Consider the following 57,413-nt stretch of genomic DNA (forward strand, 5'->3'; position numbering starts at 1 on the left):
GCCACCCGGCATCATGGGCCGTGTGCGACTCGAAGCGATCACCTGGGACCGGCTCGCCGAGCAGCTTGCCGACCGGCTGGCCGGGCTGGCGCCGGCCGACGGCGGCGCGTGGCCGCGTGTCGGCTTCGACGGGGCCCCCGCTGCCCGACCCGGAGACCTCGCCACGCGCGTCGGGGAGGCACTGCGGGTGCGTGGCCGGTCCTCGCTTGTGGTCGGCACCGAGGGATTCCTGCGCCCCGCCTCACTGCGCCTGGAGCACGGGCGGCGGGACGCGGAGTCGTACTACAGCGGATGGTTCGACACCGGCGCCCTCTGGCGCGAGGTCTTCGGCCCGCTCGACCCCGGTGGCAGTGGGCAGGTCCTGCCCGATCTGTGGGATCCGGACACGGACCGGGCCACCCGCAGCCCCTACGTCCAGCTCCCGGCCCGCGGAATCCTGTTGCTCCACGGCCCGCTACTGCTGCGCCACTGGTTCCCCTTCGACCTGACCGTGCATCTCCTCCTCTCCCCGGGCGCCCTGCGCCGCCGTACCCCCGAGGCCGACCAGTGGACTCTCCCCGCCTTCGAACGCTATGAGACCGAGACCGATCCGGCAGGAACGGCGGACGTCCTCGTGCGCGCCGACGACCCCCGCCACCCCGCCTGGAGCGGCTGAATCCGGAGCCCGGCCCGGAGATCCGGACCAGAGAATCAGCGAACCCCTATGCATGCGTGCGCATGTAACTGTGTAGCCCCGCAACCAACTGGTCCCACTGCTCAGAGCCAGCCGTTGCGCCGGAATCCCCGGTACAGCGCCAGACACACCCCCGCCATCACGGTCATGATGAGCGGATAGCCGAACCGCCAGTGCAACTCCGGCATGTGGTCGAAGTTCATGCCGTACACCCCGCACACCATCGTCGGCACGGCGATCACCGCGGCCCAAGCGGTGATCTTGCGCATGTCCTCGTTCTGCGCGACGGTCACCTGCGCCAAGTGCGCCTGCAGAATGGAGTTGAGCAGTTCGTCGAACGCGGCAATCTGTTCCTTGGCCCGGATCAGATGGTCGAGCACATCCCGGAAATAGGCCTGTATCTCCGGGTCGACGACTCGTATGGGCCGGGTGGCCAGATCCTCCACCGGGCGGCCCAACGGCACCACCGCCCGCTTCAGCTCCAGCAGTTCGCGCTTCATCTGGTAGATGCGGCCCGGGTCGAGGCGGGCGCCGTTCTCCGAGAACACGTCCGTTTCCACCTGGTCGATGTCCGCCTGCACCGCGTCCGTGACGTTCAGGTAGTCATCGACGACATGGTCCGCGAGCGCATGCAGCACCGCCGCGGGCCCCTTGGCGAGCTGGTGCGGGTGCGCCTCCAACTCCTCGCGCAGGGGGCCCAGGGAGCCGTGGCGCCCGTGCCGCACGGTGATGACGAAGTCCGCGCCGACGAACACCATGATCTCGCCCGTGTCCACCACCTCGCTGGTCGCCGTCAGCTGCTCGTGCTCCACGTAGCACACCGTTTTGAACACCGCGAAGAGCGTGTCCCCGTAGTGCTCGAGCTTCGGGCGCTGATGGGCCTCGACCGCATCCTCCACCGCCAGCGGATGCAGGTCGAACAGTTCCGCGATGCCCGCGAACTCCTGGTCCGTCGGCTCGTGCAGCCCCAGCCAGACGAAGCCCTCACCGCTCTTGCGTACCAGCCGTACGGCGTCCACCAGATCGCCGCACCCCGGCACACGCACGCCGTCCTGGTACGTCACGCACTTCACCACCGACGAGCCCAGCGGTGACCTGGCGGGATGACTCAGGTCCACGCGCCGCCGACGCCGGGCCAGCCGCGCCACCGTGCGCAGGCCGCCGACCCTGCTCAGCTCCGTGACCTTCCGCAGATTCCCTGCCATGGACATCTGGATCTCCTTGCGTGGATCTCCTCGCGTAACGCTTCCGCGCCTTGCCCGGCAAGTCTGCCAGTCCCGGGCAAAGTGCGGGCACGCCTGTGGGAGCAGGGGATTCCGCTTGGTTCCCGCCTGTGGACGAACCGGTCGTAGAGCCGGACGAGCCCGACGAGTCCGATGCCCGGGATGATCGGGGAATGAACCGATCCGACGGGTACCTCCTGGACAACCGGCAGAACGAGGCCGGCGAACGCTTCGCCGCCTTCGCCGCCCTCTTCGATCCCACCACCTTCCGGCACCTCGAAGGGCTCGGCGTCGCACCCGGCTGGCGCTGCTGGGAAGTCGGAGCCGGCGGCACCTCCGTCGTGTCCTGGCTCGCCGCGAAGGTGGGGCTGCACGGCCAGGTCGTCGCCACCGACATCGACACCTCCCGGCTCGCCGCCGAAACCCGCCCGCCGGTGGAGGTCCGCGTCCACGACGTGGGCGCCGAGGAGCCGCCGGGGGAGGGGTTCGACCTGGTCCACGCCCGGCTGGTCCTCGTCCATGTGCCGGACCGGGAAAGGGCGTTGCAGTCCATGATCAAGGCCCTGCGGCCCGGTGGACGCCTGCTCATCGAGGACGCCGACCCCGCCCTCCAGCCCTTGACCTGCCCCGACGAGTACGGCCCCGAACAGCGCCTCGCCAACCGGCTGCGCCAGGGTTTCCGCAAGCTGCTCGCCGACCGCGGCGCCGACCTGTCCTACGGCCGCGTGCTCCCGCGCCTGCTGCGGGAGGCCGGGCTGCGCGGCGTCGAGGCCGACGCCTACTTCCCCGTGGCCTCGCCCGCCTGCACCGCCCTGGAAGCCGCGACGGTCCGTCAGATCCGCACCCGGCTCGTCGATGCCGGGCTGGCCACGCACGAGGAGATCGACCAGCACCTGGCCAACATCGAGGCCGGCGGCATGGACCTGGCCACCGCCCCGATGATCTCGGCATGGGGCCACAAGGCGTAGCCACCAGGACGCCGGACCACGGCGACACGGCACGGGAAACACGGCCGGACGGTCGCCGGATCAGAATCACCGCCCGCGAGCGCTGCACCACTTCCGCAGGGCACCGGCTCCTCAGGACTGCCGGACCGTTTCAGCCGCGGCCGGCCGCCTTCCGGGTCGGCAGAGCCGGCACTCGGCGTTCCCTGCCGGCTAGTCCCCGCTCCGAGGATGCGGCGGTCTGCCGCCCACCCGTTCCACCGCCTCCGCACCCGCCCGGCAGCCCCGTACCGCCGCCTCCTCCGGCGCCGCGCCCGCGACCAGCGCGGCGAGGAGGGCGCCCGTGAAGGCGTCGCCCGCGCCCGTGGTGTCCCGCGCCACCGCCGGCACGGCCGGGACCCGGGCGCGTACGGCGCCGGAACGGGCCACCAGCGCCCCGTCCGCGCCCGCCTTGGCCACCACCATCGGCCCGAGACGGCTCAACTCGGCCGCAGCGTCCGCCGGATCCGTCAGGCCGGTCAGCAGGCACGCCTCGTCCCGGCTGGGGAGCAGCAGGTCCAACTGCTGCGCGAAAGCCATGAACCGGTCCGCCCCCAGCTCCACCAGGAAGCCGGCCGACGCCGGGTCCAGACTGACCGGCACACCACGCGCGCGTGCCGCTGCGAGCGCCGTCTCGGCCAGCGCCCGACTCGGCTCCTCGAACAGCAGATAGCCCGACAGATGCAGCCGGGCCACCCCGTCGAGCAGCGTGTCCGACCAGTCGGCGGGGCACAGCCGCAGGGCCGCACCGCTGTCCGTCAGGAACGTCCGCTCCGCCGCCGCACCCGTGTCGACGAGGCAGATCACCGTCCCGGTCGCCGCCTCCGGATCCACCACCAGCCGGGGCCGTACCCCGGCCGCGACCAGTTCCCGCTCGTGCCACGCGGCAGCGTCCGCGCCCACCCGCCCCAGCAGCCGTACGTCCGCACAGCCCGCGTGGGCGCTCCAGCAGGCCACATTGGCGCCCGCACCGCCCGGCAGCTTCCGGATCACGGCGGCCGTGTCGGTGCCGCCCGCGAGCGGACCCTGGTGCCGGGCGACCACATCGGTCACCACGTCCCCGACGACCAGCAGCGCACCGTGCAGGCTCCCTGTCACCTCTTGGTCCACTCCGTGGCGATCCGCGCCGCCAGCCGTACATTGCCGCGCACCGCCGCCAGGTTGGCCCTCAGCGAGGCGCCGTCCGTGTGCCGGACCAGGTGGTCCAGCAGGAACGGCGTCACCGCCTGCCCGGTGACCCCCTGCTCCCCGCAGGCGCGAAGTGCGTCGGCGAGCACACGCGCGTGCAGCCCGGGATCGAGCTGCTCGGCCTCCGGGACGGGGTTCGCGACGATCAGCGCCGACTCCGGCGCGTCCAGCGCGTCCTGGGCGCGCATGACAGCGGCGACCTGCTCAGGGGTGTCCAGCCGCCAGTCGACCGGATGCCCCGAGTCCGACAGGTAGAAGCCGGGGAACCGGTCCGTGCCGTACCCGGCGACGGCCACGCCCAGCGTCTCCAGCCGCTGCAGCGTCGCCGGTACGTCCAGGATCGACTTCACGCCCGCGCACACCACCGTGATCCTGGTGCGCGCCAGCAGCCCGAGGTCGGCCGACTCGTCCTGGGTCGCCGTCCACTCCCGGTGCACACCGCCCAGCCCACCCGTGGCGAACACCCTGATCCCCGCCAGCGCTGCGAGCTGCGCCGTCGCCGACACGGTAGTCGCCCCGCTCGCCCCCGCAGCGACGGCGAGCGGCAGGTCACGGTGGCCCAGCTTGCGGATGCCGTCCTCGTTCGCGACCCGCTCCAGCTGCTCTTTGTCCAGGCCGACCAGGGGCCGGCCGTCGAGCACGGCGACGGTGGCCGGCACCGCACCCTCCCGCCGCACCGCCTCCTCCAGTTCCAGCGCCACCTGCAGATTGCGCGGGCGAGGCAGGCCATGCGCGATGATCGTGGACTCCAGGGCCACCACCGGCCGCCGCGCGTCGATCGCCTCCCGGACTTCTTCCGACACCACCAGCACCACGTCCCCGCCTCCTGTCCGTCGGTCCTTCCCTCATCCCTGGCGGTCACAGGCCCCGGATAAACGCTTGCGGCCTGTGGGGGAGGCCACCAGCCTGGGCCGCATGACCAACAACACCACGCGTCTCGACCACGTCGTCCTGTGGGTGTCCGACCCGGTCGCCGCAGCCGGCTTCTACGAGACGGCCGTCGGACTCGAACCGATCCAGGTCGCCGAGTTCGCGGAGGGGAAGGTGTCCTTCCCTTCCGTACGCGTCAACGAGGAGACCATTCTCGACCTCGCCCCGCGTACCCTCGCCGAACGCATGCGGATGCTGCCCGGCTCGGCCGACAGCGCCGGCCACCCGGTCAACCACGTCTGTCTGGCCCTGCCGGCCGACGCCTTCGACGCCCTGCGCGCCCGCCTGGAGAAACACGGCGTTCCCGTGTCGGACATCGACCACGGCGCCTCCGGTGCCCGCGGCAACGCCACCCGCAGCTTCTACTTCCGCGACCTCGACGGCAACGTCTTCGAGGCCCGGCACTACGACGACTAGCAGCGTCCCCGGCCGGTCAGAAGAGCGGCTCGGGGAGCACACCCTCCAGGGCGAGCAGCTTCCGCTTGGTCTCCAGCCCGCCTCCGAAGCCTCCGATGCCACCGCCGCTCTCGACCACGCGGTGGCACGGCACCACCACCGGCAGCGGATTGGCACCCATCGCCGCGCCGACCGCCTGCGCCCCGCCGGGCTGCCCGACCCGTCCGGCCAGATCGCCGTATCCGACGACGGTGCCGTACGGCACACCGGACGCCAGCTCGCGCAGCACCTGCCGGTTGAACCCGGAGATCAGCGACCAGTCCAGCGGCAGGTCGAAATCGTGCCGGTCACCCGCGAAGTACGCCCGCACCTGGCATATCGCCTCCGCCAGCAGCGGCGAGTCCGGATCCTCCGCGGGTACGCCGCCCAGCCGGGCGGCCAGCCGCTCCAGCGCCCGGTCGCGCACCGCGTCCGAGGCGTGGAAGACGACGTTGACGAGGCCCTCGCGGGTCGCCGCCAGCATCAGCGGGCCGATGTCCGTGCCGACGACGGCCCACACGACCCGCTGCTCATCCTGCCCGTGGCTGTCCATGCGCCCACGGTACGACCCGCCGCTGACAACGCCCGTCCGGCTCAGTCCGTGCCCAGCGCCGCCCGCACCACGTCGGGCTTGTTCGTGATGATCCCGTCGACCCCGTAGCCGGTGACCAGGCGTGCGGTGGCCGCGTCGTTCACCGTCCAGGCGAGCACTCGGAGCGGCTTGGCGTGCGGCCCGTCGAAGGCGTGTACGGCCGAGACGAAGCCCAGGGACAGCGAGCCGTACGAGGGATTGATCAGATCGGTGAATCGCGCGAACCGGTGCAGCTGCGCCACGGCGGGCGTGCCGAGGTAGGCGGTGGTGACCGCGGGCCTCAGCTCGTGGACGGTTCGCACGCTGTCGGCGCTGAAGCTCTGCACGATCAGCCGCGGCAGGTGCCCGCGGTCGAGCCAGCCCTCGTTGCCGAGAAGCTTCAGCGTGTCCTGCTCGATGCCCGGGTACAGCTCGGGGTTCTTGATCTCCAGGAGGAGTTTCTCGTGGTTGTGCTCGACCCGGCGCATGTACTGCTGCAGCGTCGGCACACGCGCGCCCGCGTACGCGGGGGAGAACCAGCTGCCCGCATCGAGCCGGGCGATCTCGGCGGCGGTGAAGTCCTTCACCTTCCACGGCGCCCGCCCGGGGAAGACCTCCTCGACGTTCGTGGTGCGCTGCAGGCTGTCGTCGTGCAGGACGATCAGCCGGCCGTCCCTGGTGCGCTGGACGTCGTTCTCGACCCAGGAGAAGCCCAGCTCGGCGGCCTTGTCGATGGCGGCCAGCGTGTTCTCGGGAGCGTAGGCGGAGGCGCCCCGGTGGGCGATCACCGTGGGCACGGTGTCCTCGCCCGCCCGCGCGTGTGAGGCAGGACTCAGTAGTATCGCCACCGTCACCGAGCCTGCGGCGACCGTGGCGGCAACTGCGCGCGCGTACATGCGTGCTCCCTCGCGTCGACCAATACCGACAGCACAAGACTGACAGCAGACGGTCAACGACACCCGTGCGCACGATGGCCACAGATTGAATGGAGATGTCCACGCCCGCTCACGGGTGGCGCACATCTGCGGCAAGGGCGTGTTTCTTTGCCGGAAAATCGTTCGACCATTCCGGTGGGGGTCATACTCTCTGCGACAACCCTGACCGCCGGAGCGGTCCTGGGACGGGGGCAGATTTCAGGTATTCCGGGACGCAACAGGGCGGAAGGGCAGCCGCGTATGCAAGGCACGGTCGACGGATTCAGCTACGGGGCCGTCACTCCGCTGGTGGCCTATCTGATGGCCTGCCTGGGTGGTGCCCTCGGCCTGCGGTGCACCACCCGGTCTCTGCTGGTCACGCACTCCCGGCGCCCCGCCTGGCTGGCCCTCGGCTCGGCGGCGATCGGCTCCGGCATCTGGACCATGCACTTCGTCGCCATGATGGGCTTCTCCATCAAGGAGGCACCGATCCACTACGACAAGTCGATGACCTACGCGAGCCTCGGCCTCGCGATCGTCATGGTCGGCGTCGGGGTCTTCATCGTCGGTTATCGGGGCGCCACCGGAACCCCGCTGTTCACCGGCGGCACGATCACCGGCCTGGGTGTCGCCTCGATGCACTACCTCGGCATGGCGGGCGTCCGTTTCCACGGCCGGTTCACCTACAGCACATTCACCGTCGCCGTCTCCGTCGTCATAGCGGTCGTGGCCGCCACGGCCGCCCTGTGGGCCGCCGGCCGTGTCCGCGGCTTCCTGTGGAGCGTGGGCGCGAGCCTCGTGATGGGGCTCGCGGTCAGCGGCATGCATTACACCGGGATGACCGCCCTCAGCGTCCACCTCGACAGCGCCTCCCACGCCGTCGCCGGCGCACCGGCCGCGTCCGCGCTCGCGCCGATGCTGATCGGGCCGCTCGCCTTCCTGCTCCTGGCCGGCGTCGTCGTGATCTTCGACCCGCTGATGGTGATGGGCCGGCCCCACCGCAGGTCCGTCGAGGTCAAACCCGGGGTGCCGGCCGCCGAGGTCGCCTCCCACACGGGCCGCCGCCCCGCCCTGCACGAGAGGCGCCGGCCGGCCCGCAGGCCCGAGCACCACGGAGCCCGCACTCCACAGAACCGCTGATCGGAGCCCGTTGTCAGTGGGGGGTCGTACGGTGGATGGCATGCGGCCCGTTTCCCACATCGAACGCACGGTGGCGCCCTTCGAGGTCGTCAGTCCCTACCAGCCCAGCGGCGACCAGCCGACGGCCATCGCCGAATTGGCCAAGCGCATCCAGGCCGGTGAGAAGGACGTCGTCCTGCTCGGTGCGACCGGCACCGGCAAGTCCGCCACCACGGCGTGGATGATCGAGCAGCTCCAGCGCCCCACGCTCGTGATGGCGCCGAACAAGACGCTGGCCGCCCAGCTGGCGAACGAATTCCGCGAGCTGTTGCCGAACAACGCGGTCGAGTACTTCGTCTCGTACTACGACTACTACCAGCCCGAGGCCTACGTCCCGCAGTCGGACACCTACATCGAGAAGGACTCCTCGATCAACGAGGAGGTCGAGCGCCTGCGCCACTCGGCCACCAACTCGCTGCTCACCCGCCGCGACGTCGTCGTGGTCGCCTCCGTGTCCTGCATCTACGGCCTCGGAACTCCGCAGGAGTACGTGGATCGCATGGTGCCGCTCAGGGTCGGGGACGAGATCGACCGGGACGACCTGCTGCGCCGCTTCGTCGACATCCAGTACACGCGCAACGACATGGCCTTCGCCCGCGGCACCTTCCGGGTCCGCGGCGACACCATCGAGATCTTCCCGGTCTACGAGGAGCTGGCCGTCCGCATCGAGATGTTCGGCGACGAGATCGAGGCGCTGTCCACCCTCCACCCGCTCACCGGCGAGATCATCAGCGACGACCAGCAGCTGTACGTCTTCCCCGCCTCGCACTACGTCGCCGGCCCCGAGCGCATGGAGCGGGCCGTCAACGACATCGAGAAGGAGCTGGGGGAGCGCCTGGCCGAGCTGGAGAAGCAGGGCAAGCTCTTGGAGGCCCAGCGCCTGCGCATGCGCACCACGTACGACATCGAGATGCTCCGCCAGATCGGCACCTGCTCCGGTGTCGAGAACTACTCGATGCACTTCGACGGCCGCCTGCCCGGCTCCCCGCCCAACACGCTGCTGGACTACTTCCCGGACGACTTCCTGCTCGTCATCGACGAGTCGCACGTCACGGTCCCGCAGATCGGCGCTATGTACGAGGGTGACGCCTCCCGCAAGCGCACCCTCGTGGACCACGGTTTCCGCCTGCCCTCCGCGCTGGACAACCGCCCCCTGAAGTGGGAGGAGTTCCAGGAGCGCATCGGGCAGACCGTCTACCTGTCGGCCACCCCGGGCACCTACGAGATGTCGCGCTCGGACGGCGCCGTCGAGCAGATCATCCGTCCGACCGGCCTGGTCGACCCGGAGGTCGTCGTCAAGCCCACCGAGGGCCAGATCGACGACCTGGTGCACGAGATCCGCAAGCGCACCGAGAAGGACGAGCGCGTCCTGGTCACCACACTGACCAAGAAGATGGCCGAGGACCTCACCGACTACTTCCTGGAGCTCGGCATCCAGGTGCGCTACCTGCACAGCGACGTCGACACCCTGCGCCGTGTCGAGCTGCTGCGCGAGCTGCGCTCCGGTGAGTACGACGTCCTGGTCGGCATCAACCTGCTCCGTGAGGGCCTCGACCTGCCCGAGGTGTCCCTCGTGGCGATCCTGGACGCCGACAAGGAGGGCTTCCTGCGCTCGGGTACCTCGCTGATCCAGACCATCGGCCGAGCGGCGCGCAACGTCTCCGGCCAGGTCCACATGTACGCCGACAAGATCACCCCGGCGATGGAGAAAGCCATCGACGAGACCAACCGCCGCCGGGAGAAGCAGATCGCCTACAACAAGGCGAACGGCATCGACCCGCAGCCGCTGCGCAAGAAGATCAACGACATCGTCGCGCAGATCGCTCGCGAGGAGGTCGACACCGAACAGCTCCTCGGCTCCGGCTACCGCAAGACGAAGGACGGCAAGGGCGCCAAGGCACCCGTCCCGTCGCTCGGCGACAAGGCGGCCAAGGGCGCGAAGGCCGGCAAGGCCGGCAAGGGCAAGGCGGTGCCCACGGACCGCCCGGCCGCCGAACTGGCCGAGCAGATCGAGGAGATGACCGAACGCATGCGTGCCGCCGCCGCGGAGCTGCAGTTCGAGATCGCCGCCCGGCTGCGTGACGAGGTCTCCGAGATGAAGAAGGAACTGCGTCAGATGCGCGAGGCCGGCCTCGCCTGAGCCTCTTCCGTCGTGCCGGACCTCGGCATTTACGCCAAGTGTTGCAACACCGACACAAAGCGTGGGCCGGGGTTCGGCACTGTCAGTGCCTCTGCGTAGTGTTCTGGACAACCGCGCAGTACGCAGCACAGTACGGCGCGGCAACAGGGGACCGTCGAGAGGGGATTGAGCCGTGTCCGTCAACTTGAGCAAGGGTCAGGCGATCAGCCTGGAGAAGAAGGACGGGGCCTCTCTGAGCGCGGTCCGCATGGGGCTCGGCTGGCAGGCGGCGAAGCGGCGTGGCCTGTTCGGTTCCCGCACGCGCGAGATCGACCTGGACGCCTCGGCCGTTCTCTTCGCCGAGAAGCAGCCCGTCGACGTCGTCTTCTTCCGCCACCTGGTGAGCGACGACGGTTCCGTGCGCCACACCGGTGACAACCTCGTCGGTGGCGTCGGCCAGGGCGGGGACGACGAGGCCATCCTGGTGGACCTGCAGCGCGTCCCGGTCCACGTCGACCAGATCGTCTTCACCGTGAACTCCTTCACGGGCCAGACGTTCCATGAGGTGGAGAACGCGTTCTGCCGCCTCGTCGACGAGACCAACGGCCAGGAACTCGCCCGCTACACGCTGGCCGGCGGTGGCGAGTACACCGCCCAGATCATGGCCAAGGTGCACCGGGCCGGCGCCGGCTGGACGATGACCGCCATCGGCGCTCCGGCCAACGGCCGCACCTTCCAGGACCTGATGCCGGCGATCCTGCCGCACCTGTAGGACCTGACCGCCCGCACACCCGGCGCGGCACGCACGACATCACGACACAGGGGGCGAGGGCGATGACGGCCGAGCTGGTGCGGGGACAGAACCACCCGTTGTCCGAGATCCGGCTGGAGATCCGGATCTCGGCCGGGGTGCCGGTCCTGGCCGGGGCCACACTGGGCGACGAGCACGGCACGGTGCACGGCCCCGAGTGGGTCGTCCACCCCGGCGCCCCCGCGCTGCCCGGCGTGGAGGTCTCCCGGCAGGCCGCCGCCGAGCACCGCCTGGCCGTCGACCTCGCCGCCCTGCCGGATGCCGTGCACCGCCTCGACGTGTTCCTCGCCCTGCCCACCGGCACCGCCGGCCCGCTCCGCTTCGGTGCCGTCCCCGCCCCGCACACCGCGGTCAGCGGCCCCGACGGCACCGAACTCGCCAGTTACACCCTCACCGGCCTGGACACCGAAGCGGCCGTCCTCGCCCTGGAGCTGTACCGCAGACAGGGCGCCTGGAAGGTGCGGGCCCTCGGCCAGGGCTATGCGACCGGTCTCACCGCGCTCCTCGCCGACCAAGGGCTGCGTGACGCCGACGACCTCGCGACCGCCGTCCAGGAAGCGGTGACCGACCGCCTGGCCCACGCAGTCCCGGCACCGTCGGTCGCGTCCGACCCGCACACCACCCCCGCACGCGACCCACTGGGTGCTTCCGCCGACGCCCAGACCACCGCCGCTCCCGGACCGGTGGAACCCACGCCCCCGTACGGCCCGCAGAGCCCCTTCGACGACGCGAACCGTACCGCCCAGGACCTCGAAGCCGTCGATCCGCATCCGGAGCGCTCCGGCGGCCCGATCGACTACACACATCCCCGTCGCGCACACCGCACTCCGCCCTCGCCGCCCCCGACCGTCTTCCCGGCCGCCGACGGGGAGCCCGCGCAGCCCGTCGCAGGGGACGCCGTGGGCTGGACGACGGAGGAGCGGCTGTACAACCAGGTCCGGGGCATGTTCGAGGACCTGGCCCGCACCACGGCGGCCTACCGCAGCGCCGTCGACTTCGCCGATTCCCGCCTGGAGAAGGAACTCGACCAGGTTCTCGCCGACCCGCGCCTGAGGCTCGGTACGGGCGCTGATGCCGCCCGGGAGGCGGCGCATGCCCGCCACACCCAGTTGACCGACCAGGCGCGCGCTGCCTTCGACCGCGACCTCGCCCAGCTCACCGCCGAGGCCGAGGTGGTCGAGCCCGCGCTCCCTCCCGCCTACGCCCGCTGGGACAACCCTGTCTGGCATGCCTACCGCGCCCCGGCCGAGCCGCCGATGGCGCTGCGGCTCGGCGATCTCCAGCTGCCCGAGAGCGCTCCGCTGAGTATCCCCCTGCTGGTGAGACTGCCGCTGGAACGAGGTCTGTGGATCGACAGCGGTCCGGCATCGGCCGACGACTCGCTGCTGGACTCCGCCGAGCTGCGGCACTTGGCCATGGAGGCGGCGGTCGCCCTGGCCGCACGTCTGCTCGCCGTGCACCCGCCGGGGGCGTTCGCCGTGCAGGTCCTCGACCCGGCCGGAGCCGGGGCCGGAGCGCTGTTGCCGCTGACGAGGTCCGGAGTGCTCGCGGTGCCGCCCGCCGCCGGGGCGGCGGGGGTCGCGCAGGTGCTGGAGACGCTGACCCGGCATGTGGACCTGGTGCAGATGGCGGTGCGCGCAGGCGCGGCCGAGGCGCTGCCGGCCGATGTCGACCCCGCTCAGCAGCTGCTGATCGTCAACGACTTCCCGCACGGCTTCGACGACCGGGCGGTGACCCGACTGCGCTACCTCGCCGACGAGGGCCCGGCCGTCGGCGTACACCTGCTGCTCGTCGCGGACCGCGAGGACGCCGCCGCCTACGGCCCCTTGCTCGACCCGCTGTGGCGTTCGCTCCTGCGACTCACCCCGCTGCCCGACGATCACCTCGCGGATCCGTGGGTCGGTCATGCCTGGAGCTACGAACCCTCACTCGTCCCGGCCGGCAGCCGGATTCTGGAGGTAGTGCTCGCCGAGGTGGCCAGAGGGCAGGCCAAGCACAGGTAAAGCCGGCCTGACCAGTGGTTTTGGTGTTTTCTTTACTTGCTCCTTTACCTTTCCTTGGTGATTCGGGTATTCTCTTTCGTGCGGAGGGGAGTACTCCCTGACTGCGGCGCACCCGTCAGTACGGACCGGTTCCGGTCCCGGGGCGTCGACCCATAGCGGGTGGAAGAGACCTCCGGCAGCAACAACGCTGATGTGTTTGCCGTCACGTAATGCCGGAGGTGCAGTGGAAGTCACCATGACCCTGTGGGTCCTCACCATCGTGGGCCTTGCCGCCCTGATTGCCGTCGACTTCTTCATCGGGCGCAAGCCGCACGATGTGTCGATCAAGGAAGCGGGCATCTGGACCGTCGTCTGGATCGCCCTGGCCGGCCTTTTCGGCCTCGGCCTGCTCCTCTTCGGCGGCGGACAGCCCGCCGGCGAGTTCTTCGCCGGCTTCATCACCGAGAAATCGCTGAGCGTCGACAACCTCTTCGTCTTCGTCCTCATCATGGCGAAGTTCGCGGTGCCCAGCCAGTATCAGCAGCGCGTCCTGCTCGTCGGCGTCCTCATAGCCCTGGTTCTGAGGGCTGTCTTCATCGCCGCCGGAGCCGCGATCATCGCCAGCTTCTCCTGGGTGTTCTACATCTTCGGCGCCTTCCTGATCTGGACCGCCTGGAAGCTCATCCAGGAGGCCCGCGCCGACGAGGAGAACGAAGAGTACGAGGAGAACAAGCTGCTGAAGGCCGCGGAGCGCAAGTTCGGCGTGGCCGACCGGTACCACGGCACCAAGCTGTGGGTCCAGCAGAACGGCAAGCGCGTCATGACCCCGATGCTGGTCGTGATGCTGGCCATCGGCACCACCGACGTGCTCTTCGCCCTGGACTCCATCCCGGCCATCTTCGGCCTGACCCAGGACCCGTACATCGTCTTCACCGCCAACGCCTTCGCCCTGATGGGTCTGCGTCAGCTGTACTTCCTCATCGGCGGACTGCTCAGGAAGCTGGTCCACCTCTCGTACGGCCTGTCGATCATCCTCGGCTTCATCGGTGTCAAGCTGGTCCTGCATGCCCTGCACGAGTCCGGCGTCCACGTGCCCGAGATCAGCATCCCGGTCTCGCTCGGCGTGATCTGTGCGGTCCTCGTCGTCACCACGATCACGAGCCTGATGGCCTCCAGGAAGCAGGCGGCCGTCGAGGCGGCGCGCCTCGACGGTCAAGACGCTCCGAAGGACAGCGCCGACGCCTGACCACGCCCCTGGACGCTCGCGATCTCAGCCGGCCCTCTGCGGGGTCTCGGCGTGAGGCGGAGGCCCGGCTCCGCCGGCGCCGGGGCCCGTACCGGAAAGGACGAGAGGCATCCGAAAAGAGCGGAATGCAGATTCTGTACAGCTCTGCGACGATCGCGGCATGATCACTCGGCTCCGGTCGCTCATCCGGCAATGGACGATCCTCGTGCCGGTGCTCGCCGCCGTGCTGTTGATCTTCACCTGGGGCAGGGACCTGCCCGGCGCGGCCGTCGGCCTGGTGACCCTCGTCCTCGCCGGTGCCGTGCTGGCGGCGGTGCACCACGCAGAGGTCGTCGCCCACCGCGTCGGCGAGCCCTTCGGTTCGCTGGTGCTCGCCATCGCCGTCACGGTCATCGAGGTGGCCCTGATCGTCACCCTCATGGCGGACGGCGGCGCCAAGAGTTCCACCCTGGCCCGGGACACCGTCTTCGCCGCCGTGATGATCACCTGCAACGGCATCGTCGGGCTCTGCCTGCTCGTGGCCTCCCTGCGGCACGGCACGGCGGTCTTCAACGCCGAGGGCACCGGCGCGGCGCTGGCGACCGTGGCCACGCTGGCGACACTCAGCCTGGTGCTGCCGACGTTCACGACCAGCAAGCCCGGGCCCGAGTTCTCCACCGTCCAGCTGACGTTCGCTGCGCTGTCGTCACTGATCCTCTACGGCCTGTTCGTGGCCACCCAGACCGTGCGCCACCGCGACTACTTCCTGCCGATCAGCCGGCAGGGCGAGGTCATCGCCGTCGACACCCACGCCGCACCCCCGCCCGCGCGGACCGCGTGGATCAGCCTCGGCCTGCTCGGGCTGGCCCTGATCGGCGTCGTCGGCCTGGCCAAGAGCGTGTCGCCCACGATCGAGTCGGGCGTGGCCGCGGCGGGACTGCCGAACGCGGTCGTCGGTGTGGTCATCGCCCTGCTCGTCCTGCTGCCCGAGACGATCGCGGCGCTGCGTTCCGCCCGCAGGGACCGGGTGCAGACCAGTCTCAACCTGGCCCTCGGCTCCGCGATGGCCAGTATCGGCCTGACCATCCCGGCCGTGGCGCTCGCCTCGGTCTGGCTGTCCGGGCCGCTCGTCCTTGGCCTCGGCGCGACCCACATGCTGCTGCTCGCGCTGACCGTGGTGGTCAGTTCCCTCACGGTGGTGCCGGGCCGGGCCACGCCCCTCCAGGGCGGTGTGCACCTGGTCCTGTTCGCGGCCTACCTGGAACTCGCGATCAACCCGTAGCCGGGCTTGGCCCGCGACGCGTCCGGTCAGCCCGCGACCGGCTCCACCGCCGGCACGGGCACCGGCCGCGTCTCCGGAAGCAGCGTGAAGCAGACCAGGCTGAACAGCGCGATGCCGGTCAGATACACCCCCACGCCCCATGGGACCCGTCCGCCCTGCTGTGCGAGCGCCGTGGCCACGACCGGGGTGAGCGCTCCGCCGAGGACACCGCCGAGGTTGTAGCCGACGGCCGCGCCCGTGCAGCGCACCCGGGCCTCGTACAGCTCCGGCAGATAGGCGGCGATCACCGAGAACATGATCACGAAGGCGATCAGGGCGCCCAGGATGGCGAGGAACATCAGCAGCGGCTCGCCGGTCCCGAGCAGCGCCACCATCGGAAGCATCCAGAGGGCGCAGGCCGCACAGCCCGTCAGACACATCGGGCGGCGTCCGTACCGGTCGCCGAGCAGCGCCATGAGCGGAGTGAGCGCCCCCTTCACGACGACCGCGGCCATGATGCACGTCAGCATCACCGTCCGGCTCACACCGAGCCGTTCCGTCGCATACGCCAGCGACCAGGTCGTCACCGCGTAGAACACCGCATAGCCGACGGCCAGCGCCCCGGCCGTCAGCAGCACCAGCCGCCCGTGGTGCCGGACGACCTCGACGAGCGGCACGCGCGCGTGGTCGTCGATCTCCAGGAACCGGGGGCTCTCCGCGAGCGACGAACGCAGCCACAGACCGGCCAGTGCCAGCGCGCCGGCCGCCCAGAAGGGCACGCGCCAGCCCCACCGCGCGAACTCCGCGTCGGACAACGCCGCCGACAGGGCGAGCATCACCCCGTTGGCCAGTACGAAGCCGAGTGCCGGCCCCACCTGTGGGAAGCTCGACCACAGGGCGCGCCGCCGGGCGGGCGCGTGCTCGGCGGTCAGCAGTACCGCCCCGCCCCACTCCCCGCCGAGTCCCAGCCCCTGCAGAAAGCGCAGGACGAGCAGCAGCACGGGCGCCGCCACGCCGATCGTCCCGTACGACGGCACGCAGCCGACCGCGACCGTCGAGGCGCCGGTGAGCAGCAGCGAGATGACGAGCACGGGCCGGCGTCCGCGCCGGTCCCCGAGGTGCCCGAACAGCACCGAGCCGAGCGGTCGGGCCACGAACCCCACCCCGAAGGTCGCGAACGCCGCGAGCGTCCCCGCGACCGGCGAGAACGTCGGGAAGAACAACGGCCCCAGGACCAGGGCAGCGGCGGTCCCGTAGACGAAGAAGTCGTAGAACTCGATCGCCGTCCCGGCGAGTGAGGCGGCGGCGAGCCGCGGCATGGACGGGGTGCTCACAGGGCGTACAGGGCGCATGTCGCGTCAACTACCCGTAGTGATCAAGAGTTACGGGGGCGTACGGGAGTGATCACGGAACCGAGGTGCACGCCGTGGCGACGGGCGCGCACGGCACACCGCCTGCCCTGGTCACCGTGATACACCGGGTGCGAGCAGCGGTCGTCGACGACCGCCCCCGAAGGACCGGAGGAACCGTGCCCCGCACCCTGGCCAACGCCCCGATCATGATCCTCAACGGGCCCAACCTGAACCTGCTCGGCCAGCGCCAGCCCGAGATCTACGGCAAGGACACGCTGGCCGACGTGGAGGCGCTGTGCGCCAGGGCGGCAGCCGCGCACGGCGGCACGGTGGACCTCCGGCAGTCCAACCACGAGGGCGAACTGGTCGACTGGATCCACCAGGCACGACTGAACCACTGCGGGATCGTCATCAATCCCGGTGCCTACTCGCACACCTCGGTCGCGATCCTGGATGCGCTCAACACCTGTGACGGCATGCCTGTGCTGGAGGTGCACATCTCCAACATCCACCAGCGGGAATCGTTCCGGCACCACTCCTACGTGTCGCTGCGTGCAGACGGCGTGATCGCCGGCTGCGGAGTGCAGGGCTATGTGTTCGGCGTGGAGCGGGTCGCGGCCCTGCTGGGGGCGGCACCGGCGGATGCGTGACCCGCGCGCGGGGCGGCGCCGGCGAACGCGTAGCACGCGCGGTGGGACCGGCAGACGCGCACCCCGCGCGCGGGGTTACAGCCGGCCCGCCTCGACGATCCGCCGCAGGAAGCGCCGGGTGCGCTCCCGCTGCGGGTCGCCGAAGACCTGCTCGGCGGTGCCGCGCTCCAGCACGACCCCGCCGTCCAGGAAGCACACCTGGTCGGCGACGTCCCGCGCGAAGCCCATCTCGTGCGTCGCCAGCACCATGGTCATGCCCTCGCCCTTCAGACCGCGCACCACCTCCAGTACCTCGCCCACGAGTTCGGGGTCGAGCGCGGCCGTGATCTCGTCCAGCAGCAACAGCCGGGGACGCACGGCGAGGGCCCGTACGATCGCCACGCGCTGCTGCTGACCGCCGCTGAGCCGGTCCGGGTAGGCAGCCGCCTTGCCGGCCAGGCCGAGGCGCTCCAGCAGCTCCCTGGCCCGTTCCTCGGCCTCCGCGCGGGAGACGCCGTGCACGCGGCGCGGCGCGAGCGTGATGTTGTCGAGCACGGTCATGTGCGGGAAGAGGTTGTACGCCTGGAAGACGACGCCGATCCGGCGCCGTACCGCGTCCTGGTCGACGCGCGGGTCCGTGATCTCCTCGCCGTCCAGCCAGATCGCGCCGTCGTCGATCTCCTCCAGGAGGTTGGCGCAGCGCAGCAGTGTGGACTTGCCCGAGCCGGAGGCGCCGATCAGCGCGGTCACCGTGTGTGGGGCGACCTCCAGACCGACGTCCCGCAGGACGACCGAGCCGCCGAAGGTCTTGCGGACGGACTCCATGCGCAGCACCGGCGCGGCGCTCTCGGGTGTGCTCTTCGTCGTGCTCACAGGGATCCTTCCCGGGTGCTCACAGGGATCCTCCCTGGGCCCGCTGCCGGTCCGTCCGGGCCGTCACCCAGTCGGTGAACCGGGTCATCGGGATGGTCAGCGCCACGAACACAAGACCCGCGACGACGTACGGCGTGTAGTTCAGACTGCGGCCCACGATGATGTCGGCCGCGCGTACGGCGTCCACCGCGCCGCCGATCGACACCAGACCGGTGTCCTTCTGCAGCGACACCAGGTCGTTGAGCAGCGGCGGCACCTGCCGGCGCACCGCCTGCGGCAGCACGACGTAGCGCAGCGCCTGCCGGTTGGACAGGCCCAGCGAGCGGGCAGCCGCCCGCTGCGAGGGGTGGATGGACTCGATGCCGGCCCGGAACACCTCCGCCACGTACGCCGAGTACGTCAGCGTCAGCGCCGTACCGCCCAGCAGCACGGGATCGACCGTCACGCCCTGCAGCCGCAGCGCCGGCACGCCCAGGACCACGATCATCAGGTTGATGATCAGCGGCAGCCCGCGGAAGAAGTCCGTGTACGCCGCCGCCAGCACCCGCAGCGGGAAGAACACCGGCCCGCGCAGCGTCCGTGCGATGGCGATCAGCATGCCGAGGATCAGCACGGCGGCACCACAGACGAGCAGCAGGCGGACGTTCAGCCACAGTCCTTCGAGTACCTTCGGGAGCGCCTCGCGCGCGTAGTGGGCGCTGAAGAAGGTCTCCTTGGTGCGCGGCCAGCCCGGGGCGTCGACGACGACCAGGTAGAGCACGGCGGCCGTGGCGAGCGTCGAGACGGCCGCGACGGCCGTGGCCCGGCGCGCACGTGCGCGTCGGTGGCGCTCACGTTCCAGCCGCCGTGCGGAGGGCACGTAGCCGTCGTCGGCGCCCCCGGTCATGTCGCCCTCGCCGTCCGCGCCCTCCCGGGCCGACTCCCCCTTGGTGACTGTCACTTGAGCACCGGTGCGTCGACGGCCTCCGACAGCCACTGCTTCTCGATCCCGGCCAGTGTGCCGTCCTTGCGCAGGGCGTCGACGGCGCCGGACACGCACGAGGTCAGCGCGCTGCCCTTGTCGAGTACGAGCCCGAACTGCTCGGGCGTGCCGCCCTGGTTCTCGAACTGGCCGACGATCTTCGCGTTCGTCACCTCGGCCGCGGTGATGTAGAACGCGGTCGGCAGATCGGTGACGACGGCGTCGACCTGACCGTTCTTCAGCGCGGACTTGGCCTGGTCGTTCTTGGCGTAGACGGCGGCGTCCTGCTCCGGCTTCACCACGTCGGTGATGTAGTCGAGGCTCGTGGTACCCACCTGGGCGCCCAGCTTCAGCTTCTTCAGGTCCGCGATGCTCGTCGCCGAGGCCGCCTTGCCGCCCTTCAGCGCGATGACGGCCTGGCGCACGTCGTAGTAACCCGAGGAGAAGTCCACGGCCTTCTTGCGCTCGGTGCTGATCGACACCTGGTTGACGTCGAAGTCGAAGGTCTTCTCGCCCGGTGCGAACGCCTTGTTGAACGGCACCTTCTGCCATACGACCGCGTTCTTGCCGTAGCCCAGTCGCTTCGCCACGGCGTAGGCGACCGCCGACTCGAAGCCCTTGCCGTTGGCGGGCTCGCCGTCCTCGAACCACGGTTCGTACGCCGGCTCGTCGGTCGCGATCGTGAGTTTCCCGGCCGTCTGGGTGGCCAGCTTGCCCTGGGTGCAGCTCTTCGCGGTCGTCGGGGCGGCCGAGGCCTTGTCCTCGGGCTGCGGAGCACAGCCGACAGCGGTGGCGAGTAGGGCTACGGTGGCTGCGGCTACTGCGCGGCGCAGGGCGCGAGGGGCAGGATGCATGGCGGGAGAGTGGCAGCGAAAGCGGCGTCTGTCCAGGTCACGGCGGTCGTTGTCCGCATACTGGGAACGGGTGTTGCGGCCGTGTGAACGCGGGTGAACGCGGTTCACGCGCGCGTGCCGAAGCCCGGGCCGCCGGCCGAGGGCGGGGTTGGAGACCGGCGGCCCCTGCCGCTCAGGAGCCGTCATCCTGCGCGGGGCTGCTACCAGTTGACTGCGCGGCACCTGCCTGCGGGAGCGCGCACTTGAAGCGGAAGCGTGCGAAACGTTCACACGGGGCGCGTAAGACGCGCCGCACGCCGGGCGCGTGTGCCGGTCCGAGGCTCACTTCTCGATGCGGAACCTCACCACCCGCGCGCGTGCCACTCCGGCAGCTGCGGCCGTTCCGCGCCCAGCGTGGTGTCGTTGCCGTGCCCGGGGTACACCCACGTCTCGTCCGGCAGCACGTCGAAGATCTTGGTCTCCACGTCGTGGACCAGGCTGGCGAACGCCTTCGGGTCCTTGCGCGTGTTGCCGACGCCGCCCGGGAAGAGACAGTCGCCGGTGAAGACGTGCGGGTGGCCGTGCGGGTCGTCGTAGACCAGCGCGATGGAGCCCGGGGTGTGCCCGACCAGGTGGCGCGCGGTGAGTTCCACCCGGCCCACCCGGATCACATCTCCGTCGTCGACGAGTACGTCGGTGGGCACCGGGATGCCGGGGGCGTCGTCGCGGCCCGCGTACGTACGCGCGCGTGTGGCGGCGACGACCTCGGCGAGCGCCTGCCAGTGGTCCCCGTGCTGGTGTGTGGTGACGACGGACGCGATGCCGTCGTCACCGATCATGCCGAGGAGCGTCCCCGCCTCGTTGGCGGCGTCGATCAGGAGCTGTTCGTCGGTGGCCCGGCAGCGCAGCAGATAGGCGTTGTTGTCCATCGGACCGACCGCGATCTTGGTGATCATCAGGTCTTTCAGCTCGTGCACGTCCGCCGGTCCGCCGACCCTGACCACTCCGGAGTACGTCATGGTGATCAGCCTATAGCGGACGAGCCCCGGCCGACGGCCGTAGCGCCGTGGACGGCTGCCGGGCTACAGAGGGGGCAGCTTCGGCACCGTCCCGCCCCGCACCTCCAGTGCCGCTCCGTCGCGGCGCCCTGCGAGCCAGCCCACCAGGTCCGCGGGCCGGCCGGTGACCGTGAACTCGGGTCCGTCCGCCTCGCGCCCGGTGGTCCACGCGCGCGTGCCGTCCGAGATGCGGGTCACCGGGACGTCGGGGTGCCCGGAGAACCGGTCCGCGAGGAAGCCCGTCTCCCGCTCCAGGAACTCCGCCGGGAGGTCCTCCAGCTCGTATCCGATCCCGAGGTCGACGTGGTGCAGCTCCACCTCCACCCACCGCCGGAACGGCACGCGGGACGCGGAGTCGGTGATCCCGTTGCGCAGCTCCACCGTGCGCGTCCAGTCCGCGGGGGCGTCCCCGGCCGCCCGGAAGCGGGCCGCGCTCTCCTGGAGGTCGGTGACGTGCACCTCCAAGGGGCGCGTGGCGTCGCGCTCGATGTCGGCGTCGCGCTGTTCGGCGCTCGCGTACATGGGACGGCCCTCCAGAACGTTCACGAGGGCGTCCGCGTTGCGGGCGAGGTGGGCGAGGACATGCCCGCGGCTCCAGCCGGGAAGCCGTGACGGCTCGGCGAGGGAGGCGTTGTCCATCTTGGCGACCGCGCTGAGGAGCCGATCGGTCGCCTCACGTACACAGGCCAGGTCATGAGCGTGATCCATCATGGCGCCGACCCTAGTGCGGCCACACGTTCGGGTGAAGGTGGTGAAGCGCGTCCGCAAATCGAATGCGCGTGCTATATCGTCGAAGGCGGCGTCGGGCATGCTGGAGGGTCGGGGGTTGTTATGCAACCGGGCAATCCGACCGGCGTTGTCAGTGGCTCCCCCTAGTCTGAAGAAGCACGGGGGCCCCGCCCCTGTCACTTCTCTCAAGAAAGGTGCGGACCGGCGTGGCCGACCGTCTCATCGTCCGTGGCGCGCGCGAGCACAACCTGAAGAATGTCTCGCTCGACCTGCCTCGTGACTCGCTCATCGTCTTCACGGGCCTGTCCGGGTCGGGCAAGTCCTCCCTGGCCTTCGACACCATCTTCGCCGAGGGTCAGCGCCGCTACGTGGAGTCGCTCTCCTCGTACGCCCGGCAGTTCCTCGGCCAGATGGACAAGCCGGACGTCGACTTCATCGAGGGCTTGTCCCCGGCGGTCTCCATCGACCAGAAGTCGACCTCGCGCAACCCGCGCTCGACGGTCGGCACGATCACCGAGGTCTACGACTACCTGCGTCTGCTCTTCGCTCGCATCGGCAAGCCGCACTGCCCCGAGTGCGGCCGCCCGATCTCGCGCCAGTCGCCCCAGGCCATCGTGGACAGGGTCCTGGAGCTGCCGGAGGGGAGCCGCTTCCAGGTGCTGTCGCCGCTGGTGCGCGAACGCAAGGGCGAGTTCGTCGACCTCTTCGCCGACCTGCAGACCAAGGGTTACTCCCGCGCGCGTGTGGACGGCCAGACCGTTCAGCTTTCCGAGCCGCCGGTCCTGAAGAAGCAGGAGAAGCACACCATCGAGGTGGTCGTGGACCGCCTCACCGTGAAGGAATCCGCCAAGCGCCGCCTCACCGACTCCGTGGAGACCGCGCTCGGCCTGTCCGGCGGCATGATCGTGCTCGACTTCGTCGACCTCCCCGAGGACGACCCCGAGCGCGAGCGCATGTTCTCCGAGCACCTGTACTGCCCGTACGACGACCTGTCCTTCGAGGAGCTGGAGCCGCGCTCCTTCTCCTTCAACTCGCCCTTCGGCGCCTGTCCCGAGTGCACGGGTATCGGCACGCGCATGGAGGTCGACCCGGAGCTGATCGTCCCGGACGAGGACAAGTCCCTGGACGAGGGCGCCATCCACCCCTGGTCGCACGGGCACACCAAGGACTACTTCGGCCGCCTGATCGGCGCGCTCGCGGACGCCCTCGGCTTCCGCACGGACATCCCCTTCGCGGGCCTGCCGCAGCGTGCCAAGAAGGCCCTCCTTTACGGCCACAAGACCCAGATCGAGGTGCGCTACCGCAACCGGTACGGCCGCGAGCGCGTGTACACCACGCCCTTCGAAGGTGCGGTGCCCTTCGTCAAGCGCCGGCACAGCGAGGCCGAGAGCGACGCCAGCCGCGAGCGCTTCGAGGGCTACATGCGCGAGGTGCCCTGCCCCGGCTGTGAAGGCACGCGCCTGAAGCCGATCGTCCTGGCCGTCACGATCATGGAGAAGTCGATAGCCGAGGTCTCCGCGATGTCGATCAGCGACTGCGCGGACTTCCTGGGCGAGCTGAAGCTCAACGCCCGTGACAAGAAGATCGCCGAGCGGGTCCTGAAGGAGGTCAACGAACGGCTGCGCTTCCTGGTCGACGTCGGCCTGGACTACCTGTCGCTCAACCGCGCGGCCGGCACCCTCTCCGGCGGCGAGGCCCAGCGCATCCGCCTTGCCACGCAGATCGGCTCCGGCCTCGTCGGCGTCCTGTACGTGCTGGACGAGCCGTCCATCGGCCTGCACCAGCGGGACAACCACCGGCTGATCGAGACCCTGGTGCGGCTGCGCGACATGGGCAACACGCTCATCGTCGTGGAGCACGACGAGGACACCATCAAGGTCGCCGACTGGATCGTGGACATCGGCCCAGGCGCCGGCGAGCACGGTGGCAAGGTCGTGCACAGCGGCTCCCTGAAGGAACTGCTCGCCAACGCCGAGTCCCAGACCGGCCAGTACCTCTCTGGCCGCAAGGCGATCCCGCTGCCGGACATCCGGCGTCCCCAGGACCCGTCCCGTCGGCTGACCGTGCACGGCGCCCGGGAGAACAACCTGCAGGACATCGACGTGTCCTTCCCGTTGGGTGTGTTCACGGCCGTCACCGGTGTCTCAGGGTCCGGCAAGTCGACCCTGGTCAACGACATCCTGTACACGCATCTGGCCCGCGAGCTGAACGGCGCCCGGACCGTTCCCGGACGCCACACGCGTGTGGACGGCGACGACCTGGTCGACAAGGTCGTGCACGTCGACCAGTCGCCGATCGGCCGCACCCCGCGGTCCAACCCGGCGACGTACACCGGCGTCTTCGACCACATCCGCAAGCTCTTCGCCGAGACCACCGAGGCGAAGGTCCGGGGCTACCAGCCCGGTCGCTTCTCCTTCAACGTCAAGGGCGGCCGCTGCGAGAACTGCGCGGGCGACGGCACGATCAAGATCGAGATGAACTTCCTCCCGGACGTCTACGTCCCGTGCGAGGTCTGCCACGGTGCCCGGTACAACCGGGAGACCCTGGAGGTCCACTACAAGGGCAAGTCCATCGCCGAGGTGCTGAACATGCCGATCGAGGAGGCCATGCACTTCTTCGAGGCGGTCCCGGCGATCTCCCGTCACCTGAAGACGCTGAACGACGTGGGTCTCGGCTACGTCCGCCTCGGCCAGTCCGCCACCACTCTCTCCGGTGGTGAGGCGCAGCGCGTCAAGCTTGCCAGCGAACTGCAGAAGCGATCCACCGGGCGCACGGTCTACGTCCTGGACGAGCCGACCACCGGTCTGCACTTCGAGGACATCAGCAAGCTGCTCAAGGTCCTCGGCGGCTTGGTCGACAAGGGCAACACGGTCATCGTCATCGAGCACAACCTCGATGTGATCAAGACCGCCGACTGGATCGTGGACATGGGCCCGGAGGGCGGCGCCGGAGGCGGCCTGGTGGTCGCCGAGGGCACGCCGGAGGAGGTGGCCGGGGTCCCGGCCAGCCACACCGGCAAGTTCCTGCGCGAGGTCCTCGGCGCCGACCGCATCAGCGACGCGGAACCGGTGAAGGCGCCGCGCGCCGCGGCGGCCCGGAAGACGGCCGCGGCCAAGTCGACGGCGCGGAAGACGGTGACGGCCAAGGCCAACAACACCGCGACCAAGAAGGCCGCGGCGGTCACGAAGAAGGCCACGCCCGCCAAGAAGACGACGCGGGCCCGCAAGGCCTGACCGTGCGCCCGGAGGGCGGGCAGGACCCCCTCCGGCCACCGCCTGACAACACATCAAAAAGCGGCGCCCCGCGGGAACTCCCCGCGGGGCGCCGCTCGTTCCCCCATCAGCAGCCCGGTCCGGCGGTCCGACAGCTCCTGGCACACCGCAGGCCCGGCCGTACCTTGTCAACAGCACAGGGAGAGTCAGCCGCTCACGGCGCGGCAGGACCGCCCAGCTCCGCCGCGTACGGTGGCTCGGCCCCCGCCCGCGAGCAGGTGATCGCCGCCGCCCGCGCCGCGAAGTGCAGCAACCGCGTCCAGCCCTCCGTCCCGAGGGCGGCGAGCGCTTCCGGGGACAGCGCGTCCCGTGCGGCCAGCCCGTGCAGCAAGGCCGCGTTCACCGTGTCACCGGCGCCGATGGTGTCCACGACCTCGACCTTCTCGCCCGGCACGGAATGCTCCCCGCCGTCCCGGGTGAACACGGTCAGACCGTCGCCGCCCCGCGTGACCACCACGGCCGACGGCCCCTCGGCCAGCCACTCGCGCGGGCTGCCGCCGAGCCACGCCGCGTCCTCCGCGGACAGCTTCAGTAGCGTCACCGAGGGCAGCCAGCTCTTGAAACGCGCCCGATAGGCGTCCGCGTCCGGGATCAGCCCCGCCCGGATGTTGGGGTCGAGCGCGGTGAACAGCCCCTGTCCCGCCGCGGTCCGCATCAGCTCCTCGTAGGCGCTCGCCCCCGGCTCCAGGACGAGCGAGCAGGTACCGAAGGACACCCCGCGCGTACCGGCGGGCAGAGCGGCCGGGGCGGTGAACAGGCGGTCGGCCGTGCCGTCCACATAGAAGGAGTAGGCGGCCGAACCGCCGGCGTCGATCGTGGCCACCGCCAGGGTCGTCGGCTCCGGTCCCCGCTGCACGCCCGACACGTCGACCCCGGCCTGCCGCAGCCCGTCCAGCAGGGCCTCGCCGAACGCGTCGTGCGAGGTCCGGGAGCAGAAGGCGGTGGGGGAGCCGAGCCGGCCGAGGGCCACCGCGGTGTTGTACGGGCCGCCGCCGAGCGCCGGCTTCAGGTCGGCGAGGGCACCGGGGCCCTGCGGTACCAGGTCGATCAATGCCTCACCGGCAACGACGATCACGAGGTGGTTCCCTTCTCGCGCAGTGTGGATGATGCGGTTCGCCCGGCCGTTTCCGGAGGGTCCGGCTCCTCCGGGCATCCGCAGGACGTGCGGTGGACGAAAGTGCAGGGCAGGCGGAGCGTCCGGGTCGGGCGGCCCGGCTCGGCCAGGCGCTCCAGGAGCATGCGGACGGCCAGGGCGCCCAGCTCCCGGCTGGGCTGGGCGACGGTGGTCAGCCGGGGCGAGAACAGGTCGGCCCAGGCGAAGTCGTCGAAGCAGCACAGGGCGATGTCGTCCGGCACTGACCGGCCGTGCCGGCGCAGCGTGCGCAGGGTGCCGATGGTCATCGCGTTGTTGGCGGTGACGAGTGCCGTGGGCGGCTCGGGCAGGGCGAGCAGGGCGGCCGTTGCCTGCTCGGCGCCGGAGGACTCGGAGTTGCCGGAGACGACGAGACGTTCGTCGTGGACGAGCCCGGCGGTGGCGAGGCCATCCCGGTAGCCGGCGATGCGCTCCCCGGTGGTGCTGAGCCCGGGCAGGCCGGCGATCAGCCCGATCCGGCGGTGTCCCAGCCGGGCGAGATGGGCGACGAGCCGGCTCGTCGGTGCGGCGCTCTCGGCGCAGACCTGGTCGAACCATGGCACGCCGGGGGAGGAAGGGGCACTCGCCGCACCGGCCGGCGGGAGGTCCTCCGGCACGGGTGCGTCGACCAGCCGGTCCAGGAACACGGTCGGTACGGCGTGACGGCGGAGGTATCCGATGAGGTCGGCCGGGTGCGCGGAAGGGGCGACGATCATGCCGTCCACCCGGCGCTCATGGAGGAGTTGCACGACCTTGCGCTCATGCCGGGGATCGTCGTGGGGGTCGGCGACGAGGAGGCTGTAGCCGGCCTCCAGGGCGGCGGCCTCGACTCCCTGGAGGATCTCCGTGAAGTACGGGTTGCTGATGGCCGACACCGCGAGGCCGATGGAGCGGGTCCGGGAGGTCACCAGCGAGCGCGCCAGGCTGTTGGGGGTGTAGCCGAGAGCGTCGATGGCATCGAGCACGGCCTGGCGGGTGTGCGGCAGCACGGGGCGGGTGCCGTTGAGGACGTGGGAGACGGTCGCCACGGAGACCCCCGCACTCCGGGCGACGTCCGCCATGGTGGCCATTGCGCTGCCTTTCTTCTCGATCCGAGCGTGCGCTGCGGGCCGAGCCTGCTGACGAGCCGCCGACGGCCCCTCCGGCCACCCGGCCGCACCGATGGCCTCGACCGGCCCCGATCCACCCGTAGGCCGCTCGTCTCCGCAGACCGGCCAGTCCGAGCCGTTCCTGCCTTTCCGGCGGACCGTACCCCAGGTTCCTCCGCCGCGTAAACGCTTACGCAAGCGTTTACGCCCGACACCTTCCTGACCACCCCCACCCCGCGGGTATCGTCGCCCTGCATACCCCTTGACCTGTGGAGTCCCAGATGTCCGCCGCCTCCTCGTCCGCGAGCCGCCGAACCGTCCTCCGAGGGGCCGCTGCGGCCCCGGTCGCCGGGCTCGGCCTGGCGGCGTGCTCCGCCCCAGGTGGGGACGGCTCGGCCGCGGCCACCCCGACCGCACCGGTCGACCTCGGTGCCGAGAACGAGGTCGCGAAGGGCGGGGCCAAGCTCTACCGGGACCACAACGTGGTCGTCAGCCGGGACGAGGACGGCACCCTGAAGGCGTACAGCACGGTCTGCACGCACGCGGGATGCCCCATCAACAAGCTGCAGGGGACGACCCTGACCTGCCCCTGCCACGGCAGCCAGTTCGATGCCGTGACGGGCGAGGTGGTCCAGGCGCCGGCCACCGAGCCCCTGCCCGAACTGACGGTCAAGGCCTCGAACGGCAGGATCATCGCCGGTCCGGCAGCCTGAAACGGCAGGATCATCGCCGGTCCGGCGGCCTGACCGGAGAGCTGCGGTGTGCCTCTGACACCCGCGGCCCGGCGGGCGGGGGCGGGAGACCGCTCATTCCCAGTCCCAGGCGATTCCCGCGATGCCCGGACGGATGCGCGGCTCGACCACGTGGACGCAGTGGTGCGGTCCGGACACGGAGAGGTCCTGCCGGCCGCTGCGCGGGGCCGCCGGCGAGTGCTGGGTGAAGCGGTGGCAGCGCACCGGCAGGGTGCCCGGGTCGAAGCGCACCTGAAGCGCGTACTGGCCGCCGGGGGAGCCGAAGCGGTGGAGGTACTCGCGGGAGGCCGCGGCCGTCCCGTCCTCGATGCCGTACCGGAAGAGGAAGGTGTCGCCGGAGCGCAGCCGGGTGCCGAACAGCAACTCGGCCACGAGCACGCCGGTGTCCTGGTCCCAGCGCAGGCGTCCGGTGCGGCAGTTCTCCAGCGCGTGCACGGTCATGCGGCGCGGGTCGCAGCCCGGGTCGCCGTGGTGGACGGCGATGAAGCGGTCGACGCCGTCGCGGTGGGCGCGCACGATGTGGTGGGCCTCGCGGCTCGCCAGCTCCCGCCCGGCGCCGATCCGGACGCATTCGTGATGGCCCAGAGTGTGCAGTCCGCCGTCCACGGACCAGTCCAGGTCGGCGGTGAGCCGGTCCAGGACGTCGGAGGCCTCGATCAGGGAGCGGTACGAGCGGCCCGCGGGGCGGCCGGCCATGGAGCGTTCACTCGCTTCGGCGAGCAGCCGGATCAGGGACTCGTCGGGCAGCTGGAGGATCTCCTCCAGCGCGCGTACGGCGCGCAGTGACTCCGGGCGCTGCGGGCGGCGTGCGCCCTGCTGCCAGTAACTCAGGCTGGTCACACCGACCTTGACTCCGTGGCGGGACAGGTGGTGCTGCACACGCTGGAGCGGGAGTCCGCGTGCGGCGATGGCGGCGCGCAGCGCCACATGGAAGGGGCCGCCGCGCAGGGCCGTGTCCAGTTCCGCGGTGGGGACGTCCGCGTGCTCTGTGGCATGCCGCATGCCGAGGGGCCTTTCTGTGAGGTGTCACTACGGCTGGTCAGACCGTCTGTGCAGGTGTGGGGGGCCACCCCGTGGGCGCTGCGGACAGGCCCGTGGCAGGTCACGGCGCGCCCGTTCGCCTGCGTGCACGGCCCCGAGTTCCCCCGCATTGAAGCGTGTTGACCAGAACCCGACAACACCTCGAACCGACCGTCACGGACGACTGGCCGGACCTCGCTGCTCCACGCCCGGCGCGCATAGGGGTCGCGCGGACTCCGGCGGCCCTCGTCAGGGGCCGCGCCGAAGCCGCGGCAGCGGGAAGCGGGGTCCCGGCATGGCCGGAACGCGACGCCGGGTCTGCCGAGGGCCGTCGGACGTGGTGCACGGAGGGGGCACCGCCTTCGGCCCCAGGGTGGCGCACCCCACAAACCTGGCCCCGCATCGGGTGGGCCCGCCTCCCGCGGGCGATGCACCCATGCCCCACCCACCCGCGGGCGGTGCGCCCATGCCCCACCCACCCCCGGGCGGTGCGCCTACGCCCCACCCATCCTCGGGGTGCGCCTACGCCCCACCCGCCCGCGGGCGGTGCGCCTACGCCCCACCCATCCTCGGGGTGCGCCTACGCCCCACCCGCCCGCGGGCGGTGCGCCTCCCCCCCGCCCCGAGCGGTGCACGTGCGGGGGCGGGCGTCGGCCACAGGCACGCCGCGGTGTCGGTGCTCGCCAGTAGGGTGTGAGACATGGCCGACCCCTCCAGCTACCGCCCCAGGCCGGGAGACATCCCGGACTCTCCGGGGGTGTACAGGTTCCGTGACGAGCACCGCCGGGTGATCTACGTCGGAAAGGCGAAGAGCCTGCGCCAGCGCCTGGCGAACTACTTCCAGGACCTGGCGAACCTGCACCCGCGCACCCGGACGATGGTGACCACCGCCGCGTCCGTGGAGTGGACCGTGGTGTCCACGGAGGTCGAGGCGCTCCAGCTGGAGTACTCCTGGATCAAGGAGTACGACCCCCGGTTCAACGTCAAGTACCGCGACGACAAGAGCTACCCGTACCTCGCGGTGACGATGAGCGAGCAGTTCCCGCGCGTGCAGGTGATGCGCGGTCACAAGAAGAAGGGCGTCCGGTACTTCGGTCCGTACGCGCACGCGTGGGCCATCCGGGACACCGTCGACCTGCTGCTCCGCGTGTTCCCGGTGCGCACCTGCTCGGCCGGTGTCTTCAAGAACGCCTCTCGCACCGGGCGTCCCTGCCTGCTGGGGTACATCGGCAAGTGCTCCGCGCCCTGTGTCGGCCGGATCACCCCGGAGGACCACCAGGACCTGGCCGAGGAGTTCTGCGACTTCATGGCCGGCCGCACCGGCACCTACCTCCGCCGTCTGGAGAAGCAGATGATGGAGGCGGCCGAGGAGATGGAGTACGAGCGGGCGGCCCGCCTGCGCGACGACATCGAGGCCCTGAAGAAGGCCATGGAGAAGAACGCGGTCGTGCTCGCCGACGCGACCGACGCCGACCTGATCGCCGTCGCGGAGGACGAGCTGGAGGCGGCGGTACAGATCTTCCATGTGCGCGGCGGCCGGGTGCGCGGCCAGCGCGGCTGGGTGACCGACAAGGTCGAGGAGGTCACCACCGGCGCCCTGGTGGAGCACGCCCTGCAGCAGCTGTACGGAGAGGAGAGCGGGGACGCGGTACCGAAGGAGGTGCTGGTCCCGGCCCTGCCCGAGCCGGTCGGGCCGGTGCAGGAGTGGCTGACCGCCCGCCGCGGGTCGAACGTGTCGCTGCGCATCCCGCAGCGCGGTGACAAGAAGGCGCTCATGGAGACCGTGCAGCGCAACGCCCAACAGGCCCTCGCGCTCCACAAGACCAGGCGCGCCTCCGACCTGACCACCCGCTCGCGCGCGCTGGAGGAGATCGCCGAAGCTCTGGAGCTGGACAGCGCCCCACTGCGGATCGAGTGCTACGACATCTCGCATCTCCAGGGCGACGACGTGGTGGCCTCCATGGTGGTCTTCGAGGACGGTCTGCAGCGCAAGAGCGAGTACCGCCGCTTCCAAATCAAGGGTTTCGCCGGCCAGGACGACGTCCGCTCGATGCACGAGGTGATCACCCGCCGCTTCAAGCGCTACCTCGCCGAGAAAGAACGGACGGGGGAGTGGACCGACGGCTCCGGCACCGACGCCTCCGGTGCCCCTGGCTCCGAGGCCACTGCCTCCGGCACCCTCGGCTCCGAGGCCACTGCCTCCGGCACCGACGCCCCCGGCTTCGGCACCACCGGTTCCGAGGCCCCCGGCTCCGCCACCGACGGCTCCGCCACCGACGGCACCGACGGCTCCCGCACCACCGCCCTCGACACCGGAGGCGGAGGCGTCCTAGCCGACGGCAACGGCGTGCTCACCGGCGCGGAGGCGATCACCGACACCCTCAAGGACGACGACGGCCGGCCCAGGAAGTTCGCGTATCCGCCGCAGCTGGTTGTGGTCGACGGCGGTCAGCCGCAGGTCGCCGCGGCCCGGCGCGCACTGGACGAGCTGGGCATCGACGACATCGCCGTATGCGGCCTCGCCAAGCGCCTGGAGGAGGTCTGGGTGCCCGGCGAGGACGACCCGGTGGTCCTGCCCCGCACCAGCGAGGGCCTCTACCTGCTCCAGCGCGTCCGTGACGAGGCCCACCGGTTCGCGATCACCTACCAGCGCACCAAGCGGGCCAAGCGCTTCCGCGCAGGCCCCCTGGACGACGTCCCCGGCCTCGGCGACACCCGCAAACAGGCGCTCATCAAGCATTTCGGTTCGGTGAAGAAGCTGCGGTCGGCGACAATCGAGCAGATCCAGGAAGTGCCCGGGATAGGCCGGAAGACGGCCGAGACCATCGCCGTGGCCCTCGCCCAGGCGGCCCCGGCCGCACCTGCCGTGAACACGGCGACCGGAGAGATCATTGAGGACGAGGAACCCGATACGACGGCGGGTTCCTCGGGGGAGCCCGTGACCGCGGGCGCCCCGGACGAACGACGGGGGCAGGAGACATGAGCGAGCACGAGGCACAGCCCGCAGGGCAGCGAGATCAGGCGCACAGCGACACGGGCGACGATGGCGTCCGGCAGGACGTCGGTCAGGACGTCGGTCAGGGCACGGGTCAGGACAACGGAGAACAGGTGAGTACGGGCAGCGATACGGCCGGGGTACCAGAGGCGGCCATCCCCGAGCTGGTGATCATCTCCGGCATGTCCGGAGCGGGCCGGTCCACTGCCGCGAAGTGTCTGGAGGACCTCGGCTGGTTCGTCGTGGACAACCTCCCGCCCGCCCTCATCCCCACCATGGTGGAGCTGGGAGCCCGCTCCCAGGGCAACGTGGCGCGGATCGCGGTCGTCGTGGACGTGCGCGGCCGGCGCTTCTTCGACAACCTGCGCGAGTCCCTCGCCGACCTGGAGTCGAAGAACGTCACCCGGCGGATCGTCTTCCTGGAGTCCTCGGACGAGGCCCTGGTGCGCCGCTTCGAGTCGGTGCGCCGCCCGCACCCGCTCCAGGGTGACGGCCGCATCGTGGACGGCATCGCCGCAGAGCGGGAGCTGCTGCGTGAGCTGCGTGGCGACGCCGACCTGGTGATCGACACCTCCAGCCTGAACGTGCACGAGCTGCGCGCCAAGATGGACGCCCAGTTCGCCGGCGAGGAGGAGCCCGAGCTGCGGGCCACCGTGATGTCCTTCGGCTTCAAGTACGGCCTGCCGGTCGACGCCGACCTGGTCGCGGACATGCGGTTCCTGCCGAACCCGCACTGGGTCCCGGAGCTGCGCCCGTACACCGGCCTCAACGACGAGGTCGCTGCCTATGTGTTCAACCAGCCCGGCGCGAAGGAGTTCCTCGACCGGTATGCCGAGCTGCTGCGGCTGATCGCGGCCGGGTACCGGCGCGAGGGCAAGCGGTACGTGACCATCGCCATCGGCTGCACCGGCGGCAAGCACCGTTCGGTCGCGATGTCGGAGAAGCTCGCTGCGCGCCTGGCGGCCGAAGGTGTGGAGACGGTGGTCGTACACCGGGACATGGGACGGGAATGACGCAACGTACACCGCGGCTGAGCAGGCTGCGCCGGATGGTGCCCGAGGCGCGCGCAGGCCGCCCGGCCGAGGCCCGCGGGGGCAGGTCGCGCCGGCGCGGTGCCCAGCCGAAGGTCGTGGCGCTCGGCGGCGGCATGGGCCTGTCCGCGTCGCTCGCCGCGCTGCGCCGGATCACCGGCGACCTGACCGCCGTCGTCACCGTGGCCGACGACGGCGGCTCCAGCGGCCGGCTCCGCGACGAGCTGGGCGTGCTGCCGCCCGGCGACCTGCGCAAGGCGCTGGCCGCGCTCTGCGGCGACGACGACTGGGGCCAGACCTGGGCCCGGGTCATCCAGCACCGCTTCCAGTCCCAGGGCGACCTGCACGACCACGCGGTCGGCAATTTGCTGATCGTCGCCCTGTGGGAGCAGCTCGGTGATCACGTGCAGGCTCTGGACCTGGTCGGCAGGCTGCTCGGCGCGCACGGGCGGGTACTGCCCATGTCGGCCGTACCGCTGGAGCTGCAGGCCCTGGTCAAGGGACACGACCCGGAGCGCCCGGAGGACGTGGACACGGTGCGCGGGCAGGCCACCGTCGCCCTGACGCCCGGCGAGGTGCAGTCGGTGCACCTGGTTCCGCACGACCCGCCCGCCGTCCCGGAGGCCGTGGCGGCGGTGCTGGACGCGGACTGGGTGGTGCTCGGCCCCGGTTCCTGGTTCTCCTCGGTCATTCCGCACCTGCTCGTCCCCGAGCTGCTGGACGCCCTCACGGAGACCAAGGCCCGCCGCGTGCTCTCCTTGAACCTGGCGCCCCAGCCGGGAGAAACCGAGGGCTTCTCCCCGCAGCGTCATTTGGAGGTTTTGGGGCGACACGCCCCTAAACTCGCCCTGGACGTGGTGCTGGCCGACGAGGCCGCCGTGCCCGACCGCGACTCGCTCACCGAGGCCGCCAAGCGGCTGGGAGCCGCGGTCGAGCTGGCCCCGGTGGCCCGGACCGACGGTTCTTCCCGGCACGACCCGGAGCTGTTGGCCGCCGCGTACGACCGTATTTTTCGGATGCATGGAAGGATCGGCCCATGGCGATGACGGCAGCGGTGAAGGACGAGATCTCCCGGCTCCCCGTCACCCGGACCTGCTGCAGGAAGGCGGAGGTCTCCGCCGTTCTGCGGTTCGCCGGCGGCCTCCACCTGGTGAGCGGGCGCATCGTGATCGAGGCGGAGCTGGACACCGCGATGGCGGCGCGCCGCCTCAAGCGGGACATCCTGGAGATCTTCGGCCACAGCTCCGAGCTGATCGTGATGGCGCCCGGCGGACTGCGCCGCGGCTCGCGGTACGTCGTACGGGTCGTCGCGGGCGGTGACCAGCTGGCCCGGCAGACGGGGCTGGTCGACGGCCGGGGCCGTCCGATCCGCGGTCTGCCCCCGCAGGTGGTCTCCGGGGCCACCTGCGACGCCGAGGCGGCCTGGCGCGGTGCCTTCCTGGCGCACGGTTCGCTGACCGAGCCCGGCCGCTCCTCCTCGCTGGAGGTGACCTGCCCGGGTCCGGAGGCGGCGCTCGCGCTGGTCGGCGCGGCCCGCAGGCTGTCGATCGCCGCGAAGGCCCGCGAGGTGCGCAGCGTGGACCGGGTCGTCGTCCGTGACGGTGACGCGATCGGCGCTCTGCTCACCCGGCTGGGCGCGCACGAGTCGGTGCTGGCCTGGGAGGAGCGCCGGATGCGCCGCGAGGTGCGGGCCACGGCCAACCGGCTCGCCAACTTCGACGACGCCAACCTGCGCCGTTCGGCCCGTGCCGCCGTGGCCGCCGGGGCCCGGGTCCAGCGCGCCCTGGAGATCCTGGGCGACGAGGTCCCCGAGCACCTCGCCGCCGCCGGGCGGCTGCGCATGGAGCACAAGCAGGCCTCCCTGGAGGAGCTGGGTGCGCTCGCCGACCCGCCGCTGACGAAGGACGCGGTCGCCGGCCGGATCCGCCGTCTGCTGGCGATGGCCGACAAGCGCGCCTCCGACCTGGGCATCCCGGGCACGGAGGCCAACCTCAGCGAGGAGCTGGCGGACAACCTGGCCGGCTGATCTCGCCCGGCAACTCGCGGGTGCCGATGGGTACTTGAACCCGTCGGCACCGGCTGTGCACACCCGCATCAGGCCTCATTTGCCTGTCCGTGAGGCCCTCTTGACTCGATCATGAAGTGACATGAGCCTGGCAACCTGTTCGCCGCTGTGGCGGACCACCGCTAGGGGGGTTCATGAGACACAGAGCGAGATCGATCCTCGCTGTCGGCGCGCTTCTCATCGGCGGAGCGAGCCTTGCACCCACAGCCCAAGCAGAGAACGGAAGTCCGGGGAAGCCCGACCCGGACGCGGTCAAGGTCTTCCGCGCCGACGTCACCAAGAAGCAGGTACCCCTGCTGCTCAAGGCCGGTCAGGACGGCCAGGAACTCAGTGAGCAGGTGAGCGGGCCCGGCCGGACCGAGGTGGAGGTCTACCTCACCGACCGGCAGGCCGCACACCTGCGCAAGCAGGGCGTCGCGCTCACCGAGCACACCGTCTCGGCAAAGGCGGCGGCTCGGGCCGAGGACGCCGCCGAGGGTGTGTTCCGCCCGTACAGCGGAAGCGGCGGGCTCAAGGAGGAGATCCTCCGGACCGCCCAGGCCCATCCCGGTCTCACCAAGGTCGAGTCCATCGGCAGGACGGTCAAGGGCCAGGACATCCTCGCGCTCAAACTGACCAGGAACGCGAAGAAGTCGAAGGACGGCTCCAAGCCGTCCGTGCTGTACATGTCGAACCAGCACGCACGCGAGTGGATCACCCCCGAGATGACCCGCCGGCTGCTGCACCACTACCTGGACCACTACAAGAGCGACAAGCGCATCAAGAAGCTCGTCGACTCGACGGAGCTGTGGTTCGTCCTCTCGGCCAACCCGGACGGCTACGACTACACCTTCCAGGACTCCGCCAACCGCCTCTGGCGCAAGAACCTCAGGGACGTCAACGGGGACGGCGTCGTCAGCACGGGCGACGGCGTCGACCTGAACCGCAACTTCGCCTACAAGTGGGGTTACGACGACGAGGGTTCGTCCCCGAACGCCACCAGCCAGACCTATCGCGGCGCGAGCCCCGGCTCCGAGCCGGAGACCAAGGCGCTCGACGCGTTCGAGAAGCGCGTCGGGTTCACCTACGGCATCAACTACCACTCCGCCGCCGAACTCCTGCTCTACGGCGTCGGCTGGCAGGTGGCCACCCCGACCCCGGACGACGTCCTCTACAAGGCGCTCGCCGGCACCCCGGACAACCCGGCCGTCCCCGGCTACCGTTCACAGCTCTCCTCCGAGCTGTACACCACCAACGGCGAGGCGGACGGCCACGCGTCGAACGTCAACGGGATGGCGATGTTCACCCCGGAGATGTCGACCTGCCAGACCGCGTCGGACATCGACCCGAACGACGCCTGGAACCGCCAGGACTGCCGGTCGGTCTTCAACTTCCCCGACGACGAGAAGCTGATCCAGCAGGAGTTCAGCAAGAACGTCCCGTTCGCGCTCTCCGTCGCCGAGAGCGCCGCCCACCCCGACAAGCCGGTCTCCTCGGTGGGCCTTCACGCCGCCGACTTCACCCCGGCCGCGTTCTCCACCTCGTACTCCCGGGGTGCGGACCAGGAGGTCTCCGTCGTCGTCCGCAAGGCGGTCCGGGACAAGGAACTCAAGTACCGCGTCAACGGCGGCCGTACGCTCGACCAGACGCTGAAGCCCTGGAAGGGCGGACGGACCTACGGCGGCGAGGACGACCTCTACTTCGACGAGTACCGGGCCAAGGTGCAGGACGGCGGGCCGGGCGACAAGGTCGAGGTGTGGTTCACCGGCGAGACCAGGAACGGCAAGAAGGTCTCCAGCACCCACTTCACCTACACCGTCGCCGAGCGGCCGAAGGCGGACACCCTCGTGGTCGCCGAGGAGGGCACGACCGCCACGCAGGCGAAGACGTACGCGGACGCGCTGAAGGCGGCCGGGCACAAGGCGATCGTGTGGGACGTGGCCACGCAGGGCGCCCCCGACGCGCTCGGCGTGCTCCGGTTCTTCCGTACGGTGGTCCACTACTCCGGAGCGAAGGGCCCCGCCAACCCCACCCAGCTGCAGCTGCGCTCCTATCTCAACGAGGGCGGCCGGCTGATCGAGGCCGGCGAGCTGGCCGGCGGCAGCGTCGACCTCGGCGACGGCACGCCGTCGGACGACTTCAGCCAGTACTACCTGGGCGCCTACAGCCGTACGTCGACCAAGGGAGCCACCGGCTTCACCGGTTCCGGCGGGCTCGAGGGCGTCACCGGCGCCCTCGGTGACGCGCCCGGCAACCCGCTCGACAAGGCCGGTACCTACGGCGTCACCTCCGATGAGCTGCCGGTCTCCACTTACCCGCAGTTCAGGAGCGCGGGCGCGGGACGGTTCGCCGGCACCGTCAACCCGTACGGGCCGTACGCGGGCGCGGCCATGGCCGCCGCCGTGCACACCGACGATGCCTACAAGCGCCTCACGCGCACCATCGACCTCACCGGTGTCACCGCGGCCGACCAGCCGGCCCTCGGCACGCGGCTGCTGTGGGACACCGAGCCCGGCTACGACCACGCGGTGGTCGAGGCGCACATCGTGGGCAACGACGACTGGACGACGCTGCCGGAGCGCGGCGGGGCGACGAGCACGGCCGTGCCGCAGGAGTGCGGGGCCGGGTTCCTGATCGGTGAGCACCCGTGGCTGAAGCACTACCTGACGCTCGCGGACAACGCCTGCACCGCGACCGGCACCACCGGTGCGTGGAACAGCCTCACCGGCAGCTCGGGCGGCTGGCGGCAGGTGAGCTTCGACCTCAGCGCGTACGCCGGAAGGTCCGTCGAGGTCTCGATCAGTTACGTCACCGACCCCGGCAGCGGCGGGCACGGCGTACTCGCCGACGACGCCTCGCTGCTGCGGGGCGGCACGGCCAGGGAGACCGAGGGATTCGAGTCCTCGCTCGGTGCCTGGAAGGCGGCCGGACCGCCCCCGGGCAGCCCGGCCGTCCTCAAGGACTGGACGCGCACCGGGACTCTGTTCCAGACGTACGGAGCGGTCACCACGGACGACACCGTGCTGCTCGGTTTCGGCCTGGAACAGGTGCCGTCGGCGGCCGATCGGAAGGCTCTGCTGAGGAAGGCCTTCGACTCGCTCGACAGGTGAGCGGAACCCCCTCTCAACGGTGCAGAGAAGGGGTGGTCGACAGGTGAGCCGACCCGCTCACGAACGAGTGACAACGGCGTCAATAACGGGCCGCAATACGTAACAAATACGGCTGAAGCCACTGTCGATCCCTGGTGGTCCGTACCCCTACTGGCGGGTACGGACTGCCTGCCCGTGTATGCGGCATCTCAATGTCACTCAGGGGCCCTCAGAGAGGTAGGGTCGGTGGTGGTCGGGGACATCCCAAACAGAGCTCGCCGGCACCGCATGGCCGGCGTACCAACGAGGAGATCGGTTCGTGACGATCCGCGTAGGCATCAACGGCTTCGGCCGCATCGGGCGTAACTACTTCCGCGCGCTGCTGGAGCAGGGGGCGGACATCGAGGTTGTGGCTGTCAACGACCTGGGTGACACGGCGACCACCGCTCACCTGCTCAAGTACGACACGATCCTGGGCCGCCTCAAGCAGGAGGTCACCCACACCGCCGACACCATCACCGTCGACGGTCACACCATCAAGGTGCTCTCCGAGCGCAACCCGGCCGACATCCCGTGGGGCGAGCTGGGTGTCGACATCGTCATCGAGTCCACCGGCATCTTCACGAAGAAGGAGGACGCCGCCAAGCACATCGCCGGCGGCGCCAAGAAGGTCCTCATCTCGGCTCCGGCCAAGGACGAGGACATCACCATCGTGATGGGCGTCAACCAGGACAAGTACGACCCGGCGAACCACCACGTCATCTCCAACGCCTCCTGCACCACCAACTGTGTGGCGCCGATGGCGAAGGTCCTCGACGAGAACTTCGGCATCGTCAAGGGTCTGATGACCACGGTGCACGCGTACACGAACGACCAGCGCATCCTGGACTTCCCGCACAAGGACCTGCGCCGCGCCCGTGCCGCCGCCGAGAACATCATCCCGACCACGACGGGCGCCGCGAAGGCCACCGCCCTGGTCCTGCCGCAGCTCAAGGGCAAGCTGGACGGCATCGCCATGCGCGTCCCGGTCCCGACCGGCTCGGTCACCGACCTGGTCGTGGAGCTGGGCCGTGAGGTCACCAAGGAAGAGGTCAACGCCGCCTTCCAGAAGGCCGCCGAGGGCGAGCTGAAGGGCCTTCTCGACTACACCGAGGACCCGATCGTCTCCTCGGACATCGTCAACGCCCCGGCGTCCTGCACCTTCGACTCCTCCCTGACCATGGTCCAGGAGGGCAAGAACGTGAAGGTCATCGGCTGGTACGACAACGAGTGGGGCTACTCCAACCGCCTCGTGGACCTCACGGTCTTCGTCGGCAACCAGCTCTGATCGCCGAAGATCGCAGCAGCAGGACCTCGAAGTGAGAGCAGGGCTCGGCCAGCGCACCGGCGCGCTGGCCGGGCCCTGTCTCGCATACGGATCACGCCCTCATACGATCAGGGGCATCAAGAGCCCTCCTCAGGAGTCCACTCAATGAAGACGATCGACGAACTTCTCGCCGACGGCGTGAGCGGCAAGCGGGTTTTCGTCCGCGCCGACCTCAACGTGCCGCTGGCCGACGGGACGATCACCGACGACGGCCGTATCCGCGCCGTCCTGCCCACCGTCAAGGCCCTCGCCGACGCGGGCGCCAAGGTGGTCGTCGCCTCGCACCTGGGCCGCCCCAAGGGCGCCCCGGACCCCGCCTTCTCGCTGCTCCCCGCCGCCGAGCGCCTCGGCGAACTGCTCGGTGCCCCGGTCGCCTTCGCCGAGGACACCGTCGGCCCCGCCGCCCACGGCGCCGTCGACGGCCTCCAGCCCGGCCAGGTCGCGGTCATCGAGAACCTGCGCTTCAACCCGGGCGAGACGTCCAAGGACGACCAGGAGCGGGCCGAGTTCGCCGACCGGCTGGCCGCCCTCGCCGACGTCTACGTCGGTGACGGCTTCGGTGCCGTGCACCGCAAGCACGCCTCCGTCTACGACCTCCCGGCCCGGCTGCCGCACTACGCCGGCTACCTGATCGCCACCGAGGTCGGCGTCCTGAAGAAGCTCACCGAGGACGTCAAGCGCCCCTACGTGGTGGCGCTCGGCGGCGCCAAGGTCTCCGACAAGCTCGCCGTCATCGACCAGCTGCTCGGCAAGGCCGACCGGCTGCTCATCGGCGGCGGCATGGCCTACACCTTCCTCAAGGCCAAGGGCTACGAGGTCGGCATCTCCCTCCTGCAGGAGGACCAGGTCCCGGCCGTCACCGAGTACATGCAGCGTGCCGAGAAGCAGGGCGTCGAGCTGCTGCTCCCCGTCGACGTCCTCGTCTCGCCGGAGTTCCCGGACCTGAAGACGAAGGCGCCGGCCAACCCCACGACCGTCGACGCGGACAAGATCCCCGCCGACCAGGAGGGCCTGGACATCGGCCCGAAGACCCGAGAGCTCTACGCCTCGAAGCTCGCCGACGCCGAGACCGTCTTCTGGAACGGTCCCATGGGCGTCTTCGAGCACCCCGACTACGCCGAGGGCACCAAGGCGGTCGCCCAGGCCCTCGTCGACTCGAACGGCTTCACCGTCGTCGGCGGCGGTGACTCCGCCGCGGCCGTGCGTACGCTCGGCTTCGACGAGAACGCATTCGGCCACATCTCGACCGGTGGCGGCGCCTCCCTCGAATACCTCGAGGGCAAGACGCTCCCCGGCCTCGCCGCACTGGAGGACTGACCCCGATGAGCACGCGCACGCCGCTGATGGCGGGCAACTGGAAGATGAACCTCAACCACCTCGAGGCCATCGCGCACGTCCAGAAGCTCGCCTTCGCCCTGGCCGACAAGGACTACGAGGCCGTCGAGGTCGCCGTCCTGCCGCCCTTCACCGACCTGCGCTCCGTGCAGACCCTGGTCGACGGCGACAAGCTCAAGATCAAGTACGGTGCCCAGGACATCTCGCAGCACGACTCCGGTGCCTACACCGGCGAGATCTCGGGCCCGATGCTGGCCAAGTTGAAGTGCACGTACGTGGTCATCGGCCACTCCGAGCGCCGGCAGTACCACAACGAGACCGACGAGCTGGTCAACGCCAAGGTCAAGGCCGCCTACAAGCACGGTCTGACCCCGATCCTGTGCGTCGGCGAGGAGCTGGACGTCCGCGAGGCGGGCAACCACGTCGCGCACACCCTCGCCCAGGTCGAGGGCGGACTGAAGGACCTCCCGGCCGAGCAGGCCGAGACCGTCGTGATCGCCTACGAGCCCGTATGGGCCATCGGCACCGGCAAGGTCTGCGGCGCCGGGGACGCCCAGGAGGTCTGCGCCGCCATCCGCGCCAAGATCGCCGACCTGTACTCGCAGGACCTGGCCGACCAGGTCCGCATCCAGTACGGCGGCTCCGTGAAGTCGGGCAACGTCGCCGAGATCATGGCCCAGGCCGACATCGACGGCGCCCTGGTCGGCGGTGCCTCGCTGGACGCCGACGACTTCGTCAAGATCGTGCGCTTCCGCGATCAGTAGACGAGCTGTGAGTAGGCGGTAGCGACGATACGTCGTACCCTTGCGGGGGCACAGCCGAGACGCTGTGCCCCCGTCGTCCATCCGAATCCGAGGAAGTTGGTCCAGCCGTGGTTTTGGGGTTCTCGATCGCCCTGATCGTCTTCAGCCTGCTGCTGATGCTGCTGGTGCTGATGCACAAGGGAAAGGGCGGCGGCCTCTCCGACATGTTCGGTGGCGGCATGCAGTCCTCCGTCGGCGGCTCCTCGGTCGCCGAGCGCAACCTGGACCGGATCACCATCGTGATCGGCCTGCTGTGGTTCGCGTGCATCATCGCCCTCGGCATCCTGATGAAGACGAACGCCTGACACGCGAACAGCTCATCACGCACATTCCGCATGTAAAGCCCCATGTTCGGTACGCGTCCGTGAGCGCGGCCTATCATGGGGCTTGCGTCTGGGAATGGGGACCGGTAACTCCAATCACTGGACGCGCGTTGGGCCTTACGTAGACTGAGGCGCTCGCGGCGAAGCGGAACGCCGACTCGCTTCGCGGCACCATCACGCAGGGAGTTACGACCGTGGCAAGTGGCAACGCGATCCGAGGAAGCCGGGTCGGGGCGGGGCCGATGGGCGAGGCCGAGCGCGGCGAGTCCGCGCCGCGTCTGCGCATCTCCTTCTGGTGCTCCAACGGGCACGAGACGCAGCCCAGCTTCGCCAGCGACGCGCAGGTTCCCGAGACCTGGGACTGCCCGCGCTGCGGCTTTCCGGCCGGCCAGGACCGGGACAACCCGCCGGACCCGCCGCGCACCGAGCCGTACAAGACGCACCTCGCGTACGTACGGGAGCGGCGCAGCGACGCGGACGGCGAGGCGATCCTCGCCGAGGCGCTCGCCAAACTGCGGGGCGAAATCTAGAAGTTCTCACCGGCCGGGCGCCCGAGGGTGCCTGGCCGGAGCCGTATCCGCCCGCCCGGGCCCGCCGATTGTCAGTGGCACCCTCTACGGTTTTTCGTGACGGTCTTGCGACGACACGGACCGTGAGGGGGAGTTGTGACGGCAATCGAGGCGAAGGGTGAGACGGCGGCGAGGCACGCGCCCGCATGGCGCGGCGGCTTCGGGTGGCTGTGGAGCGCCGCCGTGTTGTCCGGCTTCGGTGACGCGCTGCGCATGGCCACGCTGCCGCTGCTCGCCGCCTCGCTGACCGGCCGTCCTCTGCTCATCGCCGCGATGACCGCCTGCGGCCGACTGCCCTGGCTCGTCCCCGGCCTGCTCGGCGGAGCGGTGCCGGCCCCGGGGGGCCGGCATGCGCTCGGCCGTGCCGTGGCCACGGCACGGGGCCGCAACACCCCGGCCCTGAGCACGGCCGCCTTCTTCGTCCTGCCCCTCACCCCGTTGATACCGGCGCGCATGTCCGACGTACATGTTGTCGCCCGGGAGGACAGCGTCTCGACCGGCCTCCCGCGTGCTGATCAATTAGGTTGGGAACGGCAGCGGGACAGGCGCACGAAAGAAGGCTGAAGTCGGAAATGAACGCAGACGGCCGTACCAGGCTCAACCAGACGCCCGAATGGACCGCGCTCGCCAAGCACCGGGAGGAGCAGGGCGACACCCGTCTGAGGGATCTGTTCGCCGCCGAACCCGGGCGCGGCACGGCGTACACGCTGCAGGTCGGTGACCTGTACATCGACTATTCGAAGCACCTGGTCACCGACGAGACGCTGCGGCTGCTGCGCGAGCTGGCCGCGGCGACGGACGTCTTCGGCCTGCGGGACGCCATGTTCCGCGGCGAGAAGATCAACGTCACCGAGAACCGGGCCGTCCTGCACACCGCGTTGCGCGCCCCGCGCGACGCGGTCGTCGAGGTCGACGGCGAGAACGTGGTCCCGGCCGTGCACGCCGTGCTGGACAAGATGAGCGACTTCGCCGACCGGGTTCGCTCCGGCGCCTGGACCGGCCACACCGGCAAGCGCATCAAGAACGTGATCAACGTCGGCATCGGCGGCTCCGACCTCGGCCCCGCGATGGCCTACGAGGTGCTGCGCAGCTTCACCGACCGCGACCTCACGGTCCGCTTCGTGTCCAACGTGGACGGCGCCGACCTGCACGAGGCCACCCGGGACCTGGACCCGGCCGAGACGCTGTTCATCATCGCCTCCAAGACCTTCACCACCATCGAGACGATCACCAATGCGACCTCCGCGCGGCAGTGGCTGCTGGCCGCGCTCGGTGACGAGGCAGCGGTGGCCAAGCACTTCGTCGCGCTGTCCACGAATGCCGAGAAGGTCGCCGAGTTCGGCATCGACACGGTCAACATGTTCGAGTTCTGGGACTGGGTCGGCGGCCGGTACTCGTACGACTCGGCGATCGGTCTCTCCCTGATGATCGCGATCGGCCCGGACCGGTTCCGTGAGATGCTCGACGGCTTCCGGCTGGTCGACGACCACTTCCGCACCGCCCCGGCCGAGTCCAACGTGCCGCTGCTGCTCGGCCTGCTGGGCATCTGGTACGACAACTTCCACGACGCGCAGTCGCACGCCGTGCTTCCCTACAGCCACTACCTGTCCCGGTTCACCGCCTATCTGCAGCAGCTGGACATGGAGTCCAACGGCAAGTCCGTCGCCCGGGACGGCAAGCAGGTCGAGTGGCAGACCGGGCCGGTGGTCTGGGGCACGCCCGGCACCAACGGGCAGCACGCCTACTACCAGTTGATCCACCAGGGCACCAAGCTGATCCCGGCGGACTTCATCGGGTTCGCCGAGCCGGTCGCCGAGCTGAGCGGTGAAGTCAGGGCGCAGCACGACCTGTTGATGGCCAACTTCTTCGCCCAGACGCAGGCGCTCGCCTTCGGCAAGACCGCCGAGGAGGTCCGCGCGGAGGGTGTGCCGGAGGAGCTGGTCGCGCACAAGACCTTCCAGGGCAACCGGCCGACCACGACGATCCTCGCCCGCGAGCTGACCCCGTCCGTACTCGGCCAGCTGGTCGCCCTCTACGAGCACAAGGTGTTCGTGCAGGGCGCGGTGTGGAACATCGACTCCTTCGACCAGTGGGGCGTGGAGCTGGGCAAGGTCCTCGCCAAGCGGGTCGAGCCCGCGCTCACCGAGGGCGCCGAGGTGCCCGGCCTGGACGCGTCGACGAAGGCGCTGGTCGCGAAGTACCGGGAACTGCGCGGCCGTAGCTGAACCACGCCGGGCCGCCGCGGCGACCTTTCCCTGTGCGCTGTGCCGGCCCATCCCCTAGGGTTCCGGTGATCCAGGGGAGGAAGCATGATGCGCAGAGGGTTCGCCGCGGCGGTGGCCGTGGTGGGGACGTCGGTGGCGGGCTGCGGGGGCAGGGAGCAGCCGTCCGACGGTGCGACGGACGGCCGTGCGACCGCGACGGCGAAGGCTGCGCGGGCCTACGCCGGGCCGGCGGACGTGAACATGCCCGTTTGAGCGTGCCCGTTTGAGCGTGCCCGCTGGAACACGGCCCCTGAGCAGGTTCAGGCCACCGCGCTCAGCGTGTCCGCGAGGCGGCGGCGGGCCGCGCGGGCCGCGGGCAGAGCGGCCAGTGCCGCCGCACCCAGCACGGCGGCCGAGCCCAGCAGGAGCAGCAGCCAGGCGGAGGGGGACTGGGCGATCCCGGATCCGATGCCGCTGGAGCTGCCCTGGGCGTCGATCAGCCGCCGGCCCAGCGGCAGACCCAGCGCGGTGGCGGCGACGGTCGCCGCCAGGGCCGTACAACTCGTCGCCGTGACCGTGATCGCGGTGATCTGCCGGGGAGACATGCCGATCGCGCGGAGCGCCAGCACGTCCCGCTCGCCCTCGCGGACACTGCCGCCGATCGCGGTGAGCAGTTCGACCAGCCCGATGAGGGCCAGGACGGCGATCAGTCCGGCGACGACCCCGCGCAGCGGCGAGAGCCCGTCGGCGGGATTCGTCACGGGATGCACGTCGAGGTGGCCCAGGCCGGCCGTGGTGAGGGCGGCGGTCACATGGTGCGGGTCGGCGCCGGGGCGCAGCCGCAGTTCGTAGAAGGCCGGGGACACGCCGGGATCGTTCTCCCGGAGGGTGTCCAGGGAGGTGGTCACGACCCGGCCGGCGTTGCGGGGTTCGATGCTGCGGCCCACGATGTGCAGGATCTGCGGCCGGTCGCCGACCGTCATCCGCACCCAGTCGCCGACCCGCGCGTGCAGCAGGTCCAGCAGGCCCTGGCCGGCCACCGCCTCGTCCGGGCCGCGTGCGGCACGGCCCTCGGCGAGTGCGTACGGGTAGGGCTCGGCGTGGGTGCCGATGCCGCGCAGGGCGATCGTCCCGGTCTGGCCGGGGACCAGCGCGGCCACTTCGACGCCCGGGTAGACGGCGCTCACCCGGGAGTCCCGGGTCAGCAGGTTCCGTACGCCGGAGGCGTCCAGCGCGCCGTCCGAGCGGACCGTGAGCGCCGTCGGGAGGCCTACTCGGTCGGGACTGCCATGGAAGCGGTCGATCGTGGTCCACGCGCTGAGCGCCACCACGATCAGCAGCAGCGGCAGCGTCAGCCGGGCCACGGTGGCCAGCGAGCGACCGCGCCCCGCGAACGCCTTGTGGCAGCCGAGGACCAGCGCGGCCGGCAGCCGCAGTCCGAGCGCCCGCCGGGCCGGCCCGGTCAGCCGGCCGCCCGCCGAGGCGGCCGGGCGCGGCACCGGAACCGGTGGCACCCGCCCGGCCCGCCAGGCCGCGAGCCCGGTGGTCAGGCCGATGAGCAGCACCACGCCCGCCGGCACCACGCACACCGCGAGGGTGTGCCCGGGCAGCCCCTGCCACACCCCCACGGCGTCCCCGAGCCGTCCCGGGACCCGGCTGCCCAGCGCCTCGGTGAGCGCGGCGGCTGCCACCGCGCCGAGCAGCGCGTACGCCAGATGCTGGAGCAGGAAGATGCGTACGACCTGGCCGGGCGTGAAACCGATCGCCTTCAGCACCGACAGGTCCCGCAGATGTCCGCGGATCCGGGTGGCGATCGCGCCGTGCACCGCGAAGCCCGCGGCGATCAGCGCGCCCAGGCCGAACAGTCCGAGCACCTGACCGAGCAGCCGGTTGTCGCCCTGGGCCTCGGCGCGTGCCTGCTGCCAGGTGGACACCTCGCCCACCGCGCCCGCGCCCAGCACGGTGACGGCACGCTGCACCGCGTAGTCCGTGTCGGCCGGATCGCCGAGGCGGAGCCCGATGACCTGGCCGCCGGGAGCGCGCACCGCGGACGGCAGCGCCCACACCAGCCCCGGCTGCTCGCCCGGCCGGTAGGAGGGTTCGGCGTTGTCCGCGATGCCCTCGACGGTCAGGGTGCGGGCCGTGCCGGGCAGCGTCAGTCTGTCGCCGGGCTCGGCCAGCAGCGCCCGGGCCAGGCTGCCCTCCAGCACCACTCCGTCCGGCACGTCCGGGTCCAGCCAGCGTCCGGCGCTGAGCAGCGGCCGGCCCACGGAGGGCAGCCGCACGGTGCCGCGCAGCTCGACGGAGGCGCGGGTGCCGCGGGCGGCGACGGTGGCGGACTCGGTGCGGTACGGGCCGGCGACGGAGGTGACGCCGTCCAGCCGGGCCAGCGCGCGGGCGTCGGCGGACGGCGTGGTGTGCAGCCACACATGTGCTCCGCGTGCCTCGGTGAAGGTCCGCTGCCAGGGGTTCGTGGCATAGCCGAACAGGGCGGTGGCGAGCAGCAGCGAAGCGACGACACCGGCGGTCGCCAGCACCAGGAACAGCGCTTCGCCGCGGTGCGTGCGCAGATCGGAGTGCGCCCAGCGCAGGGTGGCCCGCACGCCCCTCAGCCTCTCGCCCCGCGCGGCCCCGCCGGACACACGGCCATCAGCCCCTCGACGACACCCCGCTCCGCCCCCGCGGCGCAATGCCCCCTGATGCCGGTGGCGTGATGCCCCCCGGTCACCGTGGCGGGATGCTCGTCCACGCCCGCGGCGGCACGCGTCCTCGTCCCCGCGGCGCCGCGCCCTGTCATGTCTGTGGCGTGACGCCCCCGGGTCACCGTGGCAGGAAGCCCGTCCACGCCCGCGGCGGCACGCGCCCTCGTCCGCGCGGCGCGACGCCCCTTCACCGTCTCGGCCCGGTGCCTCATCAGTCCCTCAGCTCCAGCACCCCGGAGATTCCGCCGCGCCGGGGCGGCGCCGTGCCGTCCAGTGTCGCGTCGTCGGCTATGCGGCCGTCGAAGAAGCTGATCACCCGGTCCGCGGCGCTCGCCAGCCGGGCGTCGTGGGTCACGAGCACGATGCTCTGGCCGCGCCCGTGGAAGTGGGACAGCAGCCGCATCACCTCACGGGTGCCCTTGCTGTCCAGGCTTCCGGCCGGCTCGTCCGCGAGCAGCAGCGGCGGATGGTTGACCAGTGCCCGGGCGAGCGCGACCCGCTGCTGTTCGCCGCCGGACAGCTCGCCCGGCATGCTGCGTTCCTTGCCCTCCAGGCCAAGCTCGGCGAGAAGGGCCTCCCGCTCGGCACGGGCCTGCTTCGGCGGGACTCCGGCCAGCAGGGCGGGCAGCTCGACGTTGTCGGCGACGGACAGGTTCGACACCAGGTTGAAGAACTGGAAGACGATCCCGATGGATTTCCTGCGTTCCACCGCCCAGCGGGCCTCGCCGAAGGCGTCCGTGCACCGGCCGTCGAGCCAGATGCTGCCCTCGTCCGGCCGCTGGAGCCCGCCCAGCAGATGCAGCAGCGTCGACTTGCCGGCCCCGGACGGGCCGGTGATCGCGACGAACTCGCCGCGTGCCACCGAGAGGTCGACCCCGCGCACGGCACGCGCGGGTGCGCCCTCGCCGTGGTGGGTCTTCACCAGGCCCTCGGCCCGCAGCACAGGAGGGTGGCCGTCGGTCACTCCAGCTCCTCCAGTTCCTCCTGGCACCGCTCCAGCCAGTCGAGGTCGGCCTGCAGGTGCAGCATCGCGCCCTCGATCAGCAGTTGGGCGATTTTGTTGTCCCGGTTCTCGGCCGTGGCCAGCTTCGACAGATTGCGCATGGTGTTGAGGTACTGGCGCCGCTGCCGGTTGATGAGGGCGATCTGGTCGGCGAGACCGGTCTGCGGGGCGACGGCGAGCTTCATGAAGAAGTCGTCCCGCACCCGCGGCTCGTCCTCGGTCTCCTCGAACCAGACGCGCAGCGCCTCACGTCCGGCCTCGGTGAGGTGGTAGACCTTCTTGTTGGGTCGGCTGGACTGCTCGACGTCCTCGCCCTCGATCAGCCCGGACTTCTCCAGACGGCCGAGGGTGACGTAGATCTGGCCGACGTTCGGCTGAGGGTACGCGGCGCCCAGCAGTAGCTCAAGGTCCTGTTTCAGCTCGTAGCCGTGGGCCGGGCCGCGGGCGAGGAGTGCCAGGAGGGGCAGGCGCACTCGTGCTGTCCTCCTGTCTGCTGCATGTGCTCCAGGCCCTAGTATCGCGCATACCTAACGGGTATACATGGCCTCTGCCCTCGGACGAGGGGTGGGCGAGGGTGCCCGTGGTACCGGTGTACAGGGAGGAACCTATGCGGTGGATACACGCCGCCGGTAGGGGCCTCCTCGTTCTTGCCGTGATCATGAGCGGGTACGTCGCCTCCGGCGCCCGCGCCGACGAGGGTGCCCGAGATGGCCGCGGCCCGCTCACGCTGGCCACCGCCGGCGACCTGACCGGATATCTCGGCCCGCTGCTGCGGGGCTGGAACCGCACCCACCCCGGCGAGAAGGTCACTCTGGTCGAGCTGCCCGACTCCGCCGACGAGACCCATGCGCAGATGACCACCGATCTGCGTGGCGGCGACCGGGGCCGGTTCGACGTCCTGAACATCGACGTCGACTGGACCTCCGAGTTCGCGGCGGCCGGCTGGATCCGCCCGCTGGCCCGGGAGCGCTTCCCGCTGGACGGCTTCCTGCCGCCGGTCGTGGACACGGCGACCTACGACGGGCGGCTGTACGCGGTTCCGTATGTCACGAATGCCGGACTCCTCCTGTATCGCAAGGACGTCCTCGACAAGGAGGGCGTGCCCCCGCCGCGCACCTGGGCCGAGCTGGAACGCGACGCGAAGACCATCGCGCCGAAGTACGGGCTCGGCGGCTACGCGGGCCAGTTCCTGCCGTACGAAGGCCTGACGGTGAACGCGGCCGAGGCGGTGTACTCGGCCGGCGGCACCATCCTCGGCGGCGAGGGCACCCGCGTCACCGTCGACTCGGCCGCCGCCCGCGAGGGCATCGGCTTCCTCGCCCGCGGCATCCGCGAGGGCTGGATCCCGCGGCAGGCGCTGACGTACAAGGAGGAGGAGTCCAAGCAGGCCTTCCAGGACGGCAGACTGCTCTTCCTGCGCAACTGGCCCTACGCCTACGCCGTCGCGGCCGAGAAGGGCTCCAGGGTCGCCGGCCGTATCGGTGTCGTGCCGCTGCCCGGGCCCGGCGGGCCGGGCAGGAGCGTGCTCGGCGGCTCCAACCTGGCGATCAACACCCATGCCCGGCACCCCGACTCCGCCGCGCGCCTGATCGCCTACCTCACCAGTGAACCCGTCCAGCGTCAGGTGCTCACACGGGGCGCGCTGCCGCCGGTGCGTGCCGCACTGTACGAGGACCCCGAGCTGGTACGGCAGTTCCCCTACCTGCCGACGCTGCGCACCGCGGTCGTCACCGCGCGCCCGCGCCCCAAGAGCCCGCACTACGACCAGGTCAGCCTGGCCGTGCAGGCGGTCGTGCAGGACGCGCTCACCGGGCGGCAGACGCCCGGGCAGGCCGTGCGCCGGCTGGCGCGCGAGCTCGACGCCATCGCCCGCGGCTAGTTACTTGTTAGGTAACGCCACCATCACGACTGTGCTCGTGTTGAGGCGATTTGCCCGCATATGAGCACCCAACTGGCCAGTATCTTGCGTTCACTTCGTTGACACCTTCGCGCGTCGCCTACCTAACATGCATGCATAACAGCCCCCCCTTCAGAGACAGGTTCCACAGGGTTGAACAGGCATCATTGGTGGCGCGACGCGGTGATCTACCAGGTCTACGTCCGCAGCTTCCTCGACAGCACCGGTGACGGCATCGGCGATCTGGCCGGCGTCCGGGCCGGGCTGCCGTACCTGAAGAAGCTCGGCGTCGACGGGATCTGGCTGAGCCCGTTCTACCCCTCGCCGCAGCACGACCACGGCTACGACGTGGCCGACTACTGCGGCGTCGACCCGCTCTTCGGCGACCTCGCCGAGTTCGACCTGCTGATGGCAGCCGCCCGGCGGCTCGGCATCAGGGTGCTCCTCGACATCGTCCCGAACCACTGCTCCAGCGAGCACCCCTGGTTCCGCGAGGCCCTGGACGGCGCACCCGGCAGCCCGGCCCGCGCCCGCTTCCACTTCGCCGACGGCCGCGGACCGGACGGCAGCGAGCCGCCCAACAACTGGCACGCCATGTTCGGCGGCCCCGCCTGGAGCAGGGTCGGTGACGGCCAGTGGTACCTGCACATGTTCACGCCCGAACAGCCCGACTGGAACTGGCGCAACGCGGAGATACCCGCCGAGTTCGACCGCGTCCTGCGCTTCTGGCTGGACCGGGGCGTCGACGGCTTCCGCATCGACGTCGCCGCCGGCCTCTACAAGCACCCCGCACTGCCCGACTCCGACGACCCGGAGGCCGACGCCCGCACCCGCGACTCGGTCAACCCGCTCGCCTGGAACCAGCCCGAGGTGCACGAGGTGTGGCGCCGCTGGCGCTCCATATGCGAGGAGTACGCCGACCGCGACGGCCGCGAACGCCTCCTGGTCGGCGAGGTCTCCGTGCCCACCGCCCGTGAACACGCCCTCTACGTCCGCCCCGACGAACTCCACCAGGCGTTCTTTTTCGACCTGCTCGGCGCCCCGTGGGAGGCCGACGCCTTCCGCAAGGTCATCTCCGAGGCGATGCAGGACATCGCCGGCACCGGTTCGACGGTCACCTGGGTCCTCAACAACCACGACCAGGTCCGCACCGTCACCCGCTACGGCGAACCCGCCACCGAGGGCAGCGGCCTGGGCGCCGCCCGCGCCCGCGCCGCCGCGCTGCTGATGCTGGCGCTGCCGGGAGCCGCGTACGTCTACCAGGGCGAGGAACTGGGCCTGCCCGAGGTCGTCGACCTGCCCGACGACGTCCTCACCGACCCGATCTTCCGGCGCACCGGCAGCCGGGCCCGTATCCGCGACGGTTGCCGCGTGCCGCTGCCCTGGTCCGGACAGGCGTCCCCGTTCGGCTTCACCTCCGGCGCGGAGGGGGCCAAGCCCTGGCTGCCGCAGCCCGAGTACTTCGCCGAGTACGCCACCGACCGCGCACTCGCCGACACCCGTTCCTTCTGGCACCTGTACCGGGACGGACTCCAGCTACGGCACTCCCTGCCCCAGCTGGGCGAGGGCACGCTGCGCTGGCTCGACACCCCGCCGGACGTCCTCGCCTTCGTGCGCGGCGACGGTCTGGTCTGCGCCGTCAACTTCGGTGCGTCCCCCACACCCGCGCCGGTCTCCGGCACCCCCCTGCTCGCCAGCGGCCCCTGCCCGCCCGGCGTGCTGCCCGGCTCCACGGCGGCCTGGTGGCTGAACGACCTCTGATCACCTCACCTCACCTCAGCCCGCCTATGTCACCTCACCTACCGAAAGGTCCGTCAACGATGATGCGACGACGTACGACCCTGCTCACCGGCTGCACCGCCCTCGCGCTCGCCCTCGGCGCCACCGCCTGCGGCGGCGGCCCGGTCTCCGCGGGCGGCGGTGACAAGGCGCTCAGCGGCCAGACCGTCACCGTGGCCGGCGTCTGGTCCGGCAGCGAGCAGAAGAACTTCCAGAAGGTGCTGGACGCGTTCACCGAGAAGACCGGGGCCAAGACCCAGTTCGTGTCCACCGGCGACAACGTCTCCACCGTCGTCGGCAGCAAGATCGAGGGCGGCAACGCGCCCGACGTCGTGATGGTGCCGCAGGTCGGCGTGCTCCAGCAGTTCGCGAAGAAGGGCTGGCTCCAGCCGCTGTCCAAGACCGCCCAGCAGACCATCGGCGCCGACTACGCCCCCGTGTGGACGAAGTACGGCAGCGTCGACGGCACCCTCTACGGCCTCTACTTCAAGGCCGCCCACAAGTCGACGGTCTGGTACAGCCCCGAGGCCCTCACCCAGGCCGGCGTGAAGCCCCCGAAGAGCTACGACGACATGCTGAAGGCCGGGCACACCGTCTCCGACTCCGGCCTCGCCGCCTTCGCGGTCGCCGGACAGGACGGCTGGACGCTCACCGACTGGTTCGAGAACGTCTACCTCTCCCAGGCCGGCCCCGAGAAGTACGACGCCCTCGCCGCCCACAAGCTCAAGTGGACCGACCCCACCGTGGTGAAGGCGCTCACCACCCTCGGCAAGCTGTTCAAGGACAGGCAGCTCATCGCCGGCGGCCAGAAGGGCGCCCTCAACACCGACTTCCCGGGCTCGGTGGAGAAGGTGTTCGGACCCAAGCCCGAGGCCGGCATGGTCTACGAGGGCGACTTCGTCGCCGGCGTCGCCCACGACCAGTTCGGCAAGTCCATCGGCAAGGACGCCGACTTCTTCCCCTTCCCGGCCGTCGACGGCGGCACCGCACCGGTCGTCAGCGGCGGTGACGCGGCGGTCGTCCTCAAGGACGCCAAGAACGCCAAGGCCGGCATGAAACTCCTGGAGTACCTGGCCACCCCGGAGGCCGCGGCCGTGTGGGCGAAGTCCGGCGGCTTCCTGTCCCCGAACAAGAAGCTGAACCTGTCCGCCTACGGCGACGACGTCACCCGCGCCACCGCCAAGTCCCTCGTCGGTGCCGGGGATTCGGTCCGCTTCGACATGTCCGACCAGGCCCCGGCGGCCTTCGGCGGCACCAAGGGCACCGGCGAGTGGAAGCTGCTCCAGGACTTCCTGCGCGACCCGTCCGACCCGAAGGGGACCGCGGCGAAGCTCGAAGCCGCGGCGGCCAAGGCCTACCAGGACTGAGCGGCAGCACCATGACCGCCACACTCGTGAAGGAGCAGGCGGGCCCGCGGGCCGCCGGCGCGGCGCCCGTGCGCCGCGGCCGGCGGCGCGCCCGGCTGATCGCCCTGCTCTTCGTCTTTCCCGCGCTGCTCCTGCTCGGCGCGCTCGTCGTCTACCCGGTGCTGTTCTCCGTCGGCCGCAGCTTCTTCGACGCGTCCGGCAGCCGGTTCGTGGGCGGCGACAACTACACCGAGATGTTCCGCGACCCGGCCACCCTCAAGGCCATCCGCAACACCACCATCTGGGTCGTCGTCGCCCCCGCCCTGCTGACCGGACTCGGCCTGATCCTGGCCGTCCTGGTGGAGAAGGTCCGCTGGGCCACCGCCTTCAAGCTTCTGCTCTTCATGCCGATGGCGGTGTCCTTCCTCGCCGCCGGCATCATCTTCCGGCTCGCCTACGACGAGGACCCGGACAAGGGCGTGCTGAACGCGGCCGTCGTCTCCGTCCACGACGCCTTCGAGGGCACGTCCACCTACCCGACAGCCCGCGGGCGCACCGGGCTGCTCACCGGGGAACGCGACGGCTCCTACCGTACGACCGCCGCCGCGGGCGAGGCGGTGACGCTGCCGATGGTCGGTGTCCTGCCGAAGGACCTGCCGCGCAGCGCCGCGCCCGCGGCGGCCGGGACGAAGGCGGTCCCCGGCGAACTGCGCGGCGTCGTCTACCTGGACTTCACCCCCGGCGGGGGAGGCAGGCAGGGCAAGGTCGACCCGAAGGAGAGCGGCCTGCCCGGCATGCAGGTCCAGGCGCAGCACGACGGCAGGACGGTCGCGAGCACGACGACCGCGGCCGACGGCTCCTTCCGCTTCCCCGGGCTCTCCGCGGGCTCCTACACGGTGAAGCTGCCCGCGTCCAACTTCGCGCCGCCCTACCAGGGCGTCTCCTGGCTCGGCCCGATGCTCGTCACGCCGGCGATCATCGGTGCGTACCTGTGGATCTGGACGGGCTTCGCGATGGTGCTGATCGGTGCCGGGCTGTCGACCCTGCCCCGGGACGCGCTGGAGGCGGCCCGGATGGACGGCGCGAACGAGTGGCAGATCTTCCGCCGCATCACGGTCCCGCTGCTCGCGCCCGTGCTCACGGTCGTCTTCGTGACCCTCGTGATCAACGTGATGAAAGTCTTCGACCTCGTCTACATCATCGCGCCCGGGCCCGTGCAGGAGGACGCCACCGTCCTCGCCACCCAGATGTGGCTGGTGTCCTTCGGCGGAGGCAACAACCAGGGTCTCGGCAGCGCCCTCGGGGTGCTCCTGCTGCTCCTGGTGGTCCCCGCCATGGTGTTCAACGTCCGCCGCTTCCGAAGGAGTCAGCGATGAACGCGATCAGGCGCGGCCTCGGCAACGGCCTGGTGCAGATCTTCCTCGTGGTGATCGGCCTCGTCTGGCTGACCCCGCTCGCCGGCCTGTTCCTCTCCTCGCTGCGCTCCGCCCAGGACTCGGCGAAGGGCGGCTGGTGGACGGCGCTGGCGAGCCCGGGCCAGCTCTCCTTCGACAACTACTCGGCTCTGCTGAAGAACGCCGGCATCAGCCAGGCCTTCTGGAACACGGTCCTGATCTCGGTGCCGGCCACGACACTCGTCGTCGTCATCGCGGCCCTCGCCGGATACGCCTTCGCCTGGCTGGACTTCCCGCTCCGGGAACCGCTCTTCCTGCTGGTGGTGGCCCTGCTGGTGGTGCCGGTCCAGATCGGCCTGCTGCCGGTGGCCAAACTCTTCGGCCAGCTGGGCCTGTTCGGCACGATCCCGGGCGTGGTCCTCTTCCACGTGGCCTACGGTCTGCCCTTCGCCGTCTTCCTGCTGCGCAACTACTTCGCGGAGATACCGAAGGAGATGCTGGAGGCGGCGCGGATGGACGGTGGCAGCGAGTGGCGCATCTTCACCCGGCTGGTCCTGCCGGTCGGCCGCCCGGCGATCGCCTCGCTCGCCATCTTCCAGTTCCTGTGGGTGTGGAACGACATGCTGGTCGCCCTGCTCTTCGCGGACAGCTCGTCCCAGCCGCTCACCGTGGCACTCCAGTCGCAGATCCGCCAGTTCGGAAGCAACATCGACGTCCTGGCACCCGGCGCGTTCCTGTCGCTGATCGTGCCGGTGGTGGTGTTCTTCGCCTTCCAGCGGCACTTCGTGCAGGGCGTCATGGCGGGCTCGGTCAAGTGACCGAGCCCGCCGGGCTCAGGCGGTGGGCCGGGGCGCCGGTGCCGGCGCCTTGGCGGCGCTGTCGTGCGTGGACCGGCCGCAGCCGGCCGCGCCGGCGGCCGGCAGGGCGACGCACATGGCCCACAGCCGCATGCGCCGGTGCGGACTCCCGTACGGATGCACGGTCACTCGCCCCTGGTTGACGCGGTGTCAGCCGTGGAAGGAGATGTAGCCGTTGCCGTCCCGGTCGTTCTTGGACTTCGTGTAGGCGTGGGTGTCCGCGTGGGCGCCGGAGGGCTTGTACAGGTAGACGCTGTCCTTGTCGTTGTTCCAGATGAAGTTGCAGTTCTGGCGGTAGACGACGTTCTTCGCGTCCGAGTCGGTGCCGTGGCCGCCGCGCAGCTTCACGGAGTCGCCGGGCTCCAGGTAGTGGTTGTCGGGGAAGGTGAACCGGTTGCCGGTGGCGTCCTTGACGACGTAGCCCCTGAGGTTCACCTTCGCGGTGCGCGAGTAGTTCTTGATCGTCAGGTACTCGCTCTTGCTGTTGCCAGTACGGCAGTTGTTCGAGTCCCGTCCGGGTGCGTCGTACTGGACGCCCGTCAGCTTCAGGGCCGAGGAGTACTCGGCGGCCTGGGCCGCCGGGGCGGCGGCGACGACGGTGAGCGTTCCGGCAGCGGCGGTCGCGGCCAGCGCGAAGCGTATACGCATGAGGTCCCCCCTCAATGGTGCGGTGGATGCGCCCAGAGCTTACACAAAAGTTGAGTGTTGTATGAATGTTCCGTGGAGTGCGTGGAGAAAATGCCGAGAATGAGGAATCGCTGAGGGGGAGTCAGCACATGCGACGAGGGCGGCAGGGGAGTCGTCCCCTGCCGCCCTCGTTCCTCAGAGGTTCAGCGGTTCACGCCGAAGCCGGCGGATACAGCGAGCGTGGCAGCTGCGAGGCCGCCGCCGCGTCCAGCAGCCACAGCGTGCGCGAACGGCCGTACGCGCCGGCCGCCGGGGCCTGGATCTCGCCCGCGCCCGACAGGGCGATGGCCGCGGCCTCCGCCTTGTCCTCGCCGGCCGCCAGGAGCCACACCTCACGCGCCGCACGGATCGCCGGCAGCGTCAGGGAGATCCGGGTCGGCGGGGGCTTCGGTGCGCCGTGCACCCCGACCACCGTGCGCTCGGTCTCCCGCACGGCCGGCAGCTCCGGGAAGAGCGAGGCCACGTGGGTGTCCGGGCCGACGCCCAGCATCAGGACGTCGAAGGAGGGCACCGAGCCGTGGTTCTCCGGCCCGGCCGCCTTCGCCAGCTCGGTCGCGTACGCCTCCGCCGCCGCCTCGACGTCCGTGCCGTACGGACCGTCGGACGCGGGCATGGCGTGCACGCGCTCCGGGTCCAGCGGCACCGAGTCCAGCAGGGCCGCGCGGGCCTGCGTGACATTGCGCTCGGGGTCGCCCTCGGGCAGGTAGCGCTCGTCGCCCCACCACAGGTCCAGGCGCGTCCAGTCGACGGCGTCCCGGGCCGGCGCCGCCGCCAGCGCGGCCAGCAGGCCGTTGCC

General features: G+C 70.8%; 49 protein-coding genes and 1 pseudogene (1 of these 50 running past the window's edge). 30 read left to right on the forward strand and 20 right to left on the reverse strand.

From position 1 onward, the window contains the following. Positions 1-13: 13 nt before the first annotated feature. Positions 14-655, forward strand: a complete 642-nt coding sequence (locus tag ACZ4SF_RS25690; RefSeq protein WP_468388464.1) for a nucleoside/nucleotide kinase family protein — start codon at positions 14-16, stop codon at positions 653-655. 101 nt (positions 656-756) lie between these two features. Here the strand turns inward: ACZ4SF_RS25690 and corA are convergent, their stop codons facing one another. After that, positions 757-1,884, reverse strand: a complete 1,128-nt coding sequence (gene corA, locus ACZ4SF_RS25695) for a magnesium/cobalt transporter CorA (protein WP_468388466.1) — start codon at positions 1,882-1,884, stop codon at positions 757-759. Positions 1,885-2,069: 185 nt separating this feature from the next. Between corA and ACZ4SF_RS25700 the strand changes: the two genes are divergently transcribed. Further along, the gene (locus tag ACZ4SF_RS25700) at positions 2,070-2,864 is read left to right on the forward strand and encodes a class I SAM-dependent methyltransferase (RefSeq protein WP_468388468.1); all 795 of its coding nucleotides are present in this window, start codon (positions 2,070-2,072) and stop codon (positions 2,862-2,864) included. A gap of 189 nt (positions 2,865-3,053) precedes the next feature. Here the strand turns inward: ACZ4SF_RS25700 and ACZ4SF_RS25705 are convergent, their stop codons facing one another. Beyond that, a complete protein-coding gene (locus ACZ4SF_RS25705) occupies positions 3,054-3,977 on the reverse strand; it encodes a carbohydrate kinase family protein (RefSeq protein WP_468388470.1) in 924 nt (307 codons plus the stop codon). After that, positions 3,974-4,882: a pseudouridine-5'-phosphate glycosidase gene (locus ACZ4SF_RS25710; RefSeq protein WP_468388472.1), complete on the reverse strand. Its 909-nt coding sequence runs from the start codon at positions 4,880-4,882 to the stop codon at positions 3,974-3,976. Before ACZ4SF_RS25710 ends, ACZ4SF_RS25705 begins: the two co-directional genes overlap by 4 nt. A 100-nt stretch (positions 4,883-4,982) precedes the next feature. Here ACZ4SF_RS25710 and ACZ4SF_RS25715 point away from each other — a divergent pair, with 100 nt between their 5' ends. Further along, on the forward strand, positions 4,983-5,414 hold the full coding sequence (locus ACZ4SF_RS25715) for a VOC family protein (protein ID WP_468388474.1): 432 nt from the start codon (positions 4,983-4,985) through the stop codon (positions 5,412-5,414). Positions 5,415-5,430: 16 nt separating this feature from the next. Here ACZ4SF_RS25715 and ACZ4SF_RS25720 read toward each other — a convergent pair whose 3' ends face one another. After that, positions 5,431-5,985: a methylated-DNA--[protein]-cysteine S-methyltransferase gene (locus tag ACZ4SF_RS25720; protein WP_468388475.1), complete on the reverse strand. Its 555-nt coding sequence runs from the start codon at positions 5,983-5,985 to the stop codon at positions 5,431-5,433. A 41-nt stretch (positions 5,986-6,026) separates the two neighbouring features. Next, the gene (locus ACZ4SF_RS25725; RefSeq protein WP_468388477.1) at positions 6,027-6,899 is read right to left on the reverse strand and encodes a glycerophosphodiester phosphodiesterase; all 873 of its coding nucleotides are present in this window, start codon (positions 6,897-6,899) and stop codon (positions 6,027-6,029) included. A 279-nt stretch (positions 6,900-7,178) separates the two neighbouring features. On the opposite strand from ACZ4SF_RS25725, the gene ACZ4SF_RS25730 reads away from it, so the two are divergent. The 6 genes from ACZ4SF_RS25730 (at position 7,179) to ACZ4SF_RS25755 (ending at position 15,515) form a co-directional block, all read left to right on the forward strand. After that, on the forward strand, positions 7,179-8,057 hold the full coding sequence (locus ACZ4SF_RS25730; protein WP_468388479.1) for an MHYT domain-containing protein: 879 nt from the start codon (positions 7,179-7,181) through the stop codon (positions 8,055-8,057). 40 nt (positions 8,058-8,097) lie between these two features. Then, a complete protein-coding gene (uvrB, locus tag ACZ4SF_RS25735) occupies positions 8,098-10,236 on the forward strand; it encodes an excinuclease ABC subunit UvrB (RefSeq protein WP_468388481.1) in 2,139 nt (712 codons plus the stop codon). 172 nt (positions 10,237-10,408) lie between these two features. After that, a complete protein-coding gene (locus ACZ4SF_RS25740) occupies positions 10,409-10,987 on the forward strand; it encodes a TerD family protein (RefSeq protein WP_468388483.1) in 579 nt (192 codons plus the stop codon). Between the two features lie 62 nt (positions 10,988-11,049). Beyond that, the gene (locus tag ACZ4SF_RS25745; protein ID WP_468388485.1) at positions 11,050-13,029 is read left to right on the forward strand and encodes a TerD family protein; all 1,980 of its coding nucleotides are present in this window, start codon (positions 11,050-11,052) and stop codon (positions 13,027-13,029) included. Positions 13,030-13,252: 223 nt separating this feature from the next. Then, positions 13,253-14,254 (forward strand): TerC family protein, encoded by a 1,002-nt coding sequence (locus tag ACZ4SF_RS25750; RefSeq protein WP_468388487.1) that lies wholly within the window; start codon positions 13,253-13,255, stop codon positions 14,252-14,254. Between the two features lie 160 nt (positions 14,255-14,414). After that, positions 14,415-15,515: a calcium:cation antiporter gene (locus ACZ4SF_RS25755; RefSeq protein WP_468388489.1), complete on the forward strand. Its 1,101-nt coding sequence runs from the start codon at positions 14,415-14,417 to the stop codon at positions 15,513-15,515. Between the two features lie 26 nt (positions 15,516-15,541). Here the strand turns inward: ACZ4SF_RS25755 and ACZ4SF_RS25760 are convergent, their stop codons facing one another. Beyond that, the gene (locus ACZ4SF_RS25760) at positions 15,542-16,813 is read right to left on the reverse strand and encodes an MFS transporter (RefSeq protein ID WP_468388606.1); all 1,272 of its coding nucleotides are present in this window, start codon (positions 16,811-16,813) and stop codon (positions 15,542-15,544) included. Between the two features lie 209 nt (positions 16,814-17,022). Here ACZ4SF_RS25760 and aroQ point away from each other — a divergent pair, with 209 nt between their 5' ends. After that, positions 17,023-17,496: a type II 3-dehydroquinate dehydratase gene (gene aroQ, locus ACZ4SF_RS25765; protein WP_468388491.1), complete on the forward strand. Its 474-nt coding sequence runs from the start codon at positions 17,023-17,025 to the stop codon at positions 17,494-17,496. Between the two features lie 75 nt (positions 17,497-17,571). On the opposite strand, the gene ACZ4SF_RS25770 is transcribed toward aroQ, so the two are convergent. From ACZ4SF_RS25770 to ACZ4SF_RS25790, 5 genes are all read right to left on the reverse strand, one after another. Then, positions 17,572-18,300 (reverse strand): amino acid ABC transporter ATP-binding protein, encoded by a 729-nt coding sequence (locus tag ACZ4SF_RS25770; protein WP_468388608.1) that lies wholly within the window; start codon positions 18,298-18,300, stop codon positions 17,572-17,574. Between the two features lie 67 nt (positions 18,301-18,367). Further along, complete coding sequence (locus ACZ4SF_RS25775) at positions 18,368-19,288, reverse strand: amino acid ABC transporter permease (protein ID WP_468388493.1); 921 nt, start codon at positions 19,286-19,288, stop codon at positions 18,368-18,370. Continuing rightward, positions 19,285-20,163 carry an ABC transporter substrate-binding protein gene (locus tag ACZ4SF_RS25780; protein ID WP_468388495.1) on the reverse strand — a complete coding sequence of 293 codons (879 nt, stop codon included), beginning with the start codon at positions 20,161-20,163 and terminating at the stop codon, positions 19,285-19,287. The genes ACZ4SF_RS25775 and ACZ4SF_RS25780 overlap by 4 nt, the downstream gene beginning before the upstream one ends. Before the next feature lie 341 nt (positions 20,164-20,504). Further along, a complete protein-coding gene (locus tag ACZ4SF_RS25785; protein WP_468388497.1) occupies positions 20,505-21,161 on the reverse strand; it encodes an MBL fold metallo-hydrolase in 657 nt (218 codons plus the stop codon). A 63-nt stretch (positions 21,162-21,224) separates the two neighbouring features. Continuing rightward, complete coding sequence (locus tag ACZ4SF_RS25790) at positions 21,225-21,911, reverse strand: maleylpyruvate isomerase family mycothiol-dependent enzyme (RefSeq protein WP_468388499.1); 687 nt, start codon at positions 21,909-21,911, stop codon at positions 21,225-21,227. Between the two features lie 224 nt (positions 21,912-22,135). Between ACZ4SF_RS25790 and uvrA the strand changes: the two genes are divergently transcribed. Then, a complete protein-coding gene (gene uvrA / locus ACZ4SF_RS25795) occupies positions 22,136-25,162 on the forward strand; it encodes an excinuclease ABC subunit UvrA (protein ID WP_468388501.1) in 3,027 nt (1,008 codons plus the stop codon). Between the two features lie 193 nt (positions 25,163-25,355). On the opposite strand, the gene ACZ4SF_RS25800 is transcribed toward uvrA, so the two are convergent. Further along, positions 25,356-26,276, reverse strand: a complete 921-nt coding sequence (locus tag ACZ4SF_RS25800; RefSeq protein WP_468388503.1) for a carbohydrate kinase family protein — start codon at positions 26,274-26,276, stop codon at positions 25,356-25,358. Further along, positions 26,273-27,403, reverse strand: a complete 1,131-nt coding sequence (locus ACZ4SF_RS25805; RefSeq protein ID WP_468388505.1) for a LacI family DNA-binding transcriptional regulator — start codon at positions 27,401-27,403, stop codon at positions 26,273-26,275. The genes ACZ4SF_RS25800 and ACZ4SF_RS25805 overlap by 4 nt, the downstream gene beginning before the upstream one ends. Before the next feature lie 299 nt (positions 27,404-27,702). Between ACZ4SF_RS25805 and ACZ4SF_RS25810 the strand changes: the two genes are divergently transcribed. Next, positions 27,703-28,134 (forward strand): Rieske (2Fe-2S) protein, encoded by a 432-nt coding sequence (locus ACZ4SF_RS25810; RefSeq protein WP_468388507.1) that lies wholly within the window; start codon positions 27,703-27,705, stop codon positions 28,132-28,134. Between the two features lie 93 nt (positions 28,135-28,227). Here ACZ4SF_RS25810 and ACZ4SF_RS25815 read toward each other — a convergent pair whose 3' ends face one another. Beyond that, the gene (locus tag ACZ4SF_RS25815; RefSeq protein ID WP_468388509.1) at positions 28,228-29,175 is read right to left on the reverse strand and encodes a hypothetical protein; all 948 of its coding nucleotides are present in this window, start codon (positions 29,173-29,175) and stop codon (positions 28,228-28,230) included. 718 nt (positions 29,176-29,893) lie between these two features. Between ACZ4SF_RS25815 and uvrC the strand changes: the two genes are divergently transcribed. The 13 genes and pseudogenes from uvrC (at position 29,894) to ACZ4SF_RS25880 (ending at position 45,225) form a co-directional block, all read left to right on the forward strand. Beyond that, entirely contained in the window at positions 29,894-32,176 is a 2,283-nt protein-coding gene (uvrC, locus tag ACZ4SF_RS25820; RefSeq protein WP_468388511.1) for an excinuclease ABC subunit UvrC, read from the forward strand. After that, positions 32,173-33,201 carry an RNase adapter RapZ gene (gene rapZ, locus ACZ4SF_RS25825; RefSeq protein WP_468388513.1) on the forward strand — a complete coding sequence of 343 codons (1,029 nt, stop codon included), beginning with the start codon at positions 32,173-32,175 and terminating at the stop codon, positions 33,199-33,201. Before uvrC ends, rapZ begins: the two co-directional genes overlap by 4 nt. Then, complete coding sequence (locus tag ACZ4SF_RS25830) at positions 33,198-34,265, forward strand: gluconeogenesis factor YvcK family protein (protein WP_468388515.1); 1,068 nt, start codon at positions 33,198-33,200, stop codon at positions 34,263-34,265. The genes rapZ and ACZ4SF_RS25830 overlap by 4 nt, the downstream gene beginning before the upstream one ends. Next, positions 34,256-35,245 carry a DNA-binding protein WhiA gene (gene whiA, locus ACZ4SF_RS25835; protein ID WP_468388517.1) on the forward strand — a complete coding sequence of 330 codons (990 nt, stop codon included), beginning with the start codon at positions 34,256-34,258 and terminating at the stop codon, positions 35,243-35,245. Before ACZ4SF_RS25830 ends, whiA begins: the two co-directional genes overlap by 10 nt. Positions 35,246-35,418: 173 nt before the next feature. Next, positions 35,419-38,373 carry a M14 family metallopeptidase gene (locus ACZ4SF_RS25840; RefSeq protein WP_468388519.1) on the forward strand — a complete coding sequence of 985 codons (2,955 nt, stop codon included), beginning with the start codon at positions 35,419-35,421 and terminating at the stop codon, positions 38,371-38,373. 298 nt (positions 38,374-38,671) lie between these two features. After that, entirely contained in the window at positions 38,672-39,679 is a 1,008-nt protein-coding gene (gene gap / locus ACZ4SF_RS25845; RefSeq protein WP_353756370.1) for a type I glyceraldehyde-3-phosphate dehydrogenase, read from the forward strand. 144 nt (positions 39,680-39,823) lie between these two features. Then, a complete protein-coding gene (locus ACZ4SF_RS25850) occupies positions 39,824-41,035 on the forward strand; it encodes a phosphoglycerate kinase (RefSeq protein WP_468388521.1) in 1,212 nt (403 codons plus the stop codon). Positions 41,036-41,040: 5 nt separating this feature from the next. Then, a complete protein-coding gene (tpiA, locus tag ACZ4SF_RS25855) occupies positions 41,041-41,817 on the forward strand; it encodes a triose-phosphate isomerase (RefSeq protein WP_468388523.1) in 777 nt (258 codons plus the stop codon). Positions 41,818-41,924: 107 nt separating this feature from the next. Then, positions 41,925-42,161 (forward strand): preprotein translocase subunit SecG, encoded by a 237-nt coding sequence (gene secG, locus ACZ4SF_RS25860; protein WP_468388525.1) that lies wholly within the window; start codon positions 41,925-41,927, stop codon positions 42,159-42,161. 212 nt (positions 42,162-42,373) lie between these two features. After that, the gene (locus ACZ4SF_RS25865) at positions 42,374-42,709 is read left to right on the forward strand and encodes an RNA polymerase-binding protein RbpA (protein ID WP_003976875.1); all 336 of its coding nucleotides are present in this window, start codon (positions 42,374-42,376) and stop codon (positions 42,707-42,709) included. A 144-nt stretch (positions 42,710-42,853) separates the two neighbouring features. Further along, positions 42,854-43,078, forward strand: a pseudogene (locus ACZ4SF_RS25870) (MFS transporter); the annotation flags it as partial. 242 nt (positions 43,079-43,320) lie between these two features. Beyond that, the gene (gene pgi / locus ACZ4SF_RS25875) at positions 43,321-44,973 is read left to right on the forward strand and encodes a glucose-6-phosphate isomerase (RefSeq protein WP_468388527.1); all 1,653 of its coding nucleotides are present in this window, start codon (positions 43,321-43,323) and stop codon (positions 44,971-44,973) included. 84 nt (positions 44,974-45,057) lie between these two features. Next, complete coding sequence (locus ACZ4SF_RS25880) at positions 45,058-45,225, forward strand: hypothetical protein (protein ID WP_468388529.1); 168 nt, start codon at positions 45,058-45,060, stop codon at positions 45,223-45,225. A 47-nt stretch (positions 45,226-45,272) separates the two neighbouring features. Here the strand turns inward: ACZ4SF_RS25880 and ACZ4SF_RS25885 are convergent, their stop codons facing one another. From ACZ4SF_RS25885 to ACZ4SF_RS25895, 3 genes are all read right to left on the reverse strand, one after another. After that, positions 45,273-47,555, reverse strand: coding sequence for an FtsX-like permease family protein (locus tag ACZ4SF_RS25885; protein ID WP_468388531.1), 2,283 nt, complete (start codon positions 47,553-47,555; stop codon positions 45,273-45,275). Positions 47,556-47,865: 310 nt separating this feature from the next. Continuing rightward, positions 47,866-48,618 (reverse strand): ABC transporter ATP-binding protein, encoded by a 753-nt coding sequence (locus ACZ4SF_RS25890; protein ID WP_468388533.1) that lies wholly within the window; start codon positions 48,616-48,618, stop codon positions 47,866-47,868. After that, a complete protein-coding gene (locus ACZ4SF_RS25895) occupies positions 48,615-49,130 on the reverse strand; it encodes a PadR family transcriptional regulator (protein ID WP_468388535.1) in 516 nt (171 codons plus the stop codon). Before ACZ4SF_RS25895 ends, ACZ4SF_RS25890 begins: the two co-directional genes overlap by 4 nt. A gap of 134 nt (positions 49,131-49,264) precedes the next feature. On the opposite strand from ACZ4SF_RS25895, the gene ACZ4SF_RS25900 reads away from it, so the two are divergent. The 5 genes from ACZ4SF_RS25900 to ACZ4SF_RS25920 all read left to right on the forward strand — a co-directional run bounded on the left by ACZ4SF_RS25900 (position 49,265) and on the right by ACZ4SF_RS25920 (position 55,891). Next, the gene (locus ACZ4SF_RS25900) at positions 49,265-50,536 is read left to right on the forward strand and encodes an ABC transporter substrate-binding protein (RefSeq protein ID WP_468388537.1); all 1,272 of its coding nucleotides are present in this window, start codon (positions 49,265-49,267) and stop codon (positions 50,534-50,536) included. Positions 50,537-50,707: 171 nt separating this feature from the next. Continuing rightward, positions 50,708-52,315: a glycoside hydrolase family 13 protein gene (locus tag ACZ4SF_RS25905; RefSeq protein WP_468388538.1), complete on the forward strand. Its 1,608-nt coding sequence runs from the start codon at positions 50,708-50,710 to the stop codon at positions 52,313-52,315. A 59-nt stretch (positions 52,316-52,374) separates the two neighbouring features. Then, the gene (locus ACZ4SF_RS25910) at positions 52,375-53,700 is read left to right on the forward strand and encodes an ABC transporter substrate-binding protein (RefSeq protein ID WP_468388539.1); all 1,326 of its coding nucleotides are present in this window, start codon (positions 52,375-52,377) and stop codon (positions 53,698-53,700) included. Between the two features lie 11 nt (positions 53,701-53,711). Beyond that, positions 53,712-55,055 carry an ABC transporter permease subunit gene (locus ACZ4SF_RS25915; protein WP_468388540.1) on the forward strand — a complete coding sequence of 448 codons (1,344 nt, stop codon included), beginning with the start codon at positions 53,712-53,714 and terminating at the stop codon, positions 55,053-55,055. Continuing rightward, the gene (locus ACZ4SF_RS25920; RefSeq protein WP_468388541.1) at positions 55,052-55,891 is read left to right on the forward strand and encodes a carbohydrate ABC transporter permease; all 840 of its coding nucleotides are present in this window, start codon (positions 55,052-55,054) and stop codon (positions 55,889-55,891) included. The genes ACZ4SF_RS25915 and ACZ4SF_RS25920 overlap by 4 nt, the downstream gene beginning before the upstream one ends. Positions 55,892-55,906: 15 nt before the next feature. On the opposite strand, the gene ACZ4SF_RS25925 is transcribed toward ACZ4SF_RS25920, so the two are convergent. The 3 genes from ACZ4SF_RS25925 to pgl form a co-directional block, all read right to left on the reverse strand. After that, positions 55,907-56,059 (reverse strand): hypothetical protein, encoded by a 153-nt coding sequence (locus ACZ4SF_RS25925; protein WP_468388542.1) that lies wholly within the window; start codon positions 56,057-56,059, stop codon positions 55,907-55,909. 21 nt (positions 56,060-56,080) lie between these two features. Further along, complete coding sequence (locus ACZ4SF_RS25930) at positions 56,081-56,578, reverse strand: lamin tail domain-containing protein (protein WP_468388543.1); 498 nt, start codon at positions 56,576-56,578, stop codon at positions 56,081-56,083. A gap of 190 nt (positions 56,579-56,768) precedes the next feature. After that, positions 56,769-57,413, reverse strand: the 3' portion of a protein-coding gene (gene pgl / locus ACZ4SF_RS25935; RefSeq protein WP_468388544.1) for a 6-phosphogluconolactonase. 138 nt of this gene lie beyond the right edge of the window; only the last 645 of its 783 coding nucleotides appear in the window; its start codon lies off the right edge, out of view; it ends in the stop codon at positions 56,769-56,771.

This window comes from Streptomyces sp. NPDC027663, assembly GCF_055566415.1.

Excerpts from the sequence above, each read along its gene's own strand:
- ACZ4SF_RS25690 (WP_468388464.1), top strand. The coding sequence starts at position 14 with ATGGGCCGTGTGCGACTCGAAGCGATCACCTGGGACCGGCTCGCCGAG.
- corA (WP_468388466.1), bottom strand. The coding sequence starts at position 1,884 with ATGTCCATGGCAGGGAATCTGCGGAAGGTCACGGAGCTGAGCAGGGTC.
- ACZ4SF_RS25700 (WP_468388468.1), top strand. The coding sequence starts at position 2,070 with ATGAACCGATCCGACGGGTACCTCCTGGACAACCGGCAGAACGAGGCC.
- ACZ4SF_RS25715 (WP_468388474.1), top strand. The coding sequence starts at position 4,983 with ATGACCAACAACACCACGCGTCTCGACCACGTCGTCCTGTGGGTGTCC.
- ACZ4SF_RS25720 (WP_468388475.1), bottom strand. The coding sequence starts at position 5,985 with ATGGACAGCCACGGGCAGGATGAGCAGCGGGTCGTGTGGGCCGTCGTC.
- ACZ4SF_RS25725 (WP_468388477.1), bottom strand. The coding sequence starts at position 6,899 with ATGTACGCGCGCGCAGTTGCCGCCACGGTCGCCGCAGGCTCGGTGACG.
- ACZ4SF_RS25730 (WP_468388479.1), top strand. The coding sequence starts at position 7,179 with ATGCAAGGCACGGTCGACGGATTCAGCTACGGGGCCGTCACTCCGCTG.
- uvrB (WP_468388481.1), top strand. The coding sequence starts at position 8,098 with ATGCGGCCCGTTTCCCACATCGAACGCACGGTGGCGCCCTTCGAGGTC.
- ACZ4SF_RS25745 (WP_468388485.1), top strand. The coding sequence starts at position 11,050 with ATGACGGCCGAGCTGGTGCGGGGACAGAACCACCCGTTGTCCGAGATC.
- ACZ4SF_RS25755 (WP_468388489.1), top strand. The coding sequence starts at position 14,415 with ATGATCACTCGGCTCCGGTCGCTCATCCGGCAATGGACGATCCTCGTG.
- ACZ4SF_RS25760 (WP_468388606.1), bottom strand. The coding sequence starts at position 16,813 with ATGCCGCGGCTCGCCGCCGCCTCACTCGCCGGGACGGCGATCGAGTTC.
- ACZ4SF_RS25770 (WP_468388608.1), bottom strand. The coding sequence starts at position 18,300 with ATGGAGTCCGTCCGCAAGACCTTCGGCGGCTCGGTCGTCCTGCGGGAC.
- ACZ4SF_RS25780 (WP_468388495.1), bottom strand. The coding sequence starts at position 20,163 with ATGCATCCTGCCCCTCGCGCCCTGCGCCGCGCAGTAGCCGCAGCCACC.
- ACZ4SF_RS25785 (WP_468388497.1), bottom strand. The coding sequence starts at position 21,161 with ATGACGTACTCCGGAGTGGTCAGGGTCGGCGGACCGGCGGACGTGCAC.
- ACZ4SF_RS25790 (WP_468388499.1), bottom strand. The coding sequence starts at position 21,911 with ATGATGGATCACGCTCATGACCTGGCCTGTGTACGTGAGGCGACCGAT.
- ACZ4SF_RS25805 (WP_468388505.1), bottom strand. The coding sequence starts at position 27,403 with ATGGCCACCATGGCGGACGTCGCCCGGAGTGCGGGGGTCTCCGTGGCG.
- ACZ4SF_RS25810 (WP_468388507.1), top strand. The coding sequence starts at position 27,703 with ATGTCCGCCGCCTCCTCGTCCGCGAGCCGCCGAACCGTCCTCCGAGGG.
- ACZ4SF_RS25815 (WP_468388509.1), bottom strand. The coding sequence starts at position 29,175 with ATGCGGCATGCCACAGAGCACGCGGACGTCCCCACCGCGGAACTGGAC.
- uvrC (WP_468388511.1), top strand. The coding sequence starts at position 29,894 with ATGGCCGACCCCTCCAGCTACCGCCCCAGGCCGGGAGACATCCCGGAC.
- rapZ (WP_468388513.1), top strand. The coding sequence starts at position 32,173 with ATGAGCGAGCACGAGGCACAGCCCGCAGGGCAGCGAGATCAGGCGCAC.
- ACZ4SF_RS25830 (WP_468388515.1), top strand. The coding sequence starts at position 33,198 with ATGACGCAACGTACACCGCGGCTGAGCAGGCTGCGCCGGATGGTGCCC.
- whiA (WP_468388517.1), top strand. The coding sequence starts at position 34,256 with ATGGCGATGACGGCAGCGGTGAAGGACGAGATCTCCCGGCTCCCCGTC.
- ACZ4SF_RS25840 (WP_468388519.1), top strand. The coding sequence starts at position 35,419 with ATGAGACACAGAGCGAGATCGATCCTCGCTGTCGGCGCGCTTCTCATC.
- ACZ4SF_RS25850 (WP_468388521.1), top strand. The coding sequence starts at position 39,824 with ATGAAGACGATCGACGAACTTCTCGCCGACGGCGTGAGCGGCAAGCGG.
- tpiA (WP_468388523.1), top strand. The coding sequence starts at position 41,041 with ATGAGCACGCGCACGCCGCTGATGGCGGGCAACTGGAAGATGAACCTC.
- pgi (WP_468388527.1), top strand. The coding sequence starts at position 43,321 with ATGAACGCAGACGGCCGTACCAGGCTCAACCAGACGCCCGAATGGACC.
- ACZ4SF_RS25880 (WP_468388529.1), top strand. The coding sequence starts at position 45,058 with ATGATGCGCAGAGGGTTCGCCGCGGCGGTGGCCGTGGTGGGGACGTCG.
- ACZ4SF_RS25900 (WP_468388537.1), top strand. The coding sequence starts at position 49,265 with ATGCGGTGGATACACGCCGCCGGTAGGGGCCTCCTCGTTCTTGCCGTG.
- ACZ4SF_RS25910 (WP_468388539.1), top strand. The coding sequence starts at position 52,375 with ATGATGCGACGACGTACGACCCTGCTCACCGGCTGCACCGCCCTCGCG.
- ACZ4SF_RS25915 (WP_468388540.1), top strand. The coding sequence starts at position 53,712 with ATGACCGCCACACTCGTGAAGGAGCAGGCGGGCCCGCGGGCCGCCGGC.
- ACZ4SF_RS25920 (WP_468388541.1), top strand. The coding sequence starts at position 55,052 with ATGAACGCGATCAGGCGCGGCCTCGGCAACGGCCTGGTGCAGATCTTC.
- ACZ4SF_RS25930 (WP_468388543.1), bottom strand. The coding sequence starts at position 56,578 with ATGCGTATACGCTTCGCGCTGGCCGCGACCGCCGCTGCCGGAACGCTC.